Origin of the sequence: Oceanimonas doudoroffii, from assembly GCF_002242685.1 — a bacterium.
Taxonomy (GTDB): domain Bacteria; phylum Pseudomonadota; class Gammaproteobacteria; order Enterobacterales; family Aeromonadaceae; genus Oceanimonas; species Oceanimonas doudoroffii.
The window spans coordinates 56,060-112,189 of sequence record NZ_NBIM01000008.1 but is presented as its reverse complement, the minus strand read 5'-3'; the positions used below and the strand labels follow the sequence as shown (position 1 = coordinate 112,189).

Sequence of the window (56,130 nt, the reverse complement as noted above, 5' to 3'; positions counted from 1 at the left end):
CCCCCTGCTTGATCTGCTCCGGCAGCCAGATCCCTTGTGTTAGAATATGGGGCTTTTCCAGACCGGTAATGCTCATGACCACTCCCGATTTTGCTGCGTTGGCTCACGATATCAAGCTCTGGGCGGCAGAGCTAGGCTTTGACCAGGCCGGCATTACCGGTACCGATCTGTCCGAACACGAGTCGCAGCTGGCGGACTGGCTGGCAAAAGGCTATCACGGCGAAATGGACTACATGGCCCGCCACGGCATGATGCGGGCCCGCCCCCATGAACTGCTGCCGGGTACCCTGCGGGTCATTTCGGTGCGCATGAACTATATGCCCGAACACGCGGCCATCGCCCATGTGCTGAGCGACCCGGACAAAGGCTACATCAGCCGTTATGCGCTGGGGCGGGACTATCACAAGGTGCTGCGCAACCGGCTGAAGAAGCTGGCGGACAAAATCGCCGAGCGGGCCGAGAAGCTGGTCGCCCGCCCCTTTGTGGACTCGGCGCCGGTGCTGGAACGACCGCTGGCGGTGAACGCCGGCCTGGGCTGGACCGGCAAGCATTCCCTGGTGCTCAACAAGGAGCAGGGCTCGTTCTTTTTCCTCGGTGAGCTGTTGGTCAACCTGCCGCTGCCGGTGGACCAGCCGGTGGCAGAAGGCTGTGGCAACTGCGTGGCCTGTCTCACCATCTGCCCGACCCAGGCCATTGTTGAACCCTATGTGGTGGACGCCCGCCGCTGCATTTCCTACCTCACCATAGAGCTGGACGGCCCCATTCCGGAAGAATTTCGTCCGCTGATGGGCAATCGCATTTACGGCTGCGACGACTGCCAGCTGATCTGTCCCTGGAACCGCTTTGCCAATGCCAGCCAGGAGCCGGACTTTGCCCCACGGGAGCGGCTGCATGCACCGCAATTGCTGGAGCTGTTTGACTGGAGCGAGACACACTTTCTGAGCATGACCGAGGGCAGCCCCATTCGCCGTATCGGTCACCGCCGCTGGCTGCGCAATATCGCCGTGGCCCTGGGCAACGCCCCCGCCAGCCCCATGGTGGTGTTTGCCCTGGAGCAAAAACGTGACCAGGTGGATGACATGGTGCGGGAGCATATCGACTGGGCCCTGGCCCGGCAGGCAGACAAGCTGGCCCGCCAGGATCGCAAGACTGCCCGGTTGATTCGCGCCGTGGATAAGGGCATGCCCACCCATGCGCGCTAAGCACAAAGGCACACTCAAGCCTGAAGCAAAAGGACAGTTTTACCAAAAATAAAACGCTTGTAGACTTATGAGGCACACTTGATGTGCCAGACTATTCATAAATTCTACAGGTGAGGCTAACCATGGGACATCTGGACAGGGCCGATCAGCAGATCATCAAGGAACTTCAGGAAAATGCCCGCATGACGCTGACCGAGCTGGCATCACGGGTAGGATTGTCAAAAACCCCCTGCCAGCTGAGAATGCGCAAGCTGGAAGAACAGGGATACATCAAGGGTTATACCGCCCTGGTGGATCAGAGCAAGCTCGGCATGAGCCATATCGCCTTTGTGCAGATCACCCTGAGCGATACCAGCAGCAAGGCCCTCTCGGCCTTTAACAAGGCGGCCCTCAAGATCACCGAAGTGGAGCAGTGCCACATGATCGCCGGGGGCTTTGACTACCTGCTGAAGGTGCGTACCAAGGACATGGCATCCTACCGCATGGTGCTGGGAGAGAAGATCTCCGCCCTTCCCCATGTGCTGCAGACCAGCACCTTTGTGGTGATGGAAAACGTGCGGGATATCGGCCCCGTCGGCATCTAAACCGGCCGAGGCCAGGTAACGCCACGGCCGTGACCCGTTGAACCGGGTCACGGCCGTTTTGCTTGTTACTCCGAGGTCGCGATCAGGCTGGCGTTGCCGCCGGCGGCGGTGGTATCAACGCAGAGGTGACGCTCAAGCACGAAGCGCTCGGGCAACGACTGCTCGGTGATCAACGGCAACAGGGCCCCGTCACGTCGGGCCAGGGCCACACGGTACTGACGCAGGGTGTCGCTATCGGCGCCACTGGTCACCGCCTCAAACCCGGTGAGGGTCTCGAGCGCTTCGGGCCGCAACAGGCCGTCCAGGCCGATGGCCGGAATGCCCGCGGCCACCGCGCCTTCCAGCGCGGCCTGAGCCCCCGGGGCCACCACCACCACGGCGTTGCCCTGAGACAGGGCGGTGCCGGCCTGAGTCATGGCCGAGGCCAAATCCGGCCCCAGGCAGAGGATGGTGCCACGGGCAAAACAGCGCAGCCGGTTCAGCTCACCGGTCGGGCCCGGCATCTCTTCCGCATGGGCATCCAGGGCCGCGGGCACACTGCCAAACAGGGTTGCCAGCCGCTCGGCCCGGTTCTGGGAGCGCGCCCAGTCCTTGCCATCCAGCTGCACAATGGCCGCCTGCACCTGGGCCGCGGTAACCGCCGCCGCTTGTGCCGGTTGCACACCGGTGCCGTTCGCACTGGCCATAAAGCGGCGCACATACTGGGGACCACCCGCCTTGGGACCGGTGCCCGAGAGACCTTCACCGCCAAAGGGCTGGGAGCCGACGATGGCACCAATCTGGTTGCGGTTGACATAGATATTACCAACCTTGATCCGGCTGGTGATGCGCTCCACCCGCTTGTCGACCCGCGTGTGCAGGCCAAAGGTCAGGCCAAAGCCCTGGGCATTGATTTGATCCACCACGCGATCGAGCTCATGGGCCTCAAAGGTCGCTACATGCAGTACCGGGCCAAAGATTTCTTCTTCCAGCTCGTGAATGCCTTCCAGCTTGATCACGGTCGGCGCCACAAACAGGCCTTCGGCGGGTACCGGCAGCTGCTTGAGCACCCGCCCCATGCGCGCGAACTTCTCGCAGTGCGCCTCAATGCCACGCTTGGCGTTGTCGTCGATGACCGGTCCCACATCGGTGGCAAGGTGCCAGGGATTGCCCAGGCGCAGCTCGTCCATGGCGCCAAACAGCATGGCCAGCAGGTGATCGGCGATGTCCTTCTGCACATAGAGCATGCGCAGGGCAGAGCAGCGTTGGCCGGCACTCTGGAAAGAGGATGCCAGTACGTCGCGCACCACCTGCTCTGGCAGGGCGGTGGAGTCCACGATCATGGCGTTCAGGCCGCCGGTCTCCGCCACCAGGGGCGCATTCGGCTTCATCGACTCGGCCATCACCTTGTTGATGCGCTGGGCAGTGGCGGTGGAGCCGGTAAAGCAGACACCGTCGATGCGCGGATCCGAGGTCAGCGCCGCACCCACCGTGCTGCCGCTGCCGGGCAGCAGCTGAATGGCCTCGCGAGGAATGCCGGCCTGATGCATCAGCTCGACCGCCCGAGTGGCGATCAGCGCGGTCTGGCCCGCGGGCTTGGCGATTACCGCATTGCCGGCCGCCAGGCCCGCCAGCACCTGCCCGGCAAAGATGGCCAGGGGAAAGTTCCAGGGCGAGATACAGGCGATTACGCCACGGCCGGTGCCGAAGTCCTGATTGCGCTCGGCTTCGTTCGGATAGTAACGGGCGAAGTCCACGGCCTCGCGAATTTCCGCCACCGCATCCGCCATGGTCTTGCCCGCTTCCCGGGTGGCCAGGGCAAACAGCTCGGGGGCGTGCTCTTCAAACAGATCCGCCACCTTGCAAATGCGCGCGCTGCGCTCAGCCACCGGCAGGGCGGACCAGATTTCCACGCCGCTGCGAGCGGCGGCGATGGCGGTTTCAATGTCGTCGGCATTGGCCTGTACCAGCTTTCCGACCACATCACTCGGCACCGCCGGGTTGCGGACGTCTTCGATTTCGGTACTGGTCACCGCCCCGGCAATCACCGGACCGCCCTGCCACTGATGCTCTCTGAAAGCACCACGGGCCGCATCGATCTCCGCCATTTCCACCGGGTTGGTGATATCCCAGCCCTTGGCATTGCGACGGCCAGTACCGTAAAGATCGGCGGGGCGCGCAATGATCTTGCTTGATACCTCGTTCCCCATGGCCGCCACCGTATCAAAGGGATCCCGAGCAATGTCTTCGGGCCGAATGCGGGTATCGACGATCTGGTTGACGAAGGAGCTGTTGGCGCCGTTTTCCAGCAGGCGACGCACCAGGTAGGCCAGCAGATCCTGGTGTGCACCCACGGGCGCGTAAATGCGGCAGCGGGTGCCCTGGCTGGTCAGCACGGCGTCGTGCAGGGACTCGCCCATGCCGTGCAGGCGCTGAAATTCAAAACAGTCCTTGTCCTGGGCCAGCTCAAGAATGGCCGACACCGAGTGAGCGTTGTGGGTCGCGAACTGCGGGTAGATGCGATCGGTCATGCCCAGCAGCTTTTTGGCACAGGCCATGTAGGACAGATCGCTGTTGACCTTGCGGGTGAACACCGGAAAGCCTTCCAGACCCATCACCTGGGCGCGCTTGATTTCCGCATCCCAGTAGGCACCTTTAACCAGACGCACCATGATGCGGCGATCCAGCTTCTCGGACAGGGCGTACAGCCAGTCGAGCACGGGGGCGGCGCGCTTGCTGAAGGCCTGCACCACAATGCCGAAACCATCCCAGCCCGCCAGGGTTGAATCGGACAGCACGGCCTCGATCACGTCCAGGGACAGATCCAGCCGATCCGCCTCTTCCGCATCGATGTTAAAGCCCATGTTGGCGGCCTTGGCCTGCTGTGCCAGCACCAGGGTGCGGGGCACCAGCTCCTGCATCACCCGCGCTTTCTGGCCGAATTCGTAACGGGCATGCAGGGCCGACAGCTTCACCGAAATGCCGGGGTTCTTGCGAATGTCCTGATGCTTGCAGTGCGGCGCCAGGGAAGCAATGGCGGAAGAATAGGCCTTGTGGTAGCGCAGGGCGTCGGCATCGGTACGGGCCGCTTCACCCAGCATGTCGTAGGAATAGGTATAGCCACGGGCTTCGTATTTCTGGGCGCGCTTGAGCGCCTCTTCGATGTTGCGGCCCAGCACGAACTGGCGGCCCATCTCTTTCATGGCCTGGCCTACGGCGGTGCGTACTACCGGCTCGCCCAGACGCTTGACCATGCCCCGCAGGGTGGAGGACAGGCCCTGACGGTCAACCGGTGACAACAGCTTGCCGGTGATCAACAGTGCCCAGGTGGAACTGTTGATCAACGAGGAACTGGAGCGGCCGCGATGCTCGCCCCAGTTGCCGGAAGAAATCTTGTCTTCGATCAGTTCATCAATGGTGCTTCTGTCCGGTACCCGCAGCAGTGCCTCGGCCAGGCACATCAGGGCCACGCCTTCCTTGGTGGTCAGGCCGTACTGGGCCAGAAACTTTTCCATCATGGTCGGGGTGGAGCCGGCCCGCACCTGACGTACCAGCTCGGCGGCCCGGGCGGAGATCCGCTGCCGCACATCGGCGGAAATGGCCGCTCCGGAGGCCAGCGCCCCAATCACCTTGGCTTCATCCGCCAGGTAATGACTCCGAACCTGCTCCCGGCAAGTCACCAGCGACAGTGAATGATCTTTCATCCGACCTTACTCCCTCGGTATGTGAGTACAATGTTGTTACATCATGCTAACCGAAAGAAGAAGTGCATTTTTCCTATACATTCAAACACTGCAACCCAAATGAACTTTTTAAAAGGCCTTATTTTTTCTTTTTTACCATCAAAAAGTTTAAAAGTGGTCATTTATACCAAAGCAAAAAAATGAGACTCTAAAGAAGCCAAACTGACAACAAGCGACCTGCCAGCATAACAATAAAACAACCGAACAAAGCTCGACGGCGCTTGAACAGAAAAGACCAGCTCAACGAAGAGAAGGTACGGCCACGTGGAGGCATGGCGGGACCGAACGAACCAATACGCCGATTCCGAAAAGCAAAAAACCGACCCTGAGGTCGGTTTTTTAATTTGGAGCGGGAAACGAGATTCGAACTCGCGACCCCAACCTTGGCAAGGTTGTGCTCTACCAGCTGAGCTATTCCCGCAGATTTTGACTTGCTTTTAAAACATCGGCCTGGTGACCCATGCTTTTCAATTTGGAGCGGGAAACGAGATTCGAACTCGCGACCCCAACCTTGGCAAGGTTGTGCTCTACCAGCTGAGCTATTCCCGCAGATTTTTACTTGCTTTTAAAACACCGGCCTGGTGGCCCATGCTTTTTAATTTGGAGCGGGAAACGAGATTCGAACTCGCGACCCCAACCTTGGCAAGGTTGTGCTCTACCAGCTGAGCTATTCCCGCAAAACTTTCTGGATACCGTTCTGGTGAAACGCCATCGTTGTAATTTGGAGCGGGAAACGAGATTCGAACTCGCGACCCCAACCTTGGCAAGGTTGTGCTCTACCAGCTGAGCTATTCCCGCGCTGACCGTAATCAATCCAACGTAACCAGTGGCTTGCTTCGCATTTCCTCTTGGCTACGGGAGGCGAATTATAAGCACGCCCCGATCGAATGCAAGCCTTTTTTTGACGGTGATTATCAACTGCCGAAAATGTCGCCAAACGCTCAAAAAGCGTCTTGCCGTGGATTAAATGGTGAACACATGCTGGCGATAGAACTGCAGCTCGGCAATGGACTCGCGAATATCGTCCAGCGCCTGATGGCTGCCCTTCTTGGTGAACTGTTCCAGCAGCGTCGGCTGCCAGCGGCGCACCAACTCCTTGATGGTGCTCACATCCACATTACGGTAATGAAAGAAGGCCTCCAGCTCCGGCATGTGCCGCACCAGAAAACGCCGGTCCTGACCGATGGAATTACCACACAGGGGCGAGCTGCCTTCCGGCACCCACTGACGTAAAAACGCCAGGGTCTGCGCCACCGCCTCGGCTTCGGTGATGGTGCTGGCCTTTACCCGATCCACCAGACCGGAGCCGGTATGGGTGCGCACGTTCCAGTCGTCCATCTTGCCAAGCTCGGCCGCCGTCTGGTGAATGGCCAGCACCGGCCCTTCCGCCAGAATATTGAGCTCCTTGTCGGTAACGATGCTGGCAATTTCGATGATGCGGTGTTCGTCGGGCTCCAGACCGGTCATCTCCAGATCGATCCACACCAGATTTTCTGCACTTTGGCTCATGGGTTGCTTTCCTGCGGCTTGGCAAATAAGGACAAGGTTGAACGGGAAAGTGTATCATAGCCGGCAGTGAAAACAGGTTCGAGGACAGCGTGACCAAGAAGAAACGCCTGAGCAAAGGCCAGAAACGCCGCGTAAGCGATAACCACAGCCGCCGGCTGAAAAAACAGCAGGCCGAGGTGATAGACGACACCCTGTTGGGCGCCCCCGAGGAAGGGGTGGTAATCAGCCGCTTTGGTCAGCACGCGGACATTGAAGACGGCGAGGGCCGCGTGCATCGCTGTAACCTGCGCCGCACCATTGGCTCCCTGGTCACCGGCGACCGTGTGGTCTGGCGCCCGGGCACCGATGCCCTGCAGGGCATCAGTGGCGTGGTGGAGGCCGTGCACCCCCGTGCCACCGTGCTTACCCGCCCCGACTATTACGACGGCATCAAGCCGGTGGCCGCCAATATCGATCAAATTGTGGTGGTCTCCGCGGTATTGCCCGAGTTGAGCTGCCACATTATCGACCGCTACCTGGTGGCCGCCGAGGACGTGGAAATGCCCCCCATGCTGGTGCTGAACAAGGTGGATCTGCTGAGCGACGAGCAGCGCCGTGACGCCGAACGCGATTTGCAGCGCTACCGGGACATTGGCTACCGGGTGCTGTTGGTCAGCTGCGACACCGGCGAAGGCCTGGATGAACTGCAACAGGCACTGAGCAGCCACACCAGCATCTTTGTGGGCCAGTCCGGGGTGGGCAAGTCATCTCTGGTCAACGCCATCATGCCCGATGTCGAGGCCCAGACCGGCGCCGTGTCCGACAACTCGGGCCTGGGTCAGCACACCACCACCACCGCCCGGCTGTATCATTTTGCCACCGGCGGCTCGTTGATCGACTCCCCCGGCATTCGCGAATTTTCCCTCTGGCACCTGGCCCCCGAGCGGGTGGCCTGGTGTTTTCGCGAGTTTCGCGACTACCTGGGCGGCTGCCGCTTTCGCGACTGCAAGCACGGCACCGATCCGGGCTGCCTGCTGCAGGAAGCCGCCGCCGACGGCCGCATTCACCCTGAGCGGCTCGACAGCTACCACCGCATTATGGACGCCATGGCCGACAAGCCCGGCCGTCATCATCCCAACTCCTGACCGTGTGAATTCAGAATGAAAGATCATTTCAAGATTTTGCTGCAATACTCGTTGCCCAAGCATTTGCTGTCCCGTCTGGTGGGCAAGCTCGCCGCCGCGGAGGCCGGTGCCCTGACCCAGTGGCTGATTAAACACTTTATTCGCCGCTACCGTGTGGACATGAGTGAAGCCGCCCATTCAAACCCGGACCACTATAAAAGCTTCAACGCCTTTTTTACCCGCCCGTTAAAGGACGGTGTGCGCCCCCTGGTGGAAGGCGACGATGTGCTGGCCATGCCGGTGGACGGCGCCATCAGCCAGCTCGCCCCCATTGAGCAGGGCCGCATCATTCAGGCCAAGGGCCACGACTACAGTGCTCGCGCCCTGCTGGGAGGCGACAAGGCCCTGGCCGCGCCCTTTCTCGGCGGCGACTTCGCCACCATCTATCTGGCACCGCGGGACTATCACCGCATTCACATGCCCCTGGACGGCGTGCTCAGAACCATGGTGTATGTGCCCGGCGAGCTGTTTTCGGTCAACCCGCTTACCGCTTCACGGGTGCCCGAACTGTTTGCCCGCAACGAGCGGGTAGTCTGCATTTTTGACACTCAGGCCGGCCCCATGGCCATGGTGCTGGTGGGCGCCACTATCGTCGCCAGCATCGAAACCGTCTGGGCCGGCACCGTGACCCCGCCGCCGGGCAAGCGGGTACAACGCTGGGACTACGACGCCGATACCGCCCCGCGCCTGGCCAAGGGCGAGGAAATGGGCCGGTTCAAGCTGGGCAGCACCGTTGTGTGCCTGTTTGGCCCCGACCGGGTGACCCTGAGCGAGGCACTCATTCCGGGAACGCCCACTCGCATGGGTACCGAATTTGGCCGCCTGGTGAACTGACCCGAACAAGCCTGACTGAGAGACGCCGCCGTGTTTGCCCCCATTTTGCTGTTTTTCATGCTGTTGTTGCTGCCGGCCCCGGTGCCGGCGGATCAGAGCGTGGCCGATATCGAGGCCCTGCTGAAAGAAATTCCCGAGGGCGACAAACCCGAGCTGCAGAAACTGCGTGACAGCTACAACCAGGCGCTGCAGCTGGTGCGCGAGGGAGAGCGCTACCGCCAGCAGACCGAGAGCCTGCGCCAGTTCATGGAGAAATATCCGGCCGAACTGAAAAAGCTGGAGCAACAAAAGGCGGCGATCAAGGGCACCTCCACCGAAAGCATTCCTCTGCTCGACGGCCCGGATCTGGAGCAGGCGCTGGTGGACGCCCAGGCCCGGCGGCTGGAGCTTAGGCGCCAGCGGGAAGAGCTGACCAATACCCTCAACCTGCAGGAGCTCAGCAACAGTGGCCTGCTCAATCAGCTCGACGAACTGCGCCAGCAACTGCGCCAGACCCAGCAGGGGCTGGATGAACTGCAATTTACCGAGAATCAGAGCCGGCAGCAGAACGCCAACCGCATTCTGGCCATGGTGCGGGAGCAGACCCTGCAGCGGCGCATTCAGATGCTGGAGCTGGAACAACTGTCATCGGGCAACCGGGACAACCTCAACAAGCTTCGGCTGGAGATACTGCAAAACCGGCTGACCGATCTCGACCAGTACATAGACGCCCTGCAAAACCGGCAGAATGAACTGCGCCGGGCCACCACGGAGGCGGCCATTGCCGAGAGTGAGCGGCTGCTCGACGAGGTGGAAACCGACTCGCCACTGCTGACCCGGGAGCAGGAGCGCAACCAGCAGCTGTCGGCCCAGCTGGTGGAACGCAGCCGTACCATAGAGTCGCTGCAACTGGAAAACCAGGCGGTGGAAGGCAGCGTGGGGGAGCTCACCACCCTCAAGAACAACCTCAAGGAGCAACTGGAGTGGCTGCAGGTCAGCCGCGGATTTGGGGAAAACCTGCGCAACCGCCTGAGCGAGCTGCCGTCCCCCTATCCCCTGCCCCAGCTTGAAGCCCGCATCGTACAGAGCCGGGTGGACAAGTTCGGTTACCAGGAAGCCCTCGATGACATTCACAACAGCAGCTACCGCAACCGCCTGCTGACCCTGGAGCAGGATCTGAGCGAAGAGCAGCAACTGCTGCTCGACGAGCTGCTTACCACTCGAGCCCGGCTGCTTGAGCGGCTGCTGGCGGCCACCGACAACCAGATCCACGAGCAGACCCGGCTCAAGGTGGCCTACAGCCGACAAAACGGCCAGCTGGAGGAAATTCGTGCGCTAAGCGACGAACGGCTGTTCTGGTTGCCGGATCTGCGCCCCGTCGGCAGCGGCTTTCCCGCCGCCATGATGGAAACCCTGAACTGGCTGACCCGCGGCGCCACCTGGACCGCACTGCCCAGGGCGTTACAGCAACAGGGCGGCGCCAGTCTCACCCTGTACGGCATCAGTACCCTGGTGGTGCTCTACCTCTGGCTGCTGAGCCGGCGCAGCCTGCGCGACTACCTGGAGCGCATCGGTCCGCGCATCGGCAACGTCACTCAGGACAAATACGGCTATACCTTTAACACCCTGCTGCTGAGCCTGCTCACCGCCCTGCCGGTGCCGGCGCTGCTGTCGCTGCTGTCTCATGCCATCGACTCGCCCCTGGCCTCGCCCATCGTCGTGTCCCTGGCGGCGGCGCTCAGAGAGCTGATGCTGCCGGTGTTTATTTTGCTGCTGGTGGGCAACCTCACCCTGCCCAAGGGGCTGCTGGTGATGCACTTCAACCTGCCCGCCGAGCAGGTGCGCCGGGTCTGGCGCCAGTTCCGCACCCTGATGCTGAGCCTGCTGCCCATGCTGCTGCTGCTTTATACCGCCCGGGAATTCCGCGAGTTCTCCCTTTACGAAACCCTGGGCCGGCTCGCCTTTATGTACACCTGCCTGCTGATGAGCCTGTTTTCCTGGCGGCTCTATCGCCAGGACATGCCGCTGCTGGTGTCTACCCCGCGTCAGGAACACCTGACCCTGGCCAACCACCTGCTGTGGGGCCTGCTGATCACGTCTCCGCTGCTGGCCCTGGCCGCCGCCGCCATGGGCTATCTGTTTACCGCCCATACCCTGCTGCGCCAGCTGGAATTTTCGGTGCTGGCGGGTCTCGGCTTTGTCATGGCCTACCTGTCTGTGCGCCGCTGGATGCTGCTGCAACGTCGCCGCCTGGCCTTTGACCGGGCCAAGGCCAGGCGCGCCGAAATCCTGGCCCAGCGCAAGGAGAAGGAACGGGAAGAGCCCCATGAAACGCCCCCCAGCCCGGAAGCCGAAGCCGCCGCCGTGGCCGAGGTGGACCTCGATACCATCAGCGCCCAGTCGCTGGGACTGCTGCGCTCGGCGCTGATGCTGGGCTATTTGCTGTGCCTGATGTTGCTGTGGTCGGAGATCAACACCGCCTTCAGCTTTCTCGACAGCATCGAGGTGTGGCATGTGTCCAGCAGCCTGGCCGGGGAAGACACCCTGGTACCGATCTCGCTCAAGGATCTGGTGATCGCCGTCTTTCTGGTGGTGTTGACCCTGGTCACCGCCCGCAACCTGCCGGGACTGATGGAGCTGAGCGTACTGCAGCACCTGGAGCTGTCGCCCGGCACCGGCTTTGCCATTACCACCATCTCGAAATACCTGGTGCTGATGGTGGGAGCCTTCGCCACCTTTGCCATGCTCGGCATCGACTGGTCCAAGCTGCAATGGCTGGTGGCGGCGCTATCGGTGGGCCTGGGTTTTGGCCTGCAGGAGATCTTCGCCAACTTCGTGTCGGGCCTGATCATTCTGTTTGAAAAGCCCATTCGCATCGGTGACACCGTCACCATTCGCGATCTCACCGGCACCATCTCCAAGATCAAGACCCGGGCCACCACCATAGTGGACTGGGATCGGCGGGAGATCATCGTGCCCAACAAGGCCTTTATCACCGAGCAGTTCGTCAACTGGTCGCTGTCGGACGCCATTACTCGGGTCAAACTCTATGTGCGGGTACGGCTGGATGCCGACACCGAGCTGGTGCAGCGGCTGACCAGGGAAGCCATTGCCGAATGCAGCCTGATCCTCGACAACCCGGTGCCCGAAGTGTTCCTGATCGAGCTGACCGACTCGGCGCTGGTGTATGAGGTGCGGGTCTACGTGAACGACATGGGCCACCGCATGCCCATGACCCACGAGCTGCACAGCCTGTTGCTGGAACGGCTGCGTCGCCACGACATTCGCATTCCCCACCAGCAAGTGGACATTCGCCTGGTGGGCGACGATGCCGAAGCCCTGTTCCCGGCCCGCCCGTCATGAGTTTTACCCTCAAGCAGCTGCGGCTGTTTGTGGCGGTGGCAGAAAACGGCAGCCTGAGCCGGGCCGCCGACCAGCTGGCGATGACCCAGTCGGCGGCCACCATGGCGCTGCGGGAGCTGGAACGCCAGCTCAATCACCCGCTGTTTGACCGCCTGGGCCGGGGCCTCAGGCTGAACGCCTGGGGCCTGTGGCTGCTCCCCAGGGCCCAGAAAATGCTGGCCGAAGGCAGCCTGATCGAGCGCGGCTTTCGCGGTCAGAGTCCGATCGCCGGCCGGCTTCGACTGGGAGCCAGCCGCACCATTGCCGATCACCACATTCCGGCACTGATTGAATACGGCTCCCGCCGTTATCCCCAGCTGGATATTGCCCTGGCGGTGGACAACACCCACAGCCTGCTGCAGCGGCTGTATCAGGGCAGCCTGGAAATGGCGCTGATTGAAGCCCACGCCCAGGAAAAGTGGCTGAAGCTGGAGCCCTGGTGCCGGGACGAGCTGGTGATCGTCTGCCGCCCCGATCATCCCCTGGCCCGCCAGCCCCGGGTCAGCCTGGAACAGCTGGCCGGCTGCGAGTGGGTGTTGCGTGAATCCGGATCCGGCACCCGCAACACCTTTGAACGCGCCCTGCAGGGCCGGCTGGGGCCTTTGCGCATTCGTCAGGAATACCCTCACCTGCCCACCATTCTGTGCCTGCTGCACCACCGTCCCTGGCTGAGTTGCCTGTCCCGGCTGAGCGTGGCCGGGGAGCTGGCCCAGGGCAGGCTGGTGGCGCTGCCGGTGCCCGAGCTGGCGCTGCAGCGGTTCTTTTATTTTGCCTGGCACAAGGACAGGGGCGACCACCCTTCCCGCATGGCCCTGCTTGAACTGGCCCGAGAGCTGGTGCCCGAGTGACCCCCTTGCTTGCCGCGCGCTTTTGACCAACACTTAACTGTTGGCCCTAGAAAAACCGGAGGCTGCCATGCTGCGTATATTCACCCTGGTGTTACTGCTGAGCGGCTGCGCCGCGCCCTATGACTACGCGGAAGACACCGACTTCAGCCGCTTTACCACGGTGGCACTGGCCCCCACCGCTGATAAAAGCTCTCTCGACGGCGCCCGCATTGCCGAGGCCGCCGTCGACGCCCTGCCCGCTCGCGGCCTGACGCTCACCGAGCCGGAGCAGGCCTCGCTGTGGCTGAATTTCGGACTGAGTGAAGAGGTGCGCTGGTACAGCGCCGCGCCGCGCATGCTACGCCCGGCGCGCTATTCGGGCCACTACTGGCCCGGCTATCACTACTGGGATGACTGGGACGAGCCTCGGGCCCGGCCGCAACGCCTGATCCGATTGGTGCTGTGGCTGGAGAACCCGTCCACCGGAAAAATGGTCTGGCGCAGCCGCCATGGCGGCAGCTTTCCTGGCGAAAGTACCAAGGGAGCCGAGCGCAGCCGGATCATCGAACAACAGGTAACCGAGCTGCTGGATAACTATCCGCCCCGGCCGTGAGCGGGGACGGGGCAGAGGCGAGGAGAATGGTCCGATAGGCCCCCTCTCCTCACGGCAGCCTGTGCTGCCTTATCTCAGGCCCGAGTGACCGGAAAGGCGATAACCTGCTCCAGCCGCTCGGCCTTAAGCACCAGCATGATCAGCCGGTCGATGCCCAGCGCCACCCCGGCACAGTCGGGCAGGCCCGCGGCCAGCGCCGCCAGCAGGTATTCATCCACCGGCTTTTCCGCCAGCCCCCTCGCCCGGCGCAGGGCATTGTCCTGATCAAAGCGGGCCCGCTGCTCGGCGGCATCGCTGAGTTCGTGAAAGCCATTGGCCAGCTCAATACCGCGAAAATACACCTCAAACCGCTCGGCCACGCGGCCATCGGCGGGGCTGATCCGGGCCAGGGCCGCCTGGCTGGCGGGAAAGTCATACACGAAGCAGGGCACGATCTGGCCGATCACCGGCTCCACCCCAAAGGCAAACAACAGCTGCAGCAGGGTGTCCCTGTCCTGTTCAACGACCAGCAGATCATCGGCTCCCAGGCCCTGGCCGGCGGCACGCAACTCGCTCAGAGAAGCGGTCAGCGGGCAGACGCCCAGGGTCTGCTCAAAGGCGGTACGATAGCTCAGCCGTTCGGGTTCGTCGCAACCCAGCACCCGTCGCAGCAGTTCGGCCATTTCGTCCATCAGCCGGTGATGGTCAAAGCCCGGGCGATACCATTCCAGCATGGTGAACTCGGGGTTGTGCAGCCGCCCCGACTCCTCGTTGCGGTAAGCCTTGCAAATCTGGTAGATGGGTCCGCTGCCGGCGGCCAGCAGCCGCTTCATGTGAAATTCCGGTGAGGTCTGCAGATAGAGATTCTGGCCTTCGGCCATGCCGGGGCCGGTAAAGCGGGTAACGAAGTTTTCCAGGTGCACATCGGTCACCCCGGCCGCCGCCAGGGTGGGGGTATCCACTTCCAGCACGCCGCGCGCGGCAAAGAAGTCACGAATACGCGCCAGCAGCTCGGCACGCCGGCGCAACATGGAAAATTCAGCGGTGGGAGACCAGGATGACGTCATCATGAAAGGGCACTCGGCAAAAAACGCCGAGTGTACTTTGAATCAGTCCCGGCTGGCAGCCCTGCTGTCGCCTTTCAGTTCGATCTGGTTGCCTTCCGGATCGAACAGGTAGATCGACGGCCCTTCACCCTGGGCACCGTAGCGCAGTGCCGGCGGCTCACAAATCACTCCCGACAGGCTGAAGTAATTGAGCAGGGCATCGGGATCAAAGGGATCGATGCGCAGGCAAAAGTGATCCATATTGGCCCGGCACTGATCGGCGGCCTCGCCATCGCCCCCCAGGGGGCCGCGAATATCCACCAGATCGATCAGCTGATCCCCGGCCCTCAGCTGGTAGAGGCCGATTTCCCCCTTTTCACGTTCCAGGCAACAACCCAGCACCCTGCAATAGAAATCCAGCATGCGCTGGGGATTGCGCACCCGCAGCACCAGATGATCCAGCCCAAGCACCCTGAACATGACGTCGCTCCATTCAACGGTTTGGCCAATAATGGCGTAAATTTGACCGAAACTAAAGCCTTTGGTTCCTGGCTGCAACGAACTCATCGCTCGCCACACAGGGCATGGGGAGACATGCCAAAGGCACGTCGAAAGGCGGCGGTAAAATTGGACGGATGCTGATATCCCGATTCGTAGGCCGCCTCGGTAATGGTGACCAGCCCCCGTTCCAGTTGCTGTCGGGCAATTTCCAACCGTCGGCGCCGTATATAGCCGCCGACGGTCAGGTTGAAGTTTTGCTTGAACTGCCGCTGCAGGCTCGACACACTCATGGAGAAGTCCGCCGCCAGCCGCGCCAAAGTCAGCTCTTCATGCAGGTGGCTTTCAATAAAGGTGACCAGCCGCTCAATGCGCCCATCTGTGGTCCTGTTCTGGCCGGCTTCCGCCTCCTCGGTCGCCTCCTCGGCCGGTCGGGCAACCTGGTCAAAGATCATACCCGCCAACCCGTGCACCAGGGTTTCAAAACGCAGCTTCTCCGCCAGGGTTTGCGGATGGGACAGTGCCAGAATGGCCCTGACATGACCGAGCATGTCGGCACTGACCTGCAGATGGCGGCACGCCAGGTGGCGGTTGGCAAAATCCGCAACCGGACAGCCCGGCGTGATCCGCCGGCGCAGCCAGGCCGGCGCCACAATCAGATTCAACTTGCAAACCCGGGTGCCCGGCGTAAAGCGCCGGCGAAAGGCGGCTGGCCTGACCATGTTGGCCACCACCCCCACGGCTCCCTGCGCCGCGTTCAGGCTAAACTCCAGCCCGTCATACCCAAAATCGAGCCGCCCTTCCAGTAACAGGGTCGCCACCAGGGCGCCGGGCACCGACGCCACGACCTGGGAGTTATCCAGCTCCAGGCTGGTGCCGCCGTGCACTCGAATGTCATCGTGAAAGCGGTAGGAAATAAAATCCCCTTCCGCCAACGGTATTTGCCGGTTCGATTCCAGCACCATCACCAGATCCTTGTCAGGCAGCGCCAGCTTGCGCGTCAACAGGGCTTTTCTGGTTCTTGTTCCGATATCTGACTGCCCTTCCATGCTGACCATTTCCAATAAGCGATATGTGGTTTTGCATAAGCCGATGTGCTTCGGCCCGCCGGCCAAAGAGATTACTATACCTGATAACCATTACCATTTGCATTTGAGGTTTATTGCATGCATTCATTCCATGCCCTTCCCTTCAGACCGGCCCTGCTCGGAGTGGCCATTAGTGCCGTCCTGGCCGGGCCGGCCGCGGCCGAAGAAACCACCTCCTATTTCGACGAAGTGCTGGTCTGGGGCACCGAGGTAACCAGTAATACCGACACCCTGCACGCACGGGACATGTCCCTGAAGCAGGCGGATCACATGTCGGATCTGCTGCGCGACATTCCCGGCGTGGACGTGGGTGGCACTCACTCGGTCAATCAACGTATCAATATTCGTGGCCTGGGAGAGACGGATCTGGACATACGCCTGGATGGCGCTTCCCAGCACGCCAACATGTTTCACCATGTGGGCAACCTGACCCTGAACCCGGACATTTTGAAATCCGCCAATATTCAGGTGGGCAACAATTCGGTCACCCAGAGCGGCCTGGGCGGCGCGGTTTATTCTGAAACCAAGGACGCCGGGGATCTGCTGCGTCCGGACGAGCGCTTTGGTGCCCGCGCCTTTACCGGTTATCAGAGCAACGACAGCCGCCAGGGCTCGCTCACCCTCTATGGCCAGCTTACCGACAGCGTGGACGCCATGGTGTACGGCCACGGCATCAGCCGCGGCAATTTCAAGGACGGCGATGGCAACACCACCATAGGGGCCGATGGCGATACCTATAACGTGCTGACCAAGGTGGGCGTGGAGCCGGCCGAGGGCCATCGTTTCGAGCTGAGCTACGATCTGTACCGCGACAGTGGCGATTACTCTCCCCGAGCCGACATGGGTGGCAGCGCCAACCAGGCCCTGTCGGCACAGGTTCTGGTGCCCACCGACTACAACCGCGACACCATTACCCTGGGTTACGAGCTGGACGGGGACAATCATGATGGCAAGGTCACTCTCTACACCAGCCGCACCGAGCTGGTGCGCGACGAAAGCGTCTTTATCGGTAGTGGCGTAGGATGGCCGGGTGACCGGTTATCGGAAAACAAGGCGGAAAACCGCAACACCGGCGTGAATGTGCTGCTGAGCTCCAACCTGCGGTTGCTGAGGCTGGATAACCAGTTGAACTATGGCTTGGAGTACCTGCACAAAAACACCGAAAGCCACTACGGCGGCGTGCAGTTCATGGACGAGTCCGCCGACTCCCGCGCCGTGTTTGCGGAGAACACCCTGTTTATTACCGACACCCTGTCGCTGACCGGGGGCCTGCGTCATGACGACTATCGCCGCAAGGCCACCACCGGCACCCATGACTTTGACGACGTCACCTGGTCACTGGGGGCCGAATGGCAGGTCACACCCGACTGGACACTGTTTGCCAATGCCCGCTCCCTGTTCAAGGGCCCCGAACTGCTGGAAAGTTTCGTCAAATATCAGGACGTGACCGTGCTGGCCGATGACCTTCGCCCGGAAACCGGTCTCAACACTCAAGGCGGAGTACGCTTTGCCAGGCACCTGGGCGAACATCGACTGGGCGCCACCGCCACCCTGTTCCGCACCGAAATCGACGACTACATCGGCACCAACTGGCAAGGCAGTGGCTATGTCATGGAAAACATCGCCGATGTGGAAATCGACGGCTTTGAGCTGAGTGCCAGTTACGGCTTTGGCAACTTTAACGGCAAGCTTTCCTACGCCCGTTCCGACACCACCGACAAGGCCACCGGCGGCCCGGTTGCCGCCGACAACGGGCGCAGCATGGACGTAGGCGACAGCCTGGCCCTGAGCCTGGACTACCAGGCCGAGCGGCTGGAAACCATCTTTGGCCTGACCTCCATTCTGGTACGGGATGAGGACAATGTGTTTGCCGGAACCCCGATCAAGGAAGGCTACGACGTGCACAATATTTATGCCCAGTGGGTGCCCTCGGCGGTGGACGGCCTGTCGCTGACGGTTGGCATCGACAACCTGTTTGATGAAACCTATACCTCCCACGCCTCTCGCTCCGGCACCGCCCGGGGAGCCGTGCTGAATGATTTTGAACCGGGCCGTAACGTCAAGATTTCCGCCGCCTACCAGTTCTGACCGGAGCATTGGTTCAGGGCATTGCCTGAAAAACGCAATTTCTGAACTTGTAGTCAGGAATGGTTGCAAAAAAGTTCGCCGTGGCTAGAATGCTGAAAACCGGGGGCCTAAAAAACCCCCGGTTTTTTTATGCCTGTCATTTACTGAGGTAATACCAATGCGTATCGAAGAAGACTTGAAACTGGGCTTTAGGGATGTGCTGTTTCGCCCCAAGCGCTCCACCCTCAACAGCCGCGCTCAGGTCGAACTGAACAGGGAGTTCACCTTTAAGCATTCAGGTCGCCGCTGGTCCGGCGTGCCGGTCATCGCCGCCAATATGGACACCGTGGCCACCTTTGCCATGGCCCGTGCCCTGGCCCGTCACGAAATGCTGACCGCGGTGCACAAACATTACTCGGTGGAACAATGGCAGGCCTTTGTTACCGAATCCGGCGCCGAAGTGCTCAAGCACGTGATCGTGTCTACCGGCACTTCCGACAAGGACTTTGAAAAGCTGCAGCAAATCCTGGCGCTGTCGGACGACCTGGGCTTTATCTGCATCGACGTGGCCAACGGCTACAGCGAACACTTCGCCGCCTTCGTGTCCCGCGTGCGCGAGCAGTGCCCCCAACACACCATCATTGCCGGCAACGTGGTGACCGGTGAAATGGTGGAAGAACTGATCCTGTGCGGTGCCGACATCGTGAAAGTGGGCATCGGCCCCGGCTCGGTGTGCACCACTCGGGTCAAGACCGGTGTGGGCTACCCCCAGCTGTCCGCCATCATCGAATGTGCCGACGCGGCCCACGGCCTGGGCGGCCAGATCATCGGTGACGGCGGCTGCACCTGCCCCGGTGACGTGGCCAAGGCCTTTGGCGGCGGCGCCGACTTCGTGATGCTGGGCGGCATGCTGGCGGCCCACGAAGAGTGTGGCGGCGAGCTGATCGAACGCGACGGCAAGCAGTATATGAAGTTCTACGGCATGAGTTCTGCCAGCGCCATGGACAAGCATTCCGGCGGCGTGGCCAAGTACCGTGCGGCCGAAGGCAAGACCGTTGAGCTGGCCTATCGCGGCCCGGTGGATAACACCGTTAACGACGTGCTCGGCGGCGTGCGCTCCACCTGCACCTATGTGGGTGCACAGCGACTGAAGGAGCTGACCAAGCGCACCACCTTTATTCGCGTGCGTGAGCAGGAAAACAACGTGTACGGCAAAGAGTGAAACGTCTGACGTAAGGGGTGAGGAGTAAGGGGTAAAGCTAAAACGTTTTCACCTCACACTTGTCCCCTCCACCTCACAATAAAAAACGGCGCCGAAAGGCGCCGTTTTTGTATCTAAAGCCCGATGCTTATTTTACGCGGGACACGTACTCGCCGGAGCGGGTGTCAACGCGCAGCACTTCACCGATCTGAATGAACAGCGGCACGCGCACCACGGCGCCGGTGCTCAGGGTGGCGGGCTTGCCACCGGTGCCGGCGGTGTCACCCTTCAGGCCCGGATCGGTTTCCACCACTTCCAGCTCCACGAAGTTGGGCGGAGTCACGGAGATGGCGGCGCCGTTCCACAGGGTCAGGGTACATACGTCCTGCTCCTTGAGCCACAGTTTGGTCTCGCCCACGGCCTTTTCGTCGGCGGCGATCTGCTCAAAGGTGTCGTTGTTCATGAAGTGGTAGAACTCGCCATCGTTGTACAGATAGGCCAGTTCCACATCCATCACGTCGGCCGCTTCCACGCTGTCGCCGGACTTGAAAGTTTTTTCCAGCACCTTGCCATTGAGCAGACGGCGAATCTTCACGCGGTTGAACGCCTGTCCTTTGCCGGGCTTGACGAATTCGTTTTCGATAATGGCGCAGGGTTCTCCGTCCAGCATAATCTTGAGACCGGACTTGAATTCATTGGTACTATAGGAGGCCATTTTACCCTCGTAGTTGACAGAGTTGCAGAAAATGCCGGCAATGATACCCCTAAACGGGGGCGATTTACATATTCCCTGGCAAAAAGAGCTGGCCCGCGCCTTTACCACTCCCGAGCAGTTGCTGGACTATCTGGGGCTGGATGCCGCCCCCTGGCAACCAGGGCTGGCCGCGCGCCGGCTGTTTGCCATGCGCGTGCCTCAGCCTTTTGCCGACAAGATGGAAAAGGGTAACCCGCAGGACCCCCTGCTGCGCCAGGTGTTACCCCTGGCCGACGAGTTCACCCAGGTGCCGGGCTTTGTCACCGATCCCCTCGACGAGCACGACAGCGCCCTGCCCGGCCTGCTGCACAAGTACCGCTCCCGGGTGCTGCTGGTGCTGCGCGGCGGCTGCGCGGTAAACTGCCGCTACTGTTTTCGCCGCCATTTTCCCTATGCCGACAACAGCCCGGGCCAGGGCGGCTGGCAGCCGGCGGTGGACTACATTGCCGCCCATTCGGAAATCAACGAGGTGATCCTGTCCGGCGGCGATCCGCTGATGGCCAAGGACGAGCATATCGCCGCCCTGCTGAACGAGCTTGAAGCCATTCCCCACCTTAAGCGGCTGCGCATTCACAGCCGGCTGCCGGTGGTGATTCACACTCGGCTCACCGACACCCTGCGCGACCGCCTGGCGCACAGTCGGCTGCGCCCGGTGCTGGTGCTGCACATTAACCACGCCAACGAAATCGATGCCGATCTGGCCGACCGGCTGCGGTCGTGGCAACGGGCCGGCATTACCCTGCTGAACCAGAGCGTGCTGCTGGCCGGGGTCAATGACGACGCCGACGCCCTGGAAGCCCTGTCGGAGCGCCTGTTTGACGCCGGCGTATTGCCCTATTACCTGCACCAGCTAGATCGGGTGGCCGGGGCGGCGCACTTTGCGGTGAGCGATGAGCGGGCCCGGACGCTGATGGCTCGGTTGCTGGAGCGGCTGCCGGGCTTTCTCGTGCCCCGACTGGTGCGGGAAGTCGGTGGCGAGGCAAGCAAAACCCCCCTCGATTTACGTCTTGAACCCAGTTAAGGAATTCCCATGCACGATTCGGTAATTGACCGGCTTAACGACACCCTGAAAGAGTTGTATCACCAGGCCATTGACGCCGACAAAAAACTGGCCGTCCTGCGCGCCAAGGGCCAGGCCAAATTCAGCGCCGTGCTGCGCGAAGACAGCCAGTTCACCACTCATGCGGATCATTTTATGCCTTACGTGGCGGAGCTGGCGGAAGAGCTGGAGATGCTGTCATCCAGCTCGGAAGCAGAATACCAGGCGCTGCTGGCGCGCATGGTGCACAAGATTCAGCTGCTGGCCACCACACTGGGGCAGTTTATGCGCCTGCAGTAACCGGCACGGTCAGGACCGCGCTTCAAGCCAGTCCTTGACTTCAATGGCGCCGAGCGGCGGGCTGACCACATCACCCTGCAGCAGCGGCGCCTGTCCCTGCTCGCGTATCACCTGCACTTCGGCTTCTCGATGCACGCCACAGCAGATAACCGGTAACGCCAGCAACCGCGCCAGCGCAAGCAGCGCCTGAAACTGACGGCGTGCCTCCCCTTCACGTTCTATGCCATTGCACAGCGCCGCATCCAGCTGCAGCCAGTCCAGCGGCAAGCGCGTCAGTTGCCCCCAGGAAGAGCGCCCACTGCCGAAGTTGGCCAGCATGATGCGAATGCCCCGTTCACGCAGCTCCCGCACCAGGGGCTGCGTCAAATGCAGCTCTTCTTCCAGCTGGGCCTCTTCCAGTTCCAGCACCAGTGAAGTGCCGTCCAGGCCGTGCTGCTTGAGCGCGGCCAGCAGCGATTCCCTGATGGAACTGCGAAACAGCGAAGGCGGCAGAGGCAGACTGACAAAAAGCCCCGATTGCAGAGCCTGCCAGCCGGGTAGCAGCTCGCAGCAGCGGTTCAGTGCCCACAGCAACAGCGCCTCCGACAACTGATATTGCTCCGCCAGCCGCCCCAGCTCAGGGCCGGTGATCATGCCAAAGTGCGGGTGACGCCATTGCAGTGATAAACGAAACCCCGCACAACGCCCTTCACCATCGGCCAGTGGATGAAAACGCAGGCTCAGACTGTCGCTTTCCAGCGCCGCCGGCAGATCCCGGGCCAGCTGCTGGCGCCGCTCGATTTCCTTCAGCATGGAAGGGTCAAAAATAACGTAGGGCAACCGCTCCTGCCGGCACAACGCCAGGGCCAGCTCCCCCCTCGCCAGCAGATCCACCATGTTATCGGCATCGGCCGGATACAGCACCACACCAATCACCGGGGTTGGATGGAAGTCATGCCGCGCAATGGCCTCCGGCGCCGCCAGGGCCTGGCGAACACGAGACAGCTGGGCGCGCACTTCCGCCAGCTCCAGCACCCCTTCCGCCACCACCACGCACTTGCGCTCGAACAGGGCGATATGTTCATGGGGCAGCAGACAGGCCTGCAGCCGCCGAGCAAAGGCAGACTGCAGCTGGTCGGCAGTATCATAACCAAAATGCTGCACCAGCCAATCCAGGTCCTCCAGCTCCAGCAGGGTGATACTGAACGGCTGCCGACGGCCGATCAGTTGGCCGAGCCGATGTTGCAGGGCAAAGCGGTTGGGCAGGCCGGTCAAGGCGTCCTGCAACAAACGCCTGCGGTAACTCAGCAATTCCAGCCACAGCATCAGCAGCAGCAGCAGGGCGCAAAATCCCAGTCCCAGGGTACAGACATAGAGCTCCTGGCTGAGAGACTTGTAGGCCTTGTCATATTCGGCATAAAACAGCACATTGCTGTGCATGGTGGCGGTGACCGTACGGGCCAGAGGTTCGGCATAAGGCGCCAGTTCGGCCAGCAGCAGCCGGTAGTTGAGGTCACCCGGTTTCAGGGCCTGCACCATGGGCTCCACACTTCTGACCCTGTCTTCAATCTGCTGGATCAGCAGCCACAGATCCGGCCGCTCGCTCAGGGTGTCCTTGAGCTGATTGCTGAGCAACACCGGCGTACGGCTCCACAGAATGTCGTAACGCAGCATCAACTCATCGTGTTCGATCACCCCGGCATTCAGCAGCCTGACCGCATCGAAAAAGCGGTTCATTTCCAGTTGCAACTGCATCAGTGACCAGGGCACCTCGTAATTGCGCTGTTCAAGCTGGGTATTGTGCTGGCGAATGCCCAGCAGGGCATGGGTAACGCCGGCACCAAACAGCAGCATACAGATCAGCAGCAACAGGGCGGCCACCTGTCGCAGCATATGGGCCGGCCCCCATTGATCGCTGCCGGGAATAGGAATGAAAAGTTGCTTCACCTGGGTTCCGTTCTTACCTTGATGTGCCTGAGCTGCCAGGCCATGTAGTGCAGAAATTTCGCCTGCTGCAGCTCAGGTACCCTGTCGTAGGGCAGCATCAGCCACAGCGGCCCCTTGTCGCGACGGCTCATCAGCCGCCCATTGTCACGCCAGGCCAGCAAGGGCTGGTAAGGCGCCACCGCCTGCCAGTCTACCACCACGCTGAAACCGTTGAGGGATTCCAGATAGAGGGCCTTGACCTCGGCGTGGGCAAAGAGGGTGTCGAGCAGTGCCCTCAGATCCAGTCCGCGGTAGGTGTGAGGAGTATTCGACCAGGGATGGGCCGTGGTGATCTCACCCTGGGGCAGGGCCTGAAGCTGGGACAAGGTGTAATCCATGCGTTCATGGGAGCGCCCTTCCAGCTCGATATTACCGGAGATGGTCAGTACTATCGCCTCCTCGGCCCGGACTCCCCACGACATCAACAGCAATACAACGACGCCGAGCAACTTCATGCATTTCTCCTTTCGCCCGAAGGATACCGCTGGTTTCATCCTTCAAGGTCATATCCTGAATACAACTGGGACTCAAACGCCCCTCAAGACAATAGGTCATCATAACCAAAATCTTTAATGCAGAAGAAGTGTAATTTAGGCCAACACAAGCCGGAACAAGACTTTCGGCCAAAAAAAAGCCGGACTCAAGAGTCCGGCTTTTCGGGATGCGGGTGAACTCACCCGGCCACATTAATGTGATTCAGATCACATCATGCCGCCCATACCACCCATGCCGCCCATGTCGGGCATGGCCGGGGCTTCGTCTTTCGGCAGCTCGGTGACCATGGCTTCGGTGGTGATCATCAGACCGGCCACGGAAGCGGCGAACTGCAGGGCAGAACGAGTCACCTTGGTCGGATCCAGGATACCCATTTCCAGCATGTCACCGTAGGTGTCGTTGCCGGCATTGTAACCCTGGTTGCCTTCGCTGGCCTTAACCTTGGACACCACCACGGAGGCTTCTTCACCGGCGTTGGTGACGATCTGGCGCAGCGGGGCTTCCATGGCGCGCAGGGCAACCTTGATACCCACGTTCTGATCTTCGTTGTCACCGGTCAGCTCACCCAGCTTGGCGGCGGCACGTACCAGGGCAACACCGCCACCGGGTACCACACCTTCTTCCACCGCGGCACGGGTCGCGTGCAGGGCGTCGTCAACGCGGGCTTTCTTCTCTTTCATTTCCACTTCGGTAGCGGCGCCCACCTTGATCACGGCAACACCGCCGGCCAGCTTGGCCACGCGCTCTTGCAGCTTCTCGCGATCGTAGTCGGAAGAAGACTCTTCGATCTGCTGGCGAATTTGCGCCACACGACCGTTGATGGCATCGGCTTCACCCACACCGTCGATGATGGTGGTGTTGTCTTTGCTGATTACCACGCGCTTGGCACGGCCCAGATCTTCCAGGGTCGCCTTTTCCAGCTCCATGCCCACTTCTTCGGAGATCACGGTGCCGCCGGTCAGAATGGCGATGTCCTGCAGCATGGCCTTGCGGCGGTCACCAAAGCCCGGGGCCTTGACGCCGGCCACTTTCACGATGCCGCGCATGTTGTTGACCACCAGGGTGGCCAGGGCTTCGCCTTCCACGTCTTCGGCCACGATCAGCAGCGGCTTGGACTGCTTGGCAACGCCTTCCAGTACCGGCAGCAGCTCGCGAATGTTGGAGACTTTCTTGTCAACCAGCAGAATGAAGGGGTCGTCCAGCTCAACGGTGCCGGTTTCCTGCTTGTTGATGAAGTAGGGAGACAGGTAGCCACGGTCGAACTGCATGCCTTCAACCACGTCCAGCTCGTCTTCCAGGCCCTGGCCTTCTTCCACGGTGATGACACCGTCGGTGCCCACTTTTTCCATGGCTTCGGCGATAAGCTGGCCGACTTTCTCGTCAGAGTTGGCGGAGATGGTGCCCACCTGAGCAATGGCCTTGGTGTCTTTACAGGGCACGGACAGGCCTTTCAGCTCGGCCACGGCCTGTACCACGGCCTTGTCGATACCACGCTTCAGATCCATGGGGTTCATGCCGGCGGCCACGGCCTTGAGGCCTTCGTTGACGATGGCCTGGGCCAGTACGGTGGCGGTGGTGGTGCCGTCACCGGCTTCGTCGTTGGCCTTGGAGGCGACTTCTTTCACCATCTGGGCGCCCATGTTCTCGAACTTGTCTTCCAGTTCGATTTCCTTGGCCACGGACACGCCGTCCTTGGTGATGTTGGGGGCACCGAAGGACTTGTCCAGTACCACATTGCGGCCTTTCGGGCCCAGGGTTACCTTGACCGCGTCGGCCAGGATGTTTACGCCTTTCAGCATTTTAACGCGGGCGTCGTTACCAAATTTTACGTCTTTAGCTGCCATTGTTTATCTTCCTTAAAAGTGGATGAACCGGATTATGCTTCAACGATTGCCAGGATGTCGGTTTCGGACAGGATCAGTACTTCCTGGCCGTCCAGCTTCTCGGTCTTGACGCCAAAACCTTCGTTGAAGATCACCTTGTCACCGACCTTCACGGACATGGCTTTCACTTCGCCGTTGTCCAGAGTGCGGCCATTACCCACCGCCAGTACTTCACCGCGAGTGGATTTCTCGGCGGCAGAGCCGGTCAGAACGATACCGCCGGCCGACTTGGCCTCGGCTTCAATACGCTTGATAATGACGCGATCGTGCAATGGACGAATGTTCATCGATAACTCTCCTGATGAGTGTTGTTACCTTCATAGATAAACGGCCAATGGCCGCAAACTTGTTCCGTTGCCTTCCTATATGGGAGCGCATTCACCGCCTTCAAGAGCGAAAGGCAAAATTTTTTTAAAATCATTGGCGGGGCGGCGTTATCATGGCCACCGAATTTCACCCCGCCGCAGCATCAAGGTTTTTTTGTGCCCCACACCAACTCCCTGCTCACCGCTCCCATCGGCCCGCAACTGGCGCGCATGACCGGCCCCATGGCACTGGGCATAGTGGCAATTCAGGCGTTCAACCTGGTAGACACCTTTTTTATCGGGTTGCTGGGCACGGCGCCGCTGGCGGCGGTAACCTTTACCTTTCCGGTGACCTTTGTGGTGCTGTCTCTGGCCATGGGACTGAGCGCCGGGCTGTCGGCCTGCCTGGGCCAGGCCCTGGGCGCCGGCCACCGCGATCAGGCAGCCCGTTTCACCAGTAACAGCCTGCTGCTGTCGCTGGTGCTGGTACTGATGCTGGTCGCCCTGGGGCTGGCCAGCCTGGACCCGCTGTTTACCCTGCTGGGGGCGGAAACGGAGTTGATGCCACTGATCCACGACTACATGGTTATCTGGTACGCCGCTTCGCCCATGCTGGTGTTGCCCATGGTATGCAATGCCGCCATTCGCGCCACCGGCGATACCCGCACTCCCGGGCTGGTGATGGTGGTGGCCGGCCTGGTCAACGGCGTGCTCGACCCGCTGCTGATCTTTGGGTTGGGGCCCTTTCCGGAACTGGGGATTCGCGGCGCCGCCATCGCCACCGCCTGTTCCTGGCTGATGGCCATGATGGTGGCGCTGTACCTGCTGCAGCACAGGGAACGGCTGCTGTGCTGGCAGTGGCCGCACCCGGGGCGGCTGTTGGTTCACTGGTATCAATTGTTACAGGTGGCCATTCCCGCCTCCTTTACCAGCGTCCTTTACCCGGTGGCCACCGCCCTGCTGATGCTGTTGCTGGCGGACTTTGGTACCGAAACCGTGGCCGCCTTTGGGGCCGCCTCACGCATTGAAGCCGTGGTGCTGATCGTGATGATGGCACTGAGCTCGGCGCTGGCCCCTTTTGTCTCCCAAAATACCGGTGCTGGCCTGCACCAGCGCAGCCGCCACGGCCTGCTGCTGGCCATGCGCTTTGCGCTGATATTCCAGTTGGGCGTGTTTACACTGTTGTGGTGGCTGGCACCCTGGCTGGCGCGGCAGTTTACCGACAATGCCGAGGTTGCGGCACTGTTGCAGCAGTATCTGCGGCTGGTGCCCATCGGTTATGGGCTGCAGGGGTGCTTTATGCTACTGAGCGCGGCGCTGAACGGCCTGCGGGTATCGGTGATTTCGCTGTTGCTGAACGGGGCCCGGCTGTTCGGCCTGTTGCTGCCGCTGGCTTGGCTGGGTGCCGGACTGGCCGGTGCCGAAGGGATTTTTGCCGGCATTCTGCTGGCCAACCTGCTGACGGGGTTGATCGCCTGCCTGTTTGCCTGGCGGCGGTTTCCCTGGAGAATTCGCCATCCGCTGAGTTGAAAACCCGGGGACTGGGGACTGGGGACTGGGGACTGGGGACTGGGGACTGGGGTAAATTGTAGGCCGGGTTTTACACCCGGCAAAACTTCCAGTTCTTCAAGCGGTTCGGAATGTTGGGATTCGCTGCGCTCATCGCCAACCTACGCACTGACAGCTTCCAGCTTAAGGCTTCAAGCTCCCCGAAGGGATCATTTGTCGTCCTTGCGCTCGACTTCACCTTCAAAGGTCACGCCCTTTTTGTCCTGCTCGTCGCGCACCCGGGTTTCGCTGTGGTGATAGTACTCGGCGGTAAAGGTGTGGCCCTTGTCACCGCGCACATGGGCCCGGGACAGGAAACGCTCGGCCAGGGCGGCACGCACCGGTGGCAACAACAGCAGCACCCCGGCGAAGTCGGTGACAAAGCCCGGCAGCAGCAGCAACACGCCGCTCAGCGCCAGCATCATGCCCGACACCATTTCCCGGGCCGGGGTTTCGCCCCGGTTCACCTTCTCCTGGGCCTCCATCAGGGTCTGCAGCCCCTGAATGCGTACCAGGCTGATACCGATGATGGCGGTCAGCAGGATCAGCGCTATGGTACTCCAGGCGCCGATGGCCGAGCCCACCTCGATAAACACGAAAATTTCCAGCAGGCCGGCGCCGATTAAAAACAACAATACTCTGCCCACAATCACCTCTTTTTTCGCCGCTGCACGGCTTACAATGGGGGTCAAACCCATAAAATGGGGGCGCAATGGCCCGTTTTCAAATGCCGGTGATGCCCCGCCAATCAAGGAACATCAAATGAAACCAGCCAGGCTGGCGGCGACCCTGGCCGCCCTGATGCTGATGCTCGCTCCCTTTGTGCTGGAACGCCCGGACCACAGGCCGGTTGCCGACAACCGAGTGCTGCCGGTGGAACAGGCCTTTGTGGTCAGTCATCGGCAAGAAGGCGATGTGCTCAACGTCAGCATCACCATTGCCCCCGACGCCTACCTGTACCGGCACAAACTCGCCGCCGAGGGCCAGGGCGTGACCCTCGGCGACTGGTCGCCGCCGGCGGGCCAGCCCCACCAGGACGAATATTTTGGCCACAGCGAGATCTACCGCGAGCAACTGAGCCTGACCTTGCCGCTGCGCCAGACCACTGACGGCGGCCGGGTCATGCTGCACTATCAGGGCTGCACCACCGGTCTGTGCTACCCGCCCCAGCAGCTGGCCCTGACGCTGCCCTGACTCACTCCAGCAGGTAGTCGACACTGGTGACCACTCGCACCCGCTTGATCTCGGGAGTGTAGGCATCGAGATCGGTAATGGAAAAGTAGCCCTGCTGGGCGGCACGAATACCGCCCACCTCGGCATCGGCGTCGTCGGCGAACTGACGTGCCGCTTCCCGGGCATTGGCGGTGGCTTCGGCTATCATGTCGGGTTTGATGTCGTTGAGGCCGGTGAACACATACTGGGTCTTGTGTTCATAACTCTGGGTCAGCAACACCCCCTGGCTGACCAGCCCCGCCACCGCCGGCTGGGTATTTTTTACCCCTTCCACCTTGTTGCTGCGCACCAGCAACACGGCGTCGGCGCGGTAGCGCTGGGGTGCACGTTGCTCGCCGTACTGGCTGGCCCAGACGTCCTGCACCGTGGGCGCAGAAAAGCTCAACTCGGACTGGTCAAAGCCGTGCAGCAGCAAAAAGGCGATGATCTTGGTTCTGTCCCGATCGATGGCGTCATACAGGCCTTCCAGGCTGTCGGCCGCCACCGAAAAGCTGAGTGGCCACAACACCAGATCCGCCTGGACTTCTCGCTCGGCCAGGCCCTTGACCGACACCACCCGATCCGCCTGCTTCCAGATGTGCACCGCGTCCTTGAGGTAACTGCCACCCCATATCAGGCCAAGGGCGATCAAACCGCCCAGCAGCGCCGCCTGCCCGGTTCCGTTTGCTTTCATAAAAAACCCCGTTAGGATTTGCCGATGTTCGGATTTCGATTGTAACCCATGCCATGACCCACACCGCCCCCTGGTATCTCTACCTGCTGCGCTGCCGGGATGGCAGCTTCTATGGCGGCATTAGCCTGGATCCCGAGCGCCGCTGCCATGAACACAACCGAGTGCGCAGCCGCGCGTCCCGTTATGTGTGGGCGCGCCGCCCGGCCGTGCTGGTGTGGCAACAGCCGGTGGCCGACCAGGCCACGGCGCTGAAGCTGGAATACCGACTCAAACGCCTGCCCAGAAAACAAAAGGAGCAGTTGCTGGCTCACCCCGAAGGCTGGCAACAACTGCTCCCCATTGCGGCCGGCACCTTGCGCGCCGGCTGCGTCATTACTGCTGAGTAGCCTCTTCTTCCGACTTGGCGGCCACGGCCTCTTCGGCGTCGGCGGCCTTTTCAATTTCCAGCAGTTCCACTTCAAAGATCAGCACGGCGTTGCCGGGAATGGTACCGGCACCGGCTTCGCCATAGGCCAGGGCAGACGGAATGTAGAACTTGTATTTGGCGCCCACCGGCATCAGCTGCACGCCTTCGGTCCAGCCCGGAATCACCTGGTTCAGGGGGAAACTGGCGGGCTCGCCGCGTTCTACCGAGCTGTCGAACTGGGTGCCGTCGATCAGGGTGCCGGTGTAGTGCACGGTCACTACGTCTTCCGCCGCGGGCTTGTCGCCTTCACCCTGGGTCAGCACTTCGTACTGCAGGCCGGACTCGGTGACCTGCACGCCGTCACGCTGGGCGTTTTCCTTGAGGAAGTCTTCGCCTTTCTTCAGGGTGGCGGCGGCTTCTTCCTCGGTCTTTTTCTCGATCAGCTCATTGATGTGCGTGTCGTAGGCCATCAGCGCCTGCTGCACTTCTTCATCGGTCATCTGGCCATCGCTGCCAAACCCGTCCTTCACCCCCTGCATAATAATGTCATTATTCAGGTCGACGCCCAGCTCCTGCTGTTTTTCCAGGGTGGAGCCAATATAGCGGCCCATGGACAGGCCAATGGCGTAGGCGGACTTGTCCTCGAAACTGTTGAGCTCCACGGCGGCAGGAGCGGCCGTCTCCTCCTGCTTCTCATTACAACCACTCAAACCCGCCATCACGGCGGTCGCCAGCAAGCTGACCTGTAACAGTTTTTTCATTATCAACTCCGAGTCGGGTGCACAGACACCTTGGAAAATGAGATGCTTATACTCAGGGATTTATACTAACCTTGCAACTTGCCCATGCGAAACCCCTTCTCGGTAAAAACCCGCTTCGGCCAGGCCGCTGCGGCAACCATTGTCATGCTGCTGCTCGCCGGCTGCGATCGCGGCGTGCCGCCTGCCGGCCGTCAGTCCTTTACCGACGGCTCCCTGCTGGCCGCCGACACCACCGCCGATGGCCGCCACACCCTGATTGCCACCGGTAACGGTCCGGTACAGGTATGGCGCCAGGGCGGCCCCGCACCGCTGTTTCTCTGGCATCAGGGTCAGGAAAGCACGCCGGTGGTGTTGCTGGCCAGCAGCCCCGGCGGCGATACCGCGGCCACCGCCACCGACAGCACGGTGGCGCTGTGGTCGCTGCAAAACGGCCAGAACCTCGGCTTTTACCGGCTGGAGCAGCCCCTGCGTGCACTTGCCCTGGCCGATGCTGGCCGGGCCCTGCTGCTGGGGTACCAGAATGGCGAAGCGGAATATGTCGACCTGACCAGCGGCCGCCGGCTGACCTTTCTCGGGCATGACGATCGTATCAACAGCCTGGATCTGTCTGCCAACGGGCGCTATGCCCTCAGCGCCAGCCACGACGGCGAGGTGCTGCTGTGGCAAACCTCGAACGCCGCCATTCTGGCGCGCTGGCGCCATGAGCACAGCGTGAGCCTGGTGCGCCTCGACGCTAATGGCCGAGCCGCCTTCAGCGCCGACGCCCAGGGCCGCGGCGAGCTGCGTCGCCTGCCCGGCGGCGAGCTGCAGGCGCGCCTGGAAGTGCCCGCCCGGGGCCAGACCTTTGTCAGCGCTCGGCTCAATGTGGAGCAGAACCTGCTGGCCACCGGCGGCACCGCCCGCCGGCTGGATCTGTGGCGGCTCAGCGACGGCGCTCACCTCAACCACTGGCGGGTAGGCCTGCACACACAGCTGAGGCCGGCCAGTGCCATGGTGTATAGTGTCGCCTTTACCGCCCCAGACCGGCTATACAGCGTCAGCTCCGCCGGCCTGGGCGAGACCTGGACGCTCACCGACAGAGACCACAATGATGAATGACGAACTGCTGCAGCGGCTGGAACAACTGGAAACACGGCTGGCCTTTCAGGACGACACCATAGAGCAGCTCAACCAGGAGATCGCCGCTCAGGGCGGCGAAATCGCCCGCTTCAAGCTGCAGCTCAGCCTGCTGAGCAAAAAATTCAAGGAAATTCAGCCCGGCCAGGTGGCCAGCCAGGCCGAAGAAACCCCACCGCCCCATTACTGATCGCCACCGACAGAAAAGGCGCCGACGCGCCTTTTGGAATGGTATTTCAGCGCCAGAGCGCCGGCCCGAAGGAGGTCATTCCTCCCGCAACAGGCTCTGCTCGGTGTCGATATCAAACAAATGACAGTGTGCCAGATCGAAGCACAGGGTCTTTCGCTCGCCACCGGGAAGCCCCGCATGGGAGTGGTAGGGCACCCGCGCCACAAACGACGCCTCGCCCATGGAAAAATGCAGGTAGCTTTCGTTACCCATGGACTCCACCGCCGTAATCGGGGCATTTACCAGATTGGGCTGATTCGGCGTGGCACCCGAGGCGTCTGCCAGGGTGATATGCTCCGGCCGCAGTCCAAACCACAGTTGCCGGCCCGCCAGGTGTGCAACCTGACTGGCCTTTGCCTCGGGCAAGCGCAAGCGTTCGCCATGACCGAGCACCAGCTCATGACCCGTTTCGGTCCGCTCCAGGGTTGCGGTCACCAGGTTCATGGCCGGTGAGCCAATAAACCCGGCGACAAACTTGTTGGCCGGGCGCTGATACAGGTTGATGGGCGTATCGACCTGCATGATCCGCCCCTGATTCAGGACGCAGATGCGGTCTCCCAGGGTCATGGCTTCCACCTGATCATGGGTGACATAAATCATGGTGGCATTCTGCCCTTCGGCCTTCAGGGTCTTGTGCAACCGGGCAATATTGACCCGGGTCGAGACCCGCAATTTGGCATCCAGATTCGACAGGGGCTCATCAAACAAAAACACATCCGGCTTGCGAACCATGGCCCGTCCCAGGGCGACGCGCTGACGCTGGCCCCCGGACATTTCTCCCGGCTTGTTATCGAGCAGCTGGCTGAGCTCCAGGGTTTCGGCGGCTTCTCGAATACGACGATCAATTTCATCCCCGGCCAGTTTCTGCTGCTTGAGGCCAAAAGCCATGTTGTCATACGCGGACATATGCGGGTAAAGCGCATAGTTCTGAAACACCATGGCAATGCCCCTGTCCTTGGGCGGCAGGGCATTGACCCGCTGGTTACCGATAAAGATGTCACCGCCGCTTACCTCCTCCAGACCGGCGATCATGCGCAGGGTGGTCGACTTGGCACAGCCCGAAGGGCCAACGAATACCATAAACTCCCCTTCGGCTATGGTGAGATCAATGCCATGTACCGCCCTGAATCCATTTGAATAGGATTTTTCCACCTTACGGAGTACTACTTCAGCCATCTGCGTTCTCACTTACACTGGGTTACATCAGGATTTCGGGCTCGAAATCAACCACCGACGCCAATACCAGGTCGGCATGGGGCTGCAGCTCTGCGGCCGTGGCCGTGCCGGTCAACACCCCCACCTTGCGGGCCCCGGCATTATGGCCAAACTCCATGTCCGAGACCGTATCACCAAACATCACGATATGGTGGGCCTTCAGGCCGCAGTGGCGACTGAAGCCGTGCAACAGGGCCGGGTCAGGCTTGGGAGAGATGTTTCCGTCGGAATAACCGACATAATCAAACAGCTCCAGCAATCCGGCCTGGCGCAGGCTGTACAGGGTTGAGTCCCGAGTATCCGCCGTCGCCACTCCCAGTTTGAAGCCCTGTTGCTTCCAGCGCGCCAGCTTGTCCCTGATGCCGGGCAGGGGCTGAATCAACAGGGGGTTTTCCGCTACCTGCCGGTTGAAGTGGGCTTTTACATCCCGAGTAAAGTCGGGCAAACCGCCCTTCAGCCGCAGCAGCCGGTGCCACACCTCGGCGGTGTCTTCCACCGGATTCGAGGCCAGCAGGCCATGGTTGTCTACGCGCTCCCCCCAAATACCAATGGCCTCGAGCAGCTGCCGCTCGGACACCTCGGGGTGAGCACGACTCTTGTCCCGATACTGCTGCAGAATATCTCTGGCCGCCCCTTGGGCGACCTTTAGCCACATACGATGAAACTCGAGCAGGGTGCCATCCTTGTCGAACAACAAACCTTTAATTTCCATTGCGCTGCATTGCCTCCATCAGCTCACCCCAGGTCGCCAGGGTGGGGGCAGAAAATTCCGGCTTTTGGCCGTTGTAGACGGGGTTGATCATGCCTTCGAAGTCACCATTGGCACGGCGTATATCCACCCGTACCCAGCCGTAACGACTCATGTCGACCTGAAATACCGTCCCGTGCGCGGTCAGTGGATAAACCTCGATGCGTCGGCCATCGGCAATACATTCGGCGTAGTATTCACACTGCGTGTCCTGCACTGCGAGCCGGTAATCGATGATCTGCTCACCCACATCCTGCCCGGGCAGCACTCGCCCTTGATTAAGGCTGAGCGTCAGCCCGCAGCGGCGTTCCATATACACATGACCCCGGCGCAGGCCGGACAGAATGCTCTCGCCGCTCAGGCCGTGAGCAAACACAAAGGTCGAGGGGTCTCCATAAATGGAGGGCTCGGTGGCATTGGGGTTTCTTTCATGGGGCTCCAGGTGGCAATCACTGCCCCCGACGCCATAAATACGCTGCCCGGCATTCCACATGGCGCTCAACACCTGCAGCGCCTGCTCGGTGGACTCCGGCGAGGTCGACCAGGTGGGGTCACAGCAGATCTCCATGGTATGCACCCGCGCCAACGGCATCGCCTGATAGTGCCAGTGCCAGGGCTTCATCATCGGATGGTTGATACTGGTACTGCCCTGCTGCTCACCGGCCAACGCCATCCCCTGCTCGATCATCGCCTCACTGTTGCAGGACGCATGGTACATGTTGAGGGTCCGCTGCGGTCCGTGCACATTGAAGTGGCCCAGGGCCGTGGTGACCTCGATGGCCGGCAGAAACAGCACCTCGTCCATGTCGGGCAGCAAGGGCTGACACATGTTGTGCTCGGTCAGAAACAGAAAATCCAGTTGCTGCCGGGCGGCAATGTCGGCCACCGCCTCCAGCCGGTTATGGCCGTCCGACAGGCTGGTGTGGGCATGCAGATCACCGCGATACCAGCCGGCACCGGCTTTTTTTACCGCGCTGTAGTCAAAGGCAATACCATGCTCGGTGGTGAGGTTGGCCACCGTGTTCAGTGGCAAGGGCGCGGGAACGCCGTCAAAATCGACCTCAACCTGATACTGCATCGGCTTGGGAGTGCGGTGCTCCCCCTCGAGGTTGTAAAGGTGCAGCTGCCAGATTCCGGCTTCAATCGGGCCGGCTATCGCCCCCAGAGACGCCGCTTCGGCGGTGATCACCAATTCCTTGCGCGGCTTCAGCCACAGTATATTGCCCCGCAGGCGCCGGCTGGGGTCATACAGATAGGTGTGTAGAAAACCCTTTTTTACCGTGGTGCCCACAATGCGAATGGCGCTCGCCCCGTCGGGGACCCGAATTTCCACTACCTCGTGACCAAACGTCAGTTCACCTGAAAAGTTCAACATATGCTCTCTTTCTCTGAATCGAATGTCAGTGCCAATCGTTCTCTGGCCGGGTCAGGAGCGATTGGCGCGGTCCAGGGCGCGCTGGGCACGCCTGGCCGCGTCCTTCAGGGCCTTTTCGGCCGGAATATTTTCAATCTGCACCTTGTCGGCCGCGATATTCAGGGCGTCCAAAATCTTGCCGTTGGTGGGATCATGAAAGTCCTTGCTGGCAATGCCTGCCTGCTTCAGGGGCACCAGCGCCTGAGGATTGTCGCGGGTGTAGGCCTGGTATGCCGCCACGCGCTCGGCACTGGCGCGAACCGGGATATAACCGGTATACATGGACCAGCGTGCCGTGTTCTCGGCACTGGTGTAAAAGCGCATAAATTCAAAGGCTCCCTGCGCCGCCTGCTCGTCGGTGCCCTTGGGCATCACAAAAATCTGGGCTCCGGCCTGAGGCGCGGCCGGGTGACTGCCCCACCCCGGCTGCATGGTTGCGGCCAGCCTGGTGAAGTCCAGATCGCCCTGATCGCCGGAAGAGCCGGTATAACCCAGGGCTCGGCCCTTCATCACATCGTCAATGGTCTTGTACCAGTACTCCCAGCCCTGGCCGCCGTAGTGAATACGCATGATGTTGTCTTCATGTATCCATTGGCGAAAGCTCTCCCACACCTCCACCCATTCGGGTGAATCGATCAGCACCGTCTTGCCATCATCGCTGATGATTTGGGCGCCGTTGGAAAAAGCCGCATCAATCATGTTGTTGTGACCCCACATCGGCTCCCAGCCATAAAAACTGGTGTTGCCATCGGTATCGCGACGGGTGACGGCGCTGGCAACCTTGGCCACTCCTTGCCAGGTGCTCAGGTCCTGCTCGGTAAAGCCGGCATCGGCCAGGACCTGGCGGTCATAGTAAAAAATCTGGGTAGTGCCGTAGGCAGGCAGGCCATAAACGGTGCCATCCGAATAAGTCACCTGCTCTCGAAAGGCGCCAAGAAAGTCACTGAAGTTAAAGTCATCGTCCAGGTAGGGTCGAACGTCTCGCACCAGCCCACGGGACGCCATGGCTTCGGCCTGGGCCGAGTCCAGCAGTACAAATTCGGGAGCGGTTTTGGAAGCCATGCCCGCCTGCAGCTTTTGATACGTTTCGGCGTAATTTCCCTGCAGGGCCGGCTTGATAACATATTCGTCCTGGCTGCCGTTAAATTCCTCGATCATTTTTGTCATTATTTCCTGCGGCTTAACACCACCGGAATACCAGAAATTAACTTCGGTTTTGGCCAGCACATTACTCGACATGCACAGCGCCGAACAAATAACCGCGAGTGACTTCAGTTTCATTTCCATTACTCCTTGACACCGTTATCGGCGATACCTGACAGAATGTGTTTTTGACAAACAATAAAAATCATCAGCAAAGGCACCACCGCAATGGTGCTGGCGGCCATGACCTGAGACCAGTTCATGCCATAATTTCCTTCCGCAATAAAATACTGGCGAATGCCGGTAGCAATCAGGTTCAGCTCCTGAGAGGTAATCACCAGACTGGGCCACATGTAACTGTTGTAATTGGTAATAAAGGTAATCAAGAACAGGGTGGCCAGGGCCGGCCGGCATTGCGGCAGCACAATGGCCCACAGAATTTTCAGCTCGCCGGCCCCGTCAATCCGTGCCGCTTCAATCAGTGACGGGTGAATTTTCAAAAACACCTGGCGCAGATAAAATACCCCGAACACACTGGCGGCATTGGATAAAATAAGTCCGGCGTGACTGTCGAGCAGCCCCATTCTGGCCAGAGTGATATAGGAAGGTATATAAGTGACCGCGCCAGGCAGCATATAGCATCCCATGACCACCACATATAACAGGGTGCGAGAACGGAATTTCAGCTGGGTAATGGCATAGGCAAACATGGCCGAGTTGATAATCACCAGCAGGGTGGTCATCAGCGCCACAAAAAAGCTGTTGAAAATATACTGGCCAAAGGGAGCGCCCTGAAAGGTATCCACAAAGTTGTGCCACTGAAGGCTTTCGGGCAACAGGTTCAAGGGGTTGCTGAAGATCTCGTCGTTGCTTTTCATTGAGCCCGACAGCATCCAGAGAAAGGGAAACACCATGATAAGGCCAGCCAGCCCGAGAAAGGCGTGTCTGACCAGTGGCGTCAGGCGAGCCGTGTTCACCCGCTGCCGGCGCGCCGGCCTGAGTGCAGCCGCATGCCTTATTTCGGTGTGCCGAGTACCGGCGTGAATATGCGTCATGGTCGCACCCGCTGCTGCTTGACTGTTCATGTCGGTGTCCTTTGCTCTAAGCCGTTGATTGCCATGGTGGGTGTAAATGCCGTCAGTAATACACCCAGCGCTTGCCCATCATGGTATTGATAAGGGTCAGCACGCCGGTGATCAGCAGAATAATGACCGAGCAGGCGGCGGCGGGCCCCATTTCGTATTGCTCAAAGGCCTGTTGGTAAAAGAGGTACAACAGGGTTCGCGTGCTGCCACTGGGGCCACCCTGGGTCATGATTTGAAACTGATCAAATGCCTGCACGGCGGTAATCATGTTGACGATAATCAAAAAGAAGGTAGTCGGTGAAATCAGTGGCAAAGTCAGCCTGGTAAACCGGGTCCAGGCACTGCATCCGTCAATTTGCGAGGCCTCATAAAGCGATGCCGGAATCTTGTTGAGTGCACTGATATAGAACAGCATGGTCCAGCCGACAGCCTGCCATACGGTGACCACCATGACTGCAAACATGGCGCCGGCTCCGGTTTCAAACCAGGGGATTGAAGAAAAGCCCAGCTCGTTCAATAACAGATTGGCCAGTCCGGCCTTGGATTCAAAAACCCAGGTCCAGACAATGGATACCGCCACCGTAGGGGTAATCCAGGGAGAAAAAATAATGGCCCGGTAATACCGGCTGCCCCTGAATTCTTTTCGTAGCAACAGGGCAAAGGCCAGCCCCAACACCACTGTGGGTATAACCACTCCCAGAGCAAAGACAAAGGTATTGGTCAGGGCCTGAAGAAAGTCATCGTCGGTCAGCATGTATTCGTAATTGTCGAGACCGACATAGTTGTACTCAGGGGATATATAATCCCAGTCGGTAAAACTGATATACACACTGGAGCCAAAGGGCAGCAGCCAGAAGGCCAGCAAGGGCAACAAAAGCGGTAATACAAACAGCAATACCTTGAATTTTTCCAGTACCGTCGGGAAATGTATCTTCATCTGAAGCGCCACTCTGTTGGTCAGTCAGGGGAAGAATAAGGGGGGTTCGTGACACCCGTATTAAGCAAATCAACACAATTTCCCCGCAAACTCATAAGGCAAGCTTATGATCACCATTTGGGCCCTTAACACTCCACCGCCCTGTGCTGACAAATGACCGGGAAAGCGGCCGTTATTTGATAAGTGCCTTTTCGGCCGGTTCAGGCCCGGACCCCGCGTAACGGTATTGCTGATGCATCCAGTCGCAAAAATAACTGACCTTGGCCGAGCGATGCTGCCGAGTAATCATGAAGTGGCTTGACTCGGACAGCATGCTTCCTTCCAGGGCCGTCACCACCCTGCCCTCGGACAACCACTCTTGTGCCACCAGCGAGCGCACCAACATCAGTCCTACGTCCTGCCTGACCGCTTCAAGGCCATGCAGTGAATTGCTGATTTCCAGCCGCACATCGGGCAGCACGGGGGCATAACGGTTATGACTCAGCCACTGTAGCCAGCCTTCCTGATAACCCTTTACCTGAATGGCCGGTAAGCCGGAGATATTCCCCTCGGCCAGCTCCTTGCCGAATTGCCGCCTGAACGCCGGGCTGCACACCATCAGCCAGTGCTCCTGAAACAGGCGTTCGGTGCGGGTGTGCTCGGCTTCGGTGACCCCATTGGTGATTTCGATGTCCGCATCACGGCAGGGCTCCGAAGACGGCCAGTCCACCAGGGTTAGATCCAGCCGAATAAAGGGAAAGCGGTTATAAAAATCATTCAGCCTGGGAAGCAGCCAGCTGTGACCGATGGAATGGTTAACCTTGATGCGCAGCACATCGGACTGCTGCCCGCCAAACAGGATCTGGGTTTGCAGCTTGAGGTGCTGCAACGAACCGGTGACCACCGGCAGGTATTGCCGGGCCACCTGGGTCAGGGTAACGCCGCGCTGGCTGCGTTCAAACAGGGTACAGCCCAGAAATTGTTCCAGGCCCTTGAGTTGCTGGCTGACCGCCGCCTGGGACACGCCCAGCTCCCGGGCCGCCGCACCAATGGAGTGCAATCGCGCCACCGCCTCAAAAGCCACCAGGGCGCGTAATGGGGGAAGCATCTGTCTGCCTTTTAATCACAAAACCGAGGCACAGAGGGTGGAACAGTAATATGGCAGCGACATGACACCCGCGGAAAAAGAGTGTGGCAGTAACAACACCCATACGGGATAACTACCCAAAATGGAGCCTGGCCCCGGCGAGCAGACACAAAAAAGGCGCCGAAGCGCCTTTTTTCGACCAAAAGGCCGGCTTAGTGGTGATGACCGCAGCAGCCGCCACCGTGGTCGTGGTCATGGTCGTGATCGTGCTCACCGTGTACATGGCCGTGGGCCAGCTCTTCCTCGGTGGCTTCGCGCACTTCGCGCACCACGCCCTTGAAGGACAGGGTCATGCCCGCCAGCGGATGGTTGCCGTCCACCTTCACGTATTCCTCGGCCACTTCCAGAATGGTCACCGGGCGAGGACCTTCATCGGTCTCGGCCACAAAGGTGTCGCCTTCGCCCACTTCCATGCCGTCGAACAGCTCGCCGGGCACCGACTGCACCAGCGCATCGTCGTAGTCGCCATAAGCCTGATCCGGGCTCAGGGTTACGTCGAAGTCTTCGCCAACCGCTTTGCCGTTGAGTTCGACTTCAAGGCCGCTGACCAGAAAGCCGGTACCGTGCAGGTATTGCAGCGGTTGCTTGTTGACGGTGGAGTCCAGGATTTCGCCATCGGCGTTGGTCACGGTGAAGTCCAGTGTTACCACTGCATTGTCGGATACTTTCATGGGATTGGCCCTGCTTAAAAATGGTGACTCATAGAATACATGATGGACGGGCGGGATGAAACGCGAGGCCGGCACAATAAAAATGGCCCCGAGGGGCCATTTGGCGGCAGAATTCAAGGAAACACAGGGAATGAAACTTGCGCTCTGCCGAAGGCCAGTCTATCCCGAAAGCCTTCACTCACCAAGCCATTGCCGGCCGGTCGGCCGAAAAGCATACAAAATGCAGGGGTAATGGCGTCACTCGGGCCTGAATACGCCGATAACGTCGCCCCCGGCGGCCGATTCCACTTTTTCCTCGGCCTGGCTTTGATGATGGCCACAGTGCACACACTCGACCTTCTCGACACCATGCTCCATATACAGCATCATGGTGTCTGCCGACTGACATTTCGGGCAGACGGCACCGGCGATAAACCGCTTTCTACGACGGGTTTCCATTGAAGGGGATCCTGAACTGTTCATCATTTTTAAAATTCTCCGCCAAAAACGAACCAACCACAATGACCGCCAGCGCCCATTACAGCATTCATCATCAGCTTTTCGATCTTCCTCACTTAACCCCCGGCAAGCGCCGCCGCCATATCAAGGGAGTGCTGTTGCTGGTACACCGAGGCTCGGGGCTGCTGCAGCTCGGTCGTCAGCATTTTCCGCTGACCACAGGAGAAGCCGCCTTTCTGCCCGCCGATACCCTGTTCGCCTGGCACGCTCTGGCGGGCAGCCGGGTCAGCCAGATTGAGCTCTCCTGCCGGCTGGCCCAACCCGAACAGGCCGGTCGAATTCAACCCACGGCCTTGCTGGCGGCCCTGGCCGGCAAGCTGGCAGAATGGCCCAGTGAAAAAACCTGGCAGGGCCCTTATGGCCGCCTGTGCCGGGCCCTGTATGACGAGCTGCCGGCCCAAAACCTGCTGCCGTTCGAGTCGATGAACCCGCTTGCGGCACGCGCCTTTGCCGATCCCGCCGGCCTGGCCCTGCATAACGACGAGCAGCAGGCCTTCAGAAAGCGGTTTGGCTGTGATCTGACGAGCTGGCAGCGGCAACTGGCCTTGCTGCACATGCTGCGGGAGCTGCCCAGGGCCGGGGATCCCGACGCCCTGGCCAGGGCCCACGGTTTTACCTCCTTTCCCCAGTTCGAGCAGGATTGCCGCCACTGGCTGGGAAGCCCCTGTCATACCGGGGGCAAAACCGGCTAAAATACGGCTTTTGCACTTTTCCGGGTTTCTATGATCACCCTCAGCCAGATTGAATTGCTTCGGGGCGGCCGCCCCCTGTTGAAAGACGCCAGCGCCACCATTCACGGCGGCCAGAAGGTCGGCCTGGTGGGCAAGAACGGCTGCGGCAAGTCCACCCTGTTTTCCCTGCTCAAGGGCGAGCTCACCATCGACAGCGGCCAGTTCGGCCTGCCCGCCGACTGGCAGCTGGCCAGCGTGGCTCAGGAGACCCCGGCGCTGGACTGCTCCGCCCTCGACTATGTGATCGACGGCGATCGGGAATACCGCCGGCTGTGCCGGGAGCTGGAAGCCGCCGAGGCCCGTCACGACGGCATTGCCATTGCCGAGCTACACGGCCGGCTAGAGACCCATGGTGGCTACCACATTCACGCCCGGGCCGCGGCCCTGCTGCACGGCTTAGGGTTCGCCAATGAGGCCCACGGCCGGCCGGTGAGCGATTTTTCCGGTGGCTGGCGCATGCGCCTTAACCTGGCCCAGGCGCTGATCTGCCGCTCAGATCTGCTGCTGCTCGATGAACCCACCAACCACCTGGATCTGGATGCGGTGATCTGGCTGGAGCGCTGGCTGAAAAGCTATGACGGCACCCTGATCCTGATCTCCCACGATCGGGACTTTCTCGACGCCGTGGTCGGACGCATCATTCATATCGAAAACAGCACCCTTAACGAATATACCGGCAACTATTCCGACTTTGAGCGCATGCGTGCCGAACAACTGGCGCTGCAGCAATCGCTGTATGAGAAACAGCAGCGGGCGCTGAGCCATATGCAAAGCTATGTGGACCGGTTTCGCTACAAGGCCAGCAAGGCCAAACAGGCCCAGAGCCGGCTCAAGGCCATGGAAAAGATGGAGCGCATTCTGCCCGCCCATGTCGATTCGCCGTTCAGCTTCGGCTTTCGCCCGCCGGCCAGCCTGCCGGTGCCGCTCATTGCCATGGAGAAGCTGGCCGCCGGCTACGGCGACAAGGAAATCCTGTCCAACATCAAGCTCAATCTGGTGCCCGGCTCGCGCATCGGCCTGCTGGGGCGCAACGGCGCCGGCAAGTCCACCTTTATCAAGCTGCTGGCGGGCGAACTGACGCCGCTGTCGGGCAAGCTGGAAGCCAGCAAGGGGGTGGCCCTGGGTTACTTCGCCCAGCATCAGCTGGAAAGCCTGCACCCGCAGGAATCGGCGCTCACCCACCTGGCCCGGCTCGATCCCAAGGCCACCGAGCAGAGCCTGCGGGATTACCTGGGGGGGTTCGACTTTCACGGTGACAAGGTCAAAGAAGCCGTTGGCCCCTTCTCCGGCGGCGAAAAGGCCCGGCTGGTACTGGCGCTGATCGTCTATCAGAAGCCCAATCTGCTACTGCTCGACGAACCCACCAACCACCTGGATCTGGACATGCGCGAGGCCCTCACCCTGGCGCTGCAGGCCTTTGAAGGGGCCATGGTGATCGTGTCCCACGACCGCCACTTGCTGCGCGCCACCACCGACGAGTTCTATCTGGTCGACAGCGGCCGGGTACAGTCCTTTGACGGCGATCTCGACGACTACCACCAGTGGCTGACCGAGCAGGACAAGGCCGAGCAACCCGCCGACATGCCCGCTGCCGGGGACAACTCGGCCCAGGCGCGCAAGGCGGAAAAACGCCGTCAGGCCGAGTTGCGCCAGCAGACCCAGCCGCTGCGCAAGGCCATCACCAAACTGGAAAAGGACATGGAGCGCTGCCAGCAGCGGCTGGCCGAGATCGAACAGCAGCTGGCCGACCCCGATATTTACGCGGCGGAGCACAAGGCCAGGCTGCAACAGCTGTTAAAAGATCAAAGCCCGCTGCAACAGCAACTGGCCGACGTGGAAATGGAATGGCTGGAGCTGCAGGAGCAGCTGGAAGACCTGGAGCAGTCATGATCAGCGCCGATGAACTGTGGCACTTCGGCGAGCAGCACTACGGCCGCCCCGGGGTGGCCACCGCCTGCCTTCAACTGCAGGATGAGCACAGTGCCAACGTCAACCTGTTGCTGTTGCTGTTGCTGCTGGAAGAGCGAGGGCAGAGCGTCGATGTCGCCCCCTTTTTGCCGGTGCTGGCCGCTCGCCGGGGCATGTTCAGTCACTGGCGCAACCTGCGCCGCCGGCTCAAACCCGGACTCAATGCCGATGACTACGCCCAGTTGCTGCAACACGAGCTGGAGCTGGAACGCTGGCAGCAGCAAGAGCTGCTGAACGTGCTGGCCGACCAGCCCCCGCGCCCGGGCAGCGGTGCCCTGCTCGATTACCTCAATGTGCTGCAGGTGGCCGATGCGCCGCTGTGGCAGCTAAAACTCGCCGGTTAAGAGAAATTACCATGCTTAGTTATCGTCACGCCTTCCACGCCGGCAACCACGCCGATGTGCTCAAACACGCGGTGCAGGCCTTTATTCTTGAGTCGCTGTGCGCCAAGGACAAGGGCTACAGCTATATCGACACCCATTCCGGTGCCGGCGGCTATGCCCTGAGCCACGAGTGGACCCAGAAAAAGGCGGAATACGCCGGCGGCATTGCCCGGCTGTGGAACGAACCGAAAAAGTGGCCGCAACTGGCCGGCTACTTCGACGCCATTCACGCCATGAACTCAAGTGAGTCGCTGGAGAATTACCCGGGCTCTCCCCTGGTGGCGGCCCATTTTCAGCGCCCTCAGGACAGACTCACCCTGATGGAACTGCACCACAACGAGGTGGAGCTGCTGCGCCAGAACCTGGGCCGGGACGGCGTCGCCATTCATCACAGAGACGGCTTTGAAGGCCTGGTGGGCCTGCTGCCACCCACGCCCAAACGAGGCCTGGTGCTGATTGATCCGCCCTATGAACTGAAGGAAGACTACCGGCGGGTGGCCGATACCCTCAAAAAGGCCCACAAGCGCTGGCCCATCGGCATTTACGCCATCTGGTATCCGTTGCTGGCCAAGGCCGTGGATCGCAGCGAAGGGCTGAAAACCGCGCTGGCCAACCTTGGCTTTGAGCAGGCACTGTGCGCCGAGCTGAGCGTACAGGCCCAGGCCGACGACTTTGGCATGCACGGCTCCGGCATGATAGTGCTCAATCCGCCCTGGAAACTGGATGAAAAACTCGCCGAACTGCTGCCCGCGCTGAGCCAGGCCCTGGCCCAGGACAACCAGGCCGGCTTTACCCTGGAATGGCTAAAATAAACTAATCGTTTGCGAAGCAGTGCACTACCGTCGGTCAAAGCGCACTGCTTCTCCGGCACGCTGTAAATACACCCATGTACGCTCCGTCGCGTCATCCCTGACGCGAAGGGCACGGCGAAGCAGACACCCTTTGCCTTCCTTAGCACGCTCGGCGTTCACTGCATACAGACCACGCTGATGCTTCGAGAGCTCAGAACTCAGCAGGCGGCCCTGTCCCAGTCCCTGCTCCCCAATCCCTATTCCCGGCTTTCCAGCGCTTCCTGCTTCAGCCATTCACGCACCATGGTAATGTCATTGAGGCGTGAAGAGTCGGGCCGCCAGACCAGGTAGTAGCGATGTTTGGGCGTGAGCTCGGTGGCAAAGGGACGGCACAGCCGGCCCTGGCGCAGCAAATCCGCCACCAGCACCGAACGGCTGAGCGCCACCCCCTGCCCCGCCAGCACCATCTCCAGTCCCAAGTTGCCGTCGTCCACAGTGAGCTGACGGCATTGGGGCAAAATGTGCTCATTACCGCTCAGGGCCAGCCAGTTGGCCCAGCTCACACCGGCGTATTCGGGGCCAGCCACCAGGGGCAGGCTGATCAAGTCCGCCACCCGTTGCAGGCGGGTCGCCAGCGCCGGGGCGCACACCGGAAAAGCGGTGTCGCTCATCAGCAGTTCACTGTGCAACCCGGGGTAATGTCCTTCGCCGTAACGAATGGCCAGATCCACCTCACCGGCGGCAAAATCGGCCAGTTGCTGGCTGGGTTGCAAGCGCAGTTCGAGTTGGGGGTGGGTTTCGGTAAAACGCCATAATCTGGGCATCAGCCAGCGCGCGGCCAGGGATGGCAACACGCTGACCTGCAGCGGTCCGGCAGCGGGGTGCGCCAATCGATCCAGGCCGCGCTCCAGAATGGCCAGGCCCTGCTCGGCAAAGGGCAGCAGTACCTGGCCCTCGGTGGTGAGCATCATACCGCTACCCCGGCGCACAAACAGCCGGCAACCAAGGGACGCTTCAAGATTGCGGATTTGCTGACTGACCGCGGCCTGGGTCACGCACAGCTCACTGGCGGCGGCGGAGTAACTGCCGTGGCGGGCCGCCACGGCAAACACCCTTAACCCGCTTAGCCGGCGGTTGGTGACAAGCCGGGGGTTCAGCACTCAGCCCTTGTTCAGCACCGGCCGGGCATACATGGCCAGCACCCGCTCGCGCAGCTCGGTCGGCACCAAATTCATGTGCCGCTCAAAGGCCTGCCGAGTACCGGAGTCCACTTCCGCGGTCTGCCCCGCCGCCAGCAGGTTACTGGGGAACAGGTGATAATTGGCGTGAATTTCCCGATCCAACGCCTGCGCCAGCTCGTCGGCGTTGTCAAAGTCACCGCCGAGGGGCCGGCCAAAGGCCACATGCACTCGACCCTTCTGGCCGGTAATGCCCTGCACTATGCTTTGAATGTCCTCGAACTCGCTTTTTTCATAGCGGCCGACCGTTTCCTTGGCGTGCAGCTCCCGGGCCTTGGCCACGTCACCGGGATCGTATTCGTAGGAGATGGACACCGGCACCAGGTTGAGGCTGCGAATGTAGTCGCTGAAGGGAATTTTCTGCCGCTTGCCTTCCATGTAGAACATCTTGAGGATGGCCGGATCCGTCTTGTCGTCCCCGTCCTTGGCCCGGCCTTCCTTCTGGGCGATCCAGATGGAATGACCATCGTCGAGGGAATGCCGCAAGTAGGCGGACAGCTCGCCAAAGGCCTTCATCATTTCCCGCGGGCCCTTGGCGGAGCGCTTGACGATAAAGCTCTTGTTAAGCTTCATCAGCTCGGTGGAGCAGGGCTTGCGCAGCAGGTTGTCGCCGATGGCAATGCGCACCGTGTCCATGTCGTGGGTATACAGGCCCCAGTTGACAAAGGCCGGGTCGAGGGCGATGTCCCTGTGGTTGGAGATAAACAGGTAGCCGGTGCCGGGCTGCAGGTGTTCCAGTCCGGAATAGGTCACACCCGCCGTGGTGCTGGAAATCATCTTTTCCATGAATTTGGCCACTTCCAGCTGCACCTGGTGCACACTGGTCACATGGCGCCAGCGCCAGCCCAGATACAGCCGGATCAGCCGCTTGACCAGGCCGCCGCCCAGGCGAGACAGGCAGGCAAAACGATAGTGTGCGATGGCGCCGATAAATTCGTCGTCGGCAATCAGCCGCTCAATGGCGCCGGCGACTTCGTCATCCCGGTAAGGACGAATATCTTTAAATAAATCTGTGTCAGAAACCATGAAAGCCTTGGATCGAGGACAAAAAACCGGCCAGATTTTACACCCTTTACGCCCAAACTCTAACGATTAACCGAAAATCAGTACCAGATCATGGCCACGCAGGCGGCGGTGAGTGCGCCCATGGCACGGTTGAAGCGGCGCCAGTCGGCCTCGGTGCGCAGCCAGCGCCGCACCCGCATGCCCAGCAGGGCCCACAGGTGGCCGGTCACCATGCCAAAGAACAGAAACACCCCCAGCACCGCCAGGGCCGACGGCCAGTAATGCTCTCCGGCCAGGGTAAAGCCGCTGATGGCGGAAATGGCCATCAGCCAGGATTTGGGGTTGAGAAACTGAAACAGCGCGCCCTGACCCCAGCTCATGCTGCGCTCGCCGGCGTCGGGCGCCGACGCCATGGCGATACGCCAGGCCAGCCATAGCAGGTAGGCACTGCCCGCCAGCTTCAGCGCCCACTGCAGCGCCGGCCACAGTTCAAACAGCCGCCCCAGCCCGAGCGCGGTCAGCAGCAGCAGGCCCTGCAATCCCAGCATGATGCCCAACAGCAAGCGCAGGCTGGCGATGTAACCAAAACGGCTGCCGGCACTGGCCAGCAGCAGGTTGTTGGGGCCGGGCGTGCCGCAGGCCGCCAGGGCAAAGCCGGCCACCGGGCCAAGCAGGGCGATATCCATGTTACCGTGTCACCATAGGAAATAAGCACCTCTGTTTTACTCGATTTTATTTTCAACGCCCAGTATTTTATTCGGCAGCGGCCCCCCGATCGCCGCCTTCAATCACCAGCACAGGACACCATGATTCGCTCCAGCCAATTCCAATCTCCCTGGTGGGCCCGCAATCCGCACCTGCAGACCATACTGGCCCGCGCCCTGCACCGCTCTCGCCAGCACTGCCAGGGCGAGCGTCTGGAGCTGCCCGACGGCGATTTTGTCGATCTGGCCTGGGCCACGCCCGAGCTGGACGGCTCATCTCCGCTGGTGGTGCTGTTTCACGGCCTGGAAGGCTGCGTGCAGTCTCATTATGTGCAGGGCATGATGGCGGCGCTGCACGCGCGCGGCTGGCAACCGGTGCTGATGCATTTCCGCGGCTGCAGTGGCGAACCCAACCGGCTACTGCGGGCCTACCATTCCGGTGAAACCGAAGACCCGGCCTTTGTGCTCGACACCCTGCGCCGGCGCTTTCCCGGCCGGCCCATGGCCGCCATCGGCTATTCCCTGGGTGGCAACATGCTGATCAACTACCTGGCCCGGCACCGCCGCAACCCGCTGTCTGCCGCCGTGGTGGTGTCGGCGCCCCTGCAACTGGCGGCCTGTGCCGACCGCATTGACCGGGGGCTGTCGCGGCTGTATCAGCGCTATCTGCTGGGCCGCATGAAACACAACTGGCGCCGGCGTCTGGCCCGCCACCCCGACGCCGCCTTTCGGCCCGACGTGGGCGCCATCGCCAGCCTGCGGGAGTTTGATGAGCGCATTACCGCGCCCCTGCACGGCTTTGCCGGTGCCGACGATTACTACCATCGCTGCTCCGGCCTGCCCAGGCTGGCCGACATCGTAACCCCAACCCTGGTGCTGCACGCCGCCGACGATCCCTTTATGACCGAGGCGGTCATTCCCGAAGCGGACGTCCTGCCCCCGGCCATTACCTATGAACTCAGCCGCCACGGCGGCCATGTGGGCTTTATGCAGGGTGCGCCCTGGCGGCCGCGTTACTGGCTGGAACAACGGATTCCGGACTGGCTGGGCGGGCACTGGCCCCCAACACAGGAAAACGCATGATTATTCCCTTTCGTGATTTGCCCGAAGACACCCTGAACAATTTGATCGAGCACTTTGTACTGCAGGAAGGCACCGAATACGGCGAGCAGGACGTCAGCCTTGAACAAAAAGTATTCGAGGTAAAACAGCAACTTGAGCGGGGCGAGGCGGTCATCGTGTTCAGTGAACTGCACGAAACCGTGAACATAGTGCCCGCCGACCGCTTTGGTCACAAACCTTGACCTGAGCCCGACGCCCTGCGTATAAACACTCACAGTTTCAACAATTTTAAGGTTCGTCATGTCCGCCAAGCACCCCATCATAGCGGTGACCGGCTCTTCGGGTGCCGGCACATCGACCTCCACCGACGTGTTCCAGTCCATGTTTGCCCAGCTCGGGGTCAAGGCCGCCGTGCTCGAGGGGGACAGCTTTCACCGTTACACTCGGCCGGAGATGGACGTGGCCATTCGCCGGGCTCGGGAGCAGGGCCGGCACATCAGCTATTTCGGCCCCGAGGCCAACGACTTCGAGCTGCTGGAGCAGTTCTTCAAGGAATATGGCGACACCGGCTCCGGTCAGTTCCGCCGCTATCTGCATACCTTTGACGAGGCGGTGCCCTTTAACCAGATGCCGGGCACCTTTACCCCCTGGCAGCAGCTGCCCGACGACACCAACCTGCTGTTTTATGAAGGCCTGCACGGCGGCGTGGTGACCGACGATCACAACGTAGCCCAGCATGTGGACCTGCTGGTGGGCATGGTGCCCATCGTCAACCTGGAGTGGATTCAGAAGCTCATTCGCGACACCGCCGAGCGCGGCCATTCCCGGGAGGCGGTCACCGACTCCATCGTGCGCTCAATGGAAGACTACATCAACTTCATTACCCCGCAGTTTTCCCGCACCCATATCAACTTTCAGCGGGTGCCCACGGTGGACACGTCAAACCCGTTCAGCGCCAAGATCATTCCCAGCCTGGATGAAAGCATGATGGTGATTCGCTTTCGCGGCATCAAAAACGTGGACTTTCCCTATTTGCTGGCGATGATCGACGGCTCCTTTATGTCCCGGCGCAATACCATAGTGGTGCCCGGCGGCAAAATGGGCTTTGCCATGGAGCTGATTTTACGGCCCATGCTGGAGCAATTGCTGGAGACCGGCAAAATTCGCTGAGTGCGCCCCGCGCCAGTCCAAAAGCAAAATGCCGGAGATATTCCGGCATTTTTAATGGGCGGGAGCCAATACAGTGAACTCAGGCTTCGCGAATTTCGTAAGACGAGGTAATGGTCACGGCCTTTTCCAGCATCTTGATCACCGAGCAGTATTTTTCCATCGACAATGACACCGCTCGTTCCACCTGCTTTTCCGACAGCTCGCGGCCGGTCACCACGAAATTAAGGTGAATGGAGGTAAAGACACGAGGCGGGTTTTCCGCCCGCTCGGCGCTAAGCTCTGCCTCGCAGCCGGTAATGGCCTGACGGCTTTTTTCCAGGATCATGACCACATCGATGGCACTGCAACCGCCGGCGCCCAGCAGCACTGCTTCCATGGGGCTGGCGCCCTGGCCCGGATTGGTGCCGTCCAGAATCATTTTGTGGCCGGACTCGGATACGCCCTCAAAGCACAGGTCCTGCAACCAGCTGATCTTGGCTTTCATAATTATCTCCTCCTGAAAAAGCGCATAGTAGCCTATTGCCCCGACGGGATAAAAGCGGCCCGGCTCTTGATGAAGGCTGCCAAGCCTTTTATGCTAGCCGCTCACCCACGCAACTAGGTATAAGGCCAGGCCGCAAGGACCGGGCCGACTCGAGAGGAAGACGCATGGTTATCGGCAAGCCCCAAAGTGACCCGACCCTGGAATGGTTTTTGTCACATTGCCATATTCACAAGTATCCGGCCAAGAGCTCATTGATCCACGCGGGCGAAAAGGCGGAAACCCTTTATTACATCGTCAAGGGCTCGGTCGCCGTGCTGATCAAGGATGAAGATGGCAAGGAAATGATACTGTCTTACCTGAACCAGGGTGATTTCATCGGCGAATTGGGTCTGTTTGAAGAGACCGAAAACCCGGTGCGTACCGCCTGGGTTCGAGCCAAGTCTCCCTGTGAAGTGGCCGAGATTTCCTACAAGAAGTTTCGCCAGCTGATCCAGGTGAACCCGGAGATCCTGATGCGGCTGTCGGCCCAGATGGCCACCCGGCTGCAGACCACCAGTCAGAAGGTGGGCGATCTGGCCTTCCTGGACGTGACCGGCCGCATTGCCGAAACCCTGCTCAACCTGGCTCGCCAGCCCGATGCCATGACCCACCCCGACGGCATGCAGATCAAGATCACCCGCCAGGAGATCGGCCAGATCGTGGGCTGCTCCCGGGAAACCGTGGGCCGCATACTGAAAATGCTGGAAGAGCAGAACCTGATCACCGCCCACGGCAAGACCATAGTGGTGTTCGGCACCCGCTGAGCATTCAAGCCGTTTGTTGCAACGCCACCATAACGGTGGCGTTTTTGTTTTTTATTACGAGGAAACACCATGTCGAGCCGAGTCTATTGCATTGCCGCCTTTCAGCCCAAGCCGGGCAAGGAGCGGGAACTGTTTCGTGTATTGCAGGCGCTTGAAGCCGACACCCTGCGTGAAGATGGCTGCATTCAGTATCGAGTGACCCGCCGGCTCGACAGCCCCTTTGCCGGCGGCAGCAGTTTTCCGCTGGTGTTCAACGAGATCTGGGCCGATATGGCGAGCTTTGAAGCCCACTGCCAGCGCAGTGGCATTCAGGCATTTTTTGAGGCCCACTGCGTCAGCCCCGACGGCCTGGTGGCCGAGCACAATGTGTGCATCTACACCGACGAGCCGGAAGACTTTGACGCCCCGCGTTTTTGAATGAGCACTGACGTCGCCGGTAAACATTGCCTGCCCCAACACACCTGACTCATCAGACATAAAAATGCCGGGAAACTCCCGGCATCTAGCAAACGGCTTGTGTTGAGGCCCGTCCCTTTGTTCGACTGACGCCGGGCTTAATCCACCAGGCCGTAGTCGTCGCGCAGAATGGCGATAATGTCGGCCTTGGGATTGTCGGAAAGTTCCAGTTTTCGGCCGGTGATTTTCTCGGCGATACCCACATAGGTGCTGGAGATTTTCATCAGCACGTCCACCGGCAGGGCGTTGTCACGGGCCAGGGCCTCACGCTCGGGCATGCGCTCCTTGTTGAGCAAAATGTCCGGGTCGGGGAAATGCTTGAGCAGCAACTGACGGAAGTCCTCTTTCGAGTTTTCCACAATGCGCCCTTCCCGGTAGGCCGGACCATCCCAGATGCGGGACGAGTCGGGAGTGCCCACCTCGTCCATGTAGATCAGCTTTTCATTGCCCTCGTCATCGGTGACGTAACCAAACTCGAACTTGGTATCCACAAACACCTGATCGATCTTGGCAAGCTCCTGGCTTATCACCTCAAAACCTTCCTTCAGCAGACGCTCATAGCGGGCGATGTCGTCCTGGCTTTTAAAGTTAAAGGCGGCGAAGTTGTCTTCAATATTTTGCCGGGTGATGTTGACGTCGTCCGCTTCCGGCACCCCGGGAATACCCTTGAGAATGCCCTTGGTGGACGGGGTCATCAGCAGCTCGGGCAGCTTCTGATCCTTTTTCAGGCCCTCGGGCAGGCGAATGCCGCAGAACTCCCGCTCGCCCTTTTCATAGCTGCGCCACATGGAGCCGGTGATGTACTGGCGGCAGATGGCCTCGATTTTCACCGGCGTGGCCTTTTGCACGATCCACACAAAGGGATGGGGAATATCGAGAATGTGGCTGTCGGCCAATCCCTGCTCCCTGAACAGACGAAACCAGTGATTGGAGATGGCGTTGAGCGCCGCGCCCTTACCGGGCACACCGTTCAGGCCCTCTTCGCCATGCCAGATGCAGTCAAAGGCGGAGATGCGATCGCTGATCACCATGATCGCCAGGGGGGCATCGGGGGCCACCTTATAGCCTTTTTCCCGAATCAGCCGGCGGCTGTCTTCTTCGGTCAGCCAGTAAACGGAGCGCACCTTGCCGCTGTGCACCGGCTGGCGGGTTCGAATGGGAAGATCGTTGTTAACGGCCAAAACCTTGTCTGCGAGGCTCATCACTTGTGTCCTGTGTGTGGAGTATTGAAGCGTCGCTGCCCACCGGCCCGGCGTTGTTGTGGAGTTATTAAGAGGGACGGCGCCAACAGCGCCGCCATTCTACCAGATGTGGGAAACCGGCAATAGCCGCGCCAGCAGCTCGCTCAGCCCGGGTTGTGCCGGCGCCAGCCACCAGCTACCGGCCAGCAGCGCCAGCAACAGCAGGTTGGGCAGCGGCGCCGGCCACTCAATGAGTTTGAGCGCGGTGCCGAATGACTTCTTGATGCGCCGCCCTTCCAGATCAATGCTGTACAGCTCATCCAGCAGCAGGTGAATGCAGGCACCGAGAAACACAAACAAGCCGGTAAGCCAGGCCATGTCAGCGTCAAGCCCGAACAGCCGCTCCCCCAGCACCACGGTCACCAGGCCAAACACCCCGTTGGCCAGCAGGGAATGCAGGCTGGCCCGGTGCACGGTAAAACGGGCGAAGGCCCAGCACAGCGGGTAGCGCACCAGTGCATAGCCCACCGCCCCCAGCACCAGGGTGTCGACCAACGACAGGTGCTGCTGACCAAACAGCAGCGCCAGCATAGCCGCCAGGCCGCCGAACAGCCGAAAGACAATGTCCAGCGACCGGGAAGAGTCCGAGTCCATGTCCGGCAATATGCCCCCCAGACTGCCCGCCAGCCACAACAGCGCGCCTTCGGCCGGGTTGGCCTCACCGGCCCACACCATGCCTGCGGCCAGCAGGCCGCTGACCGCACTCGCCACCTGAATATGGGTTCTGAAATTCGCCATCGACCACATTACCCCGGCGTCATAAAAGAGGCCGAGTCTAGCACGAGGGTACTGGACAAAAAAACAGGGGCTGCCTTGGCAGCCCCTGTGGTGGTGCAATCATGCGACCAGATTGGTCCGGCTCAGAAGCTGAGCTGGCCTTCCAGCACATAGGTACGGCCGGGCATGGGCACTCGGCCAATCGGGCTGACGTCGGCGCCGCGGAAGTAGGCGTCGTCGTCCAGCAGATTATTCACCCCCAGGCCCACATTCAGGGTCATGTCATTACCCAGAGGAATATCCCGGCCCAGGCGAGTGTTAACCAGGGTGTAGGCCGGCAGCTTGCCGGCACTGCCATTGGGCGTTTCCTCAACGGTATTCTCGGGATCGCTGAAACTGCTGGAGGCGTACAGGGCGGTGGCGCTGGCGGTCCACAGGCCGGTGCGATAAACGGCGTCGGCGCTAACGTGATGACGGGGCGCGTTGGGCAAATCATTGCCAGCAAAGCTGGAACTGCTGTCGCTCAATTGCTCAGTATCAAGGAAGGTATAAGTCAGCCCCAGATCCACATCGGTGGTCGGCGACCAACGGCTTTCCAGCTCGATACCCTGCTGGCGGGTTTCACCCAGATTTTCATAACGGTCTGTGTTTCTGTTGTGTTGGATCTGATCCTCGTAGTCGATGCGGAACAGGGTGGCGGTGGTCTGCAGGTTGCTGTAAGGCTGCCAGCGGGCGCCCAGCTCGTAGTTCCAGGCGGTTTCATTATCAAATTCACCTTCCCTTACTACCTGAGCGGTCTGCACCGGCACCAGGGAGCGCTGGGCGTTGGCGAACAGGAACACCTTATCGGTGGCCTGCAGGCCCACGGTCAAACCGGGCAGCCAAGCGCTAACATTATTACTGTCGGTTAAGTTGCTACCCGCTTTTTCATCTACCCAGTCAGTACGTACTTCTTCATAACGAATGCCCGGGGTAATGGACAGGCGATCATCCAGCAGGCTGATAGTATCGCTGACATAAGCGGCGTAGGCGTTGGTGGCAAAGTCCCAATCACGCAATTCATCGTTATAGTTGCCGTCGGCCAGGGTCAGGCGATTGATGTCGAATTCCACCTCTTCACGCACATAGCGGCCGCCCAGCATAATGGTATGGTTGCCCAGCTGTTTGGTGATGCGCGGCTCGGTGCCGTACACGTGGAAGATACGCGGGGTGTCGTTCACGTTGCTGGCTGCGCCCTCTGGATCAGCCCAGTGAGATGCACTCGAGCTCTGGCTGTAATAGAAAGTTCGATCCGCTTTGTGGGCAAAATTGCGCCACTGGAATTCCACATCATCACTGGGGGTATGGATCCAGGTCAGGGTGGCCCGCCACATGTCGGCGTCAAAGCGGTCGTAGGGACGCTGGGACTGGTTGCGATCCGACTGGTAGGCCGCCGGGCTCAGGGCACCGGGCAAATCGGCGGTCACATCGTAATACTGCAGCTGGGCCTTGAACTCGTTAATGTCGTCGGCGAAATAGTCGACATCGAGGATGTAGTTCTGCACCTCGGTATCGGAATGATCCCGAAAGCCGTTGCCCTTCAGCAGGTTGGCCTGAAACTGCAGGCCCAGGTTATCGGTGACGAAGCCACCCGCACGATAGTAGGTATCGGTGAGCACATGGCCGGTATCTTCGGCGATCAGCAGGCGTTCGCGCAGGGTCTGTTCAAAGGCATTGGGAATGGGTCTGGTCACCAGGTTGAGCACGCCGCCCACGTTGTTAGGGCCATAGTGCACGGCGGCACCGCCCCGGGCGATATCCACCGCCTCCAGGCTGGGCAGGGTCACCGGAAACAGCGACACGCCCACATTGGTATAGGGACCGATGGCCACCGGGTAACCGTCCACCAGCAGTTGCACTCGTTCGCTGCGCAGCGGGTTGAGGCCGCGTACCCCGATATTGGGCAGAATGCCGGTGCCGGTTTCGTCCAGCACCTGAACACCGGGCACTCGGCGCAGGGCGTCTTCCAGGTTGAGGGCGCCACGCTCGTGCAATTCTTCGCTTTCCACCACGTTGCGGGCACCGGTGTAAGTCTTGACGGCTTCCTTGCTGGGGGCACCCAGCCAATCCCCTTCCACCA

Annotated in this window: 55 protein-coding genes and 4 tRNA genes (2 of these 59 only partly in view); 25 read left to right on the top strand and 34 right to left on the bottom strand. The window is 60.6% G+C overall.

What is annotated here, in order from left to right:
• Window positions 1-76, bottom strand: partial view of an NAD(P)H-hydrate dehydratase gene (locus B6S08_RS16405; RefSeq protein WP_094201881.1) — the 5' portion only. 1,442 nt of this gene lie to the left of the window's left edge; the window shows 76 of its 1,518 coding nt (coding positions 1-76); the start codon lies at window positions 74-76; the stop codon falls past the left edge of the window.
• On the opposite strand from B6S08_RS16405, the gene queG reads away from it, so the two are divergent.
• Both queG and B6S08_RS16395 read left to right on the top strand, forming a co-directional pair.
• Complete coding sequence (gene queG / locus B6S08_RS16400) at window positions 75-1,202, top strand: tRNA epoxyqueuosine(34) reductase QueG (RefSeq protein WP_094201880.1); 1,128 nt, start codon at window positions 75-77, stop codon at window positions 1,200-1,202. The genes B6S08_RS16405 and queG overlap by 2 nt on opposite strands.
• Window positions 1,203-1,324: 122 nt before the next feature.
• Window positions 1,325-1,786, top strand: coding sequence for an Lrp/AsnC family transcriptional regulator (locus B6S08_RS16395; protein ID WP_094201879.1), 462 nt, complete (start codon window positions 1,325-1,327; stop codon window positions 1,784-1,786).
• Window positions 1,787-1,851: 65 nt separating this feature from the next.
• Here B6S08_RS16395 and putA read toward each other — a convergent pair whose 3' ends face one another.
• The 6 genes from putA to orn form a co-directional block, all read right to left on the bottom strand.
• Window positions 1,852-5,469 (bottom strand): bifunctional proline dehydrogenase/L-glutamate gamma-semialdehyde dehydrogenase PutA, encoded by a 3,618-nt coding sequence (gene putA, locus B6S08_RS16390; RefSeq protein WP_094201878.1) that lies wholly within the window; start codon window positions 5,467-5,469, stop codon window positions 1,852-1,854.
• Between the two features lie 384 nt (window positions 5,470-5,853).
• Window positions 5,854-5,929: transfer RNA gene (locus B6S08_RS16385), tRNA-Gly, on the bottom strand.
• A gap of 52 nt (window positions 5,930-5,981) precedes the next feature.
• Window positions 5,982-6,057 (bottom strand) — tRNA-Gly (locus B6S08_RS16380).
• A 52-nt stretch (window positions 6,058-6,109) separates the two neighbouring features.
• Window positions 6,110-6,185 (bottom strand) — tRNA-Gly (locus B6S08_RS16375).
• A gap of 45 nt (window positions 6,186-6,230) precedes the next feature.
• A tRNA-Gly gene (locus B6S08_RS16370) sits at window positions 6,231-6,306 on the bottom strand.
• 165 nt (window positions 6,307-6,471) lie between these two features.
• On the bottom strand, window positions 6,472-7,017 hold the full coding sequence (gene orn / locus B6S08_RS16365) for an oligoribonuclease (RefSeq protein WP_094201877.1): 546 nt from the start codon (window positions 7,015-7,017) through the stop codon (window positions 6,472-6,474).
• 89 nt (window positions 7,018-7,106) lie between these two features.
• On the opposite strand from orn, the gene rsgA reads away from it, so the two are divergent.
• The 5 genes from rsgA (at window position 7,107) to B6S08_RS16340 (ending at window position 13,835) form a co-directional block, all read left to right on the top strand.
• Window positions 7,107-8,141 (top strand): small ribosomal subunit biogenesis GTPase RsgA, encoded by a 1,035-nt coding sequence (gene rsgA, locus B6S08_RS16360; RefSeq protein ID WP_094201876.1) that lies wholly within the window; start codon window positions 7,107-7,109, stop codon window positions 8,139-8,141.
• A gap of 15 nt (window positions 8,142-8,156) precedes the next feature.
• Window positions 8,157-9,014 carry an archaetidylserine decarboxylase gene (asd, locus tag B6S08_RS16355; protein ID WP_094201875.1) on the top strand — a complete coding sequence of 286 codons (858 nt, stop codon included), beginning with the start codon at window positions 8,157-8,159 and terminating at the stop codon, window positions 9,012-9,014.
• A 30-nt stretch (window positions 9,015-9,044) separates the two neighbouring features.
• Entirely contained in the window at window positions 9,045-12,356 is a 3,312-nt protein-coding gene (mscM, locus tag B6S08_RS16350; RefSeq protein ID WP_094201874.1) for a miniconductance mechanosensitive channel MscM, read from the top strand.
• Window positions 12,353-13,243, top strand: a complete 891-nt coding sequence (locus B6S08_RS16345) for a LysR substrate-binding domain-containing protein (protein WP_094201873.1) — start codon at window positions 12,353-12,355, stop codon at window positions 13,241-13,243. The genes mscM and B6S08_RS16345 overlap by 4 nt, the downstream gene beginning before the upstream one ends.
• A gap of 67 nt (window positions 13,244-13,310) precedes the next feature.
• Window positions 13,311-13,835, top strand: a complete 525-nt coding sequence (locus tag B6S08_RS16340) for a DUF4136 domain-containing protein (RefSeq protein ID WP_094201872.1) — start codon at window positions 13,311-13,313, stop codon at window positions 13,833-13,835.
• A gap of 74 nt (window positions 13,836-13,909) precedes the next feature.
• Here the strand turns inward: B6S08_RS16340 and epmA are convergent, their stop codons facing one another.
• The 3 genes from epmA to B6S08_RS16325 all read right to left on the bottom strand — a co-directional run bounded on the left by epmA (window position 13,910) and on the right by B6S08_RS16325 (window position 16,407).
• Window positions 13,910-14,884, bottom strand: a complete 975-nt coding sequence (gene epmA / locus B6S08_RS16335) for an elongation factor P--(R)-beta-lysine ligase (RefSeq protein ID WP_094201871.1) — start codon at window positions 14,882-14,884, stop codon at window positions 13,910-13,912.
• 39 nt (window positions 14,885-14,923) lie between these two features.
• Window positions 14,924-15,340, bottom strand: coding sequence for a VOC family protein (locus B6S08_RS16330; protein WP_094201870.1), 417 nt, complete (start codon window positions 15,338-15,340; stop codon window positions 14,924-14,926).
• Window positions 15,341-15,423: 83 nt separating this feature from the next.
• Window positions 15,424-16,407, bottom strand: coding sequence for a helix-turn-helix transcriptional regulator (locus tag B6S08_RS16325; RefSeq protein WP_169716423.1), 984 nt, complete (start codon window positions 16,405-16,407; stop codon window positions 15,424-15,426).
• Window positions 16,408-16,524: 117 nt separating this feature from the next.
• Here B6S08_RS16325 and B6S08_RS16320 point away from each other — a divergent pair, with 117 nt between their 5' ends.
• Window positions 16,525-18,534, top strand: coding sequence for a TonB-dependent siderophore receptor (locus B6S08_RS16320; RefSeq protein WP_094201868.1), 2,010 nt, complete (start codon window positions 16,525-16,527; stop codon window positions 18,532-18,534).
• A gap of 157 nt (window positions 18,535-18,691) precedes the next feature.
• The gene (locus tag B6S08_RS16315) at window positions 18,692-19,735 is read left to right on the top strand and encodes a GMP reductase (protein WP_094201867.1); all 1,044 of its coding nucleotides are present in this window, start codon (window positions 18,692-18,694) and stop codon (window positions 19,733-19,735) included.
• A 127-nt stretch (window positions 19,736-19,862) separates the two neighbouring features.
• Here B6S08_RS16315 and efp read toward each other — a convergent pair whose 3' ends face one another.
• Window positions 19,863-20,429 (bottom strand): elongation factor P, encoded by a 567-nt coding sequence (gene efp / locus B6S08_RS16310; protein WP_094201866.1) that lies wholly within the window; start codon window positions 20,427-20,429, stop codon window positions 19,863-19,865.
• A 40-nt stretch (window positions 20,430-20,469) separates the two neighbouring features.
• On the opposite strand from efp, the gene epmB reads away from it, so the two are divergent.
• Complete coding sequence (epmB, locus tag B6S08_RS16305) at window positions 20,470-21,489, top strand: EF-P beta-lysylation protein EpmB (protein ID WP_206063541.1); 1,020 nt, start codon at window positions 20,470-20,472, stop codon at window positions 21,487-21,489.
• A gap of 9 nt (window positions 21,490-21,498) precedes the next feature.
• Window positions 21,499-21,807 carry a hypothetical protein gene (locus tag B6S08_RS16300; protein ID WP_094201864.1) on the top strand — a complete coding sequence of 103 codons (309 nt, stop codon included), beginning with the start codon at window positions 21,499-21,501 and terminating at the stop codon, window positions 21,805-21,807.
• 9 nt (window positions 21,808-21,816) lie between these two features.
• Here the strand turns inward: B6S08_RS16300 and B6S08_RS16295 are convergent, their stop codons facing one another.
• The 4 genes from B6S08_RS16295 to B6S08_RS16280 all read right to left on the bottom strand — a co-directional run bounded on the left by B6S08_RS16295 (window position 21,817) and on the right by B6S08_RS16280 (window position 26,437).
• Window positions 21,817-23,733, bottom strand: coding sequence for an EAL domain-containing protein (locus B6S08_RS16295; protein WP_245849888.1), 1,917 nt, complete (start codon window positions 23,731-23,733; stop codon window positions 21,817-21,819).
• Window positions 23,730-24,227 (bottom strand): putative pterin-binding protein, encoded by a 498-nt coding sequence (locus B6S08_RS16290; protein ID WP_094201863.1) that lies wholly within the window; start codon window positions 24,225-24,227, stop codon window positions 23,730-23,732. Before B6S08_RS16290 ends, B6S08_RS16295 begins: the two co-directional genes overlap by 4 nt.
• 246 nt (window positions 24,228-24,473) lie before the next feature.
• A complete protein-coding gene (gene groL, locus B6S08_RS16285; RefSeq protein ID WP_094201862.1) occupies window positions 24,474-26,111 on the bottom strand; it encodes a chaperonin GroEL in 1,638 nt (545 codons plus the stop codon).
• A 32-nt stretch (window positions 26,112-26,143) separates the two neighbouring features.
• On the bottom strand, window positions 26,144-26,437 hold the full coding sequence (locus B6S08_RS16280) for a co-chaperone GroES (protein WP_094201861.1): 294 nt from the start codon (window positions 26,435-26,437) through the stop codon (window positions 26,144-26,146).
• Window positions 26,438-26,632: 195 nt separating this feature from the next.
• On the opposite strand from B6S08_RS16280, the gene B6S08_RS16275 reads away from it, so the two are divergent.
• Window positions 26,633-27,985 (top strand): MATE family efflux transporter, encoded by a 1,353-nt coding sequence (locus B6S08_RS16275; protein ID WP_245849887.1) that lies wholly within the window; start codon window positions 26,633-26,635, stop codon window positions 27,983-27,985.
• Between the two features lie 188 nt (window positions 27,986-28,173).
• Here B6S08_RS16275 and B6S08_RS16270 read toward each other — a convergent pair whose 3' ends face one another.
• Entirely contained in the window at window positions 28,174-28,650 is a 477-nt protein-coding gene (locus B6S08_RS16270) for an FxsA family protein (protein ID WP_245849886.1), read from the bottom strand.
• A 115-nt stretch (window positions 28,651-28,765) separates the two neighbouring features.
• Between B6S08_RS16270 and B6S08_RS16265 the strand changes: the two genes are divergently transcribed.
• Window positions 28,766-29,197: a protein-disulfide reductase DsbD domain-containing protein gene (locus B6S08_RS16265; RefSeq protein WP_094201860.1), complete on the top strand. Its 432-nt coding sequence runs from the start codon at window positions 28,766-28,768 to the stop codon at window positions 29,195-29,197.
• Window position 29,198: 1 nt separating this feature from the next.
• On the opposite strand, the gene B6S08_RS16260 is transcribed toward B6S08_RS16265, so the two are convergent.
• A complete protein-coding gene (locus B6S08_RS16260) occupies window positions 29,199-29,909 on the bottom strand; it encodes an SIMPL domain-containing protein (RefSeq protein ID WP_094201859.1) in 711 nt (236 codons plus the stop codon).
• Window positions 29,910-29,962: 53 nt separating this feature from the next.
• Between B6S08_RS16260 and B6S08_RS16255 the strand changes: the two genes are divergently transcribed.
• On the top strand, window positions 29,963-30,295 hold the full coding sequence (locus B6S08_RS16255) for a GIY-YIG nuclease family protein (protein ID WP_094201858.1): 333 nt from the start codon (window positions 29,963-29,965) through the stop codon (window positions 30,293-30,295).
• Here B6S08_RS16255 and fkpA read toward each other — a convergent pair.
• On the bottom strand, window positions 30,282-31,076 hold the full coding sequence (gene fkpA / locus B6S08_RS16250) for an FKBP-type peptidyl-prolyl cis-trans isomerase (protein WP_094201857.1): 795 nt from the start codon (window positions 31,074-31,076) through the stop codon (window positions 30,282-30,284). The genes B6S08_RS16255 and fkpA overlap by 14 nt on opposite strands.
• 84 nt (window positions 31,077-31,160) lie before the next feature.
• Here fkpA and B6S08_RS16245 point away from each other — a divergent pair, with 84 nt between their 5' ends.
• Together B6S08_RS16245 and B6S08_RS16240 are read left to right on the top strand one after the other, a co-directional pair.
• Window positions 31,161-32,174 (top strand): WD40 repeat domain-containing protein, encoded by a 1,014-nt coding sequence (locus tag B6S08_RS16245; protein ID WP_169716422.1) that lies wholly within the window; start codon window positions 31,161-31,163, stop codon window positions 32,172-32,174.
• Window positions 32,167-32,382, top strand: coding sequence for a SlyX family protein (locus B6S08_RS16240; RefSeq protein WP_094201911.1), 216 nt, complete (start codon window positions 32,167-32,169; stop codon window positions 32,380-32,382). Before B6S08_RS16245 ends, B6S08_RS16240 begins: the two co-directional genes overlap by 8 nt.
• 75 nt (window positions 32,383-32,457) lie before the next feature.
• Here B6S08_RS16240 and B6S08_RS16235 read toward each other — a convergent pair whose 3' ends face one another.
• The 9 genes from B6S08_RS16235 to B6S08_RS16195 form a co-directional block, all read right to left on the bottom strand.
• Complete coding sequence (locus tag B6S08_RS16235) at window positions 32,458-33,597, bottom strand: ABC transporter ATP-binding protein (RefSeq protein ID WP_094201856.1); 1,140 nt, start codon at window positions 33,595-33,597, stop codon at window positions 32,458-32,460.
• A 22-nt stretch (window positions 33,598-33,619) separates the two neighbouring features.
• On the bottom strand, window positions 33,620-34,348 hold the full coding sequence (locus B6S08_RS16230; RefSeq protein ID WP_094201855.1) for an HAD family hydrolase: 729 nt from the start codon (window positions 34,346-34,348) through the stop codon (window positions 33,620-33,622).
• On the bottom strand, window positions 34,338-35,759 hold the full coding sequence (locus B6S08_RS16225) for a CehA/McbA family metallohydrolase (protein ID WP_094201854.1): 1,422 nt from the start codon (window positions 35,757-35,759) through the stop codon (window positions 34,338-34,340). Before B6S08_RS16225 ends, B6S08_RS16230 begins: the two co-directional genes overlap by 11 nt.
• 51 nt (window positions 35,760-35,810) lie before the next feature.
• Window positions 35,811-36,956: an extracellular solute-binding protein gene (locus B6S08_RS16220; RefSeq protein WP_211284254.1), complete on the bottom strand. Its 1,146-nt coding sequence runs from the start codon at window positions 36,954-36,956 to the stop codon at window positions 35,811-35,813.
• 128 nt (window positions 36,957-37,084) lie between these two features.
• A complete protein-coding gene (locus B6S08_RS16215) occupies window positions 37,085-38,026 on the bottom strand; it encodes a carbohydrate ABC transporter permease (protein WP_206063543.1) in 942 nt (313 codons plus the stop codon).
• A 52-nt stretch (window positions 38,027-38,078) separates the two neighbouring features.
• On the bottom strand, window positions 38,079-38,963 hold the full coding sequence (locus tag B6S08_RS16210; RefSeq protein ID WP_094201852.1) for a carbohydrate ABC transporter permease: 885 nt from the start codon (window positions 38,961-38,963) through the stop codon (window positions 38,079-38,081).
• 172 nt (window positions 38,964-39,135) lie between these two features.
• Window positions 39,136-40,050, bottom strand: coding sequence for a LysR substrate-binding domain-containing protein (locus B6S08_RS16205; RefSeq protein ID WP_094201851.1), 915 nt, complete (start codon window positions 40,048-40,050; stop codon window positions 39,136-39,138).
• Between the two features lie 191 nt (window positions 40,051-40,241).
• A complete protein-coding gene (gene slyD / locus B6S08_RS16200; protein ID WP_094201850.1) occupies window positions 40,242-40,760 on the bottom strand; it encodes a peptidylprolyl isomerase in 519 nt (172 codons plus the stop codon).
• A gap of 237 nt (window positions 40,761-40,997) precedes the next feature.
• The gene (locus tag B6S08_RS16195; RefSeq protein WP_094201849.1) at window positions 40,998-41,198 is read right to left on the bottom strand and encodes a YheV family putative zinc ribbon protein; all 201 of its coding nucleotides are present in this window, start codon (window positions 41,196-41,198) and stop codon (window positions 40,998-41,000) included.
• 62 nt (window positions 41,199-41,260) lie between these two features.
• On the opposite strand from B6S08_RS16195, the gene B6S08_RS16190 reads away from it, so the two are divergent.
• Genes B6S08_RS16190 through B6S08_RS16175 form a run of 4 tightly spaced genes read left to right on the top strand, consistent with a single transcriptional unit; the run spans window position 41,261 to window position 45,152 of the window.
• A complete protein-coding gene (locus B6S08_RS16190) occupies window positions 41,261-41,950 on the top strand; it encodes an AraC family ligand binding domain-containing protein (protein ID WP_094201848.1) in 690 nt (229 codons plus the stop codon).
• 30 nt (window positions 41,951-41,980) lie between these two features.
• The gene (locus B6S08_RS16185) at window positions 41,981-43,879 is read left to right on the top strand and encodes an ABC transporter ATP-binding protein (protein WP_094201847.1); all 1,899 of its coding nucleotides are present in this window, start codon (window positions 41,981-41,983) and stop codon (window positions 43,877-43,879) included.
• Window positions 43,876-44,301: a TIGR02444 family protein gene (locus B6S08_RS16180; RefSeq protein ID WP_094201846.1), complete on the top strand. Its 426-nt coding sequence runs from the start codon at window positions 43,876-43,878 to the stop codon at window positions 44,299-44,301. Before B6S08_RS16185 ends, B6S08_RS16180 begins: the two co-directional genes overlap by 4 nt.
• An 11-nt stretch (window positions 44,302-44,312) precedes the next feature.
• On the top strand, window positions 44,313-45,152 hold the full coding sequence (locus tag B6S08_RS16175) for a 23S rRNA (adenine(2030)-N(6))-methyltransferase RlmJ (RefSeq protein ID WP_094201845.1): 840 nt from the start codon (window positions 44,313-44,315) through the stop codon (window positions 45,150-45,152).
• 236 nt (window positions 45,153-45,388) lie between these two features.
• On the opposite strand, the gene B6S08_RS16170 is transcribed toward B6S08_RS16175, so the two are convergent.
• The 3 genes from B6S08_RS16170 to B6S08_RS16160 all read right to left on the bottom strand — a co-directional run bounded on the left by B6S08_RS16170 (window position 45,389) and on the right by B6S08_RS16160 (window position 48,060).
• Window positions 45,389-46,291, bottom strand: coding sequence for a LysR substrate-binding domain-containing protein (locus tag B6S08_RS16170; protein ID WP_094201844.1), 903 nt, complete (start codon window positions 46,289-46,291; stop codon window positions 45,389-45,391).
• Window positions 46,292-47,395 carry a 1-acyl-sn-glycerol-3-phosphate acyltransferase gene (locus B6S08_RS16165; protein ID WP_094201843.1) on the bottom strand — a complete coding sequence of 368 codons (1,104 nt, stop codon included), beginning with the start codon at window positions 47,393-47,395 and terminating at the stop codon, window positions 46,292-46,294.
• 77 nt (window positions 47,396-47,472) lie between these two features.
• Complete coding sequence (locus tag B6S08_RS16160; RefSeq protein ID WP_094201842.1) at window positions 47,473-48,060, bottom strand: LysE family translocator; 588 nt, start codon at window positions 48,058-48,060, stop codon at window positions 47,473-47,475.
• A 120-nt stretch (window positions 48,061-48,180) separates the two neighbouring features.
• Here B6S08_RS16160 and B6S08_RS16155 point away from each other — a divergent pair, with 120 nt between their 5' ends.
• The 3 genes from B6S08_RS16155 to B6S08_RS16145 are packed head-to-tail and all read left to right on the top strand — an operon-like array spanning window position 48,181 to window position 50,310.
• Window positions 48,181-49,161: a hydrolase gene (locus B6S08_RS16155; protein WP_094201841.1), complete on the top strand. Its 981-nt coding sequence runs from the start codon at window positions 48,181-48,183 to the stop codon at window positions 49,159-49,161.
• A complete protein-coding gene (locus tag B6S08_RS16150; protein ID WP_094201840.1) occupies window positions 49,158-49,382 on the top strand; it encodes a YheU family protein in 225 nt (74 codons plus the stop codon). Before B6S08_RS16155 ends, B6S08_RS16150 begins: the two co-directional genes overlap by 4 nt.
• A gap of 58 nt (window positions 49,383-49,440) precedes the next feature.
• On the top strand, window positions 49,441-50,310 hold the full coding sequence (locus B6S08_RS16145; protein WP_094201839.1) for a phosphoribulokinase: 870 nt from the start codon (window positions 49,441-49,443) through the stop codon (window positions 50,308-50,310).
• 79 nt (window positions 50,311-50,389) lie between these two features.
• Here B6S08_RS16145 and B6S08_RS16140 read toward each other — a convergent pair whose 3' ends face one another.
• Window positions 50,390-50,794 carry an OsmC family protein gene (locus B6S08_RS16140; protein WP_094201838.1) on the bottom strand — a complete coding sequence of 135 codons (405 nt, stop codon included), beginning with the start codon at window positions 50,792-50,794 and terminating at the stop codon, window positions 50,390-50,392.
• 164 nt (window positions 50,795-50,958) lie between these two features.
• On the opposite strand from B6S08_RS16140, the gene crp reads away from it, so the two are divergent.
• The gene (gene crp, locus B6S08_RS16135; protein WP_094201837.1) at window positions 50,959-51,597 is read left to right on the top strand and encodes a cAMP-activated global transcriptional regulator CRP; all 639 of its coding nucleotides are present in this window, start codon (window positions 50,959-50,961) and stop codon (window positions 51,595-51,597) included.
• A gap of 69 nt (window positions 51,598-51,666) precedes the next feature.
• Window positions 51,667-52,014 carry a putative quinol monooxygenase gene (locus B6S08_RS16130; protein ID WP_094201836.1) on the top strand — a complete coding sequence of 116 codons (348 nt, stop codon included), beginning with the start codon at window positions 51,667-51,669 and terminating at the stop codon, window positions 52,012-52,014.
• 137 nt (window positions 52,015-52,151) lie between these two features.
• On the opposite strand, the gene B6S08_RS16125 is transcribed toward B6S08_RS16130, so the two are convergent.
• From B6S08_RS16125 to B6S08_RS16115, 3 genes are all read right to left on the bottom strand, one after another.
• Window positions 52,152-53,255 (bottom strand): phosphoribosylaminoimidazolesuccinocarboxamide synthase, encoded by a 1,104-nt coding sequence (locus B6S08_RS16125; RefSeq protein ID WP_094201835.1) that lies wholly within the window; start codon window positions 53,253-53,255, stop codon window positions 52,152-52,154.
• Window positions 53,256-53,354: 99 nt separating this feature from the next.
• Window positions 53,355-54,032, bottom strand: a complete 678-nt coding sequence (locus B6S08_RS16120; protein WP_094201834.1) for a metal-dependent hydrolase — start codon at window positions 54,030-54,032, stop codon at window positions 53,355-53,357.
• A gap of 122 nt (window positions 54,033-54,154) precedes the next feature.
• Window positions 54,155-56,130, bottom strand: the 3' portion of a protein-coding gene (locus B6S08_RS16115; protein ID WP_169716421.1) for a TonB-dependent receptor family protein. 139 nt of this gene lie beyond the right edge of the window; only the last 1,976 of its 2,115 coding nucleotides appear in the window; its start codon lies beyond the right edge, outside the window; its stop codon occupies window positions 54,155-54,157.

Coding starts and splice junctions, on each gene's coding strand:
- B6S08_RS16325 (WP_169716423.1), bottom strand. CDS start 16,407: ATGGAAGGGCAGTCAGATATCGGAACAAGAACCAGAAAAGCCCTGTTG.
- B6S08_RS16155 (WP_094201841.1), top strand. CDS start 48,181: ATGATTCGCTCCAGCCAATTCCAATCTCCCTGGTGGGCCCGCAATCCG.
- B6S08_RS16140 (WP_094201838.1), bottom strand. CDS start 50,794: ATGAAAGCCAAGATCAGCTGGTTGCAGGACCTGTGCTTTGAGGGCGTA.
- epmB (WP_206063541.1), top strand. CDS start 20,470: ATGATACCCCTAAACGGGGGCGATTTACATATTCCCTGGCAAAAAGAG.
- B6S08_RS16120 (WP_094201834.1), bottom strand. CDS start 54,032: ATGGCGAATTTCAGAACCCATATTCAGGTGGCGAGTGCGGTCAGCGGC.
- efp (WP_094201866.1), bottom strand. CDS start 20,429: ATGGCCTCCTATAGTACCAATGAATTCAAGTCCGGTCTCAAGATTATG.
- orn (WP_094201877.1), bottom strand. CDS start 7,017: ATGAGCCAAAGTGCAGAAAATCTGGTGTGGATCGATCTGGAGATGACC.
- B6S08_RS16395 (WP_094201879.1), top strand. CDS start 1,325: ATGGGACATCTGGACAGGGCCGATCAGCAGATCATCAAGGAACTTCAG.
- B6S08_RS16130 (WP_094201836.1), top strand. CDS start 51,667: ATGTCGAGCCGAGTCTATTGCATTGCCGCCTTTCAGCCCAAGCCGGGC.
- B6S08_RS16255 (WP_094201858.1), top strand. CDS start 29,963: ATGACCCACACCGCCCCCTGGTATCTCTACCTGCTGCGCTGCCGGGAT.
- asd (WP_094201875.1), top strand. CDS start 8,157: ATGAAAGATCATTTCAAGATTTTGCTGCAATACTCGTTGCCCAAGCAT.
- B6S08_RS16205 (WP_094201851.1), bottom strand. CDS start 40,050: ATGCTTCCCCCATTACGCGCCCTGGTGGCTTTTGAGGCGGTGGCGCGA.
- fkpA (WP_094201857.1), bottom strand. CDS start 31,076: ATGAAAAAACTGTTACAGGTCAGCTTGCTGGCGACCGCCGTGATGGCG.
- B6S08_RS16290 (WP_094201863.1), bottom strand. CDS start 24,227: ATGAAGTTGCTCGGCGTCGTTGTATTGCTGTTGATGTCGTGGGGAGTC.
- B6S08_RS16240 (WP_094201911.1), top strand. CDS start 32,167: ATGAATGACGAACTGCTGCAGCGGCTGGAACAACTGGAAACACGGCTG.
- queG (WP_094201880.1), top strand. CDS start 75: ATGACCACTCCCGATTTTGCTGCGTTGGCTCACGATATCAAGCTCTGG.
- B6S08_RS16195 (WP_094201849.1), bottom strand. CDS start 41,198: ATGGAAACCCGTCGTAGAAAGCGGTTTATCGCCGGTGCCGTCTGCCCG.
- B6S08_RS16125 (WP_094201835.1), bottom strand. CDS start 53,255: ATGAGCCTCGCAGACAAGGTTTTGGCCGTTAACAACGATCTTCCCATT.
- epmA (WP_094201871.1), bottom strand. CDS start 14,884: ATGATGACGTCATCCTGGTCTCCCACCGCTGAATTTTCCATGTTGCGC.
- B6S08_RS16260 (WP_094201859.1), bottom strand. CDS start 29,909: ATGAAAGCAAACGGAACCGGGCAGGCGGCGCTGCTGGGCGGTTTGATC.
- B6S08_RS16190 (WP_094201848.1), top strand. CDS start 41,261: ATGACCGCCAGCGCCCATTACAGCATTCATCATCAGCTTTTCGATCTT.
- putA (WP_094201878.1), bottom strand. CDS start 5,469: ATGAAAGATCATTCACTGTCGCTGGTGACTTGCCGGGAGCAGGTTCGG.
- B6S08_RS16210 (WP_094201852.1), bottom strand. CDS start 38,963: ATGAAGATACATTTCCCGACGGTACTGGAAAAATTCAAGGTATTGCTG.
- B6S08_RS16175 (WP_094201845.1), top strand. CDS start 44,313: ATGCTTAGTTATCGTCACGCCTTCCACGCCGGCAACCACGCCGATGTG.
- B6S08_RS16340 (WP_094201872.1), top strand. CDS start 13,311: ATGCTGCGTATATTCACCCTGGTGTTACTGCTGAGCGGCTGCGCCGCG.
- B6S08_RS16245 (WP_169716422.1), top strand. CDS start 31,161: ATGCGAAACCCCTTCTCGGTAAAAACCCGCTTCGGCCAGGCCGCTGCG.
- B6S08_RS16150 (WP_094201840.1), top strand. CDS start 49,158: ATGATTATTCCCTTTCGTGATTTGCCCGAAGACACCCTGAACAATTTG.
- B6S08_RS16230 (WP_094201855.1), bottom strand. CDS start 34,348: ATGGAAATTAAAGGTTTGTTGTTCGACAAGGATGGCACCCTGCTCGAG.
- B6S08_RS16220 (WP_211284254.1), bottom strand. CDS start 36,956: ATGATCGAGGAATTTAACGGCAGCCAGGACGAATATGTTATCAAGCCG.
- B6S08_RS16165 (WP_094201843.1), bottom strand. CDS start 47,395: ATGGTTTCTGACACAGATTTATTTAAAGATATTCGTCCTTACCGGGAT.
- B6S08_RS16300 (WP_094201864.1), top strand. CDS start 21,499: ATGCACGATTCGGTAATTGACCGGCTTAACGACACCCTGAAAGAGTTG.
- B6S08_RS16280 (WP_094201861.1), bottom strand. CDS start 26,437: ATGAACATTCGTCCATTGCACGATCGCGTCATTATCAAGCGTATTGAA.
- B6S08_RS16215 (WP_206063543.1), bottom strand. CDS start 38,026: ATGAACAGTCAAGCAGCAGCGGGTGCGACCATGACGCATATTCACGCC.
- crp (WP_094201837.1), top strand. CDS start 50,959: ATGGTTATCGGCAAGCCCCAAAGTGACCCGACCCTGGAATGGTTTTTG.
- B6S08_RS16225 (WP_094201854.1), bottom strand. CDS start 35,759: ATGTTGAACTTTTCAGGTGAACTGACGTTTGGTCACGAGGTAGTGGAA.
- B6S08_RS16330 (WP_094201870.1), bottom strand. CDS start 15,340: ATGTTCAGGGTGCTTGGGCTGGATCATCTGGTGCTGCGGGTGCGCAAT.
- B6S08_RS16180 (WP_094201846.1), top strand. CDS start 43,876: ATGATCAGCGCCGATGAACTGTGGCACTTCGGCGAGCAGCACTACGGC.
- B6S08_RS16265 (WP_094201860.1), top strand. CDS start 28,766: ATGAAACCAGCCAGGCTGGCGGCGACCCTGGCCGCCCTGATGCTGATG.
- B6S08_RS16320 (WP_094201868.1), top strand. CDS start 16,525: ATGCATTCATTCCATGCCCTTCCCTTCAGACCGGCCCTGCTCGGAGTG.
- slyD (WP_094201850.1), bottom strand. CDS start 40,760: ATGAAAGTATCCGACAATGCAGTGGTAACACTGGACTTCACCGTGACC.
- B6S08_RS16315 (WP_094201867.1), top strand. CDS start 18,692: ATGCGTATCGAAGAAGACTTGAAACTGGGCTTTAGGGATGTGCTGTTT.
- B6S08_RS16160 (WP_094201842.1), bottom strand. CDS start 48,060: ATGGATATCGCCCTGCTTGGCCCGGTGGCCGGCTTTGCCCTGGCGGCC.
- groL (WP_094201862.1), bottom strand. CDS start 26,111: ATGGCAGCTAAAGACGTAAAATTTGGTAACGACGCCCGCGTTAAAATG.
- B6S08_RS16185 (WP_094201847.1), top strand. CDS start 41,981: ATGATCACCCTCAGCCAGATTGAATTGCTTCGGGGCGGCCGCCCCCTG.
- B6S08_RS16145 (WP_094201839.1), top strand. CDS start 49,441: ATGTCCGCCAAGCACCCCATCATAGCGGTGACCGGCTCTTCGGGTGCC.
- B6S08_RS16235 (WP_094201856.1), bottom strand. CDS start 33,597: ATGGCTGAAGTAGTACTCCGTAAGGTGGAAAAATCCTATTCAAATGGA.
- B6S08_RS16345 (WP_094201873.1), top strand. CDS start 12,353: ATGAGTTTTACCCTCAAGCAGCTGCGGCTGTTTGTGGCGGTGGCAGAA.